Annotated in this window: 55 protein-coding genes (2 of these 55 running past the window's edge); 27 read left to right on the top strand and 28 right to left on the bottom strand. The window is 53.0% G+C overall.

Going from position 1 to position 57671, the window contains the following annotated elements; all coding sequences use genetic code 11:
* Positions 1-943, top strand: partial view of an oxygen-independent coproporphyrinogen III oxidase gene (gene hemN, locus O9K67_RS24295; protein ID WP_061499518.1) — the 3' portion only. Its footprint begins 431 nt before the window's first position; 943 of the gene's 1374 nt are visible here — the last part of the coding sequence; its start codon lies off the left edge, out of view; the stop codon is at positions 941-943.
* 64 nt (positions 944-1007) lie between these two features.
* On the opposite strand, the gene O9K67_RS24290 is transcribed toward hemN, so the two are convergent.
* From O9K67_RS24290 to glnA, 4 genes are all read right to left on the bottom strand, one after another.
* Positions 1008-1130, bottom strand: a complete 123-nt coding sequence (locus O9K67_RS24290) for a YshB family small membrane protein (protein WP_139109680.1) — start codon at positions 1128-1130, stop codon at positions 1008-1010.
* Positions 1131-1240: 110 nt separating this feature from the next.
* A complete protein-coding gene (glnG, locus tag O9K67_RS24285) occupies positions 1241-2650 on the bottom strand; it encodes a nitrogen regulation protein NR(I) (RefSeq protein ID WP_061500261.1) in 1410 nt (469 codons plus the stop codon).
* Between the two features lie 8 nt (positions 2651-2658).
* A complete protein-coding gene (gene glnL, locus O9K67_RS24280; RefSeq protein ID WP_061499515.1) occupies positions 2659-3708 on the bottom strand; it encodes a nitrogen regulation protein NR(II) in 1050 nt (349 codons plus the stop codon).
* Positions 3709-3974: 266 nt separating this feature from the next.
* Positions 3975-5384 carry a glutamate--ammonia ligase gene (glnA, locus tag O9K67_RS24275; RefSeq protein WP_061499512.1) on the bottom strand — a complete coding sequence of 470 codons (1410 nt, stop codon included), beginning with the start codon at positions 5382-5384 and terminating at the stop codon, positions 3975-3977.
* Between the two features lie 380 nt (positions 5385-5764).
* Between glnA and typA the strand changes: the two genes are divergently transcribed.
* Positions 5765-7588, top strand: coding sequence for a ribosome-dependent GTPase TypA (gene typA / locus O9K67_RS24270; protein WP_061499509.1), 1824 nt, complete (start codon positions 5765-5767; stop codon positions 7586-7588).
* 65 nt (positions 7589-7653) lie between these two features.
* Here the strand turns inward: typA and O9K67_RS24265 are convergent, their stop codons facing one another.
* Positions 7654-10482, bottom strand: a complete 2829-nt coding sequence (locus O9K67_RS24265) for an autotransporter outer membrane beta-barrel domain-containing protein (protein WP_061499505.1) — start codon at positions 10480-10482, stop codon at positions 7654-7656.
* A 443-nt stretch (positions 10483-10925) separates the two neighbouring features.
* Between O9K67_RS24265 and O9K67_RS24260 the strand changes: the two genes are divergently transcribed.
* From O9K67_RS24260 to fabY, 6 genes are all read left to right on the top strand, one after another.
* Positions 10926-11696 carry a winged helix-turn-helix domain-containing protein gene (locus O9K67_RS24260; RefSeq protein ID WP_061499502.1) on the top strand — a complete coding sequence of 257 codons (771 nt, stop codon included), beginning with the start codon at positions 10926-10928 and terminating at the stop codon, positions 11694-11696.
* A complete protein-coding gene (locus O9K67_RS24255) occupies positions 11693-12157 on the top strand; it encodes a hypothetical protein (protein WP_061499499.1) in 465 nt (154 codons plus the stop codon). Before O9K67_RS24260 ends, O9K67_RS24255 begins: the two co-directional genes overlap by 4 nt.
* Positions 12158-12250: 93 nt before the next feature.
* Positions 12251-12850 (top strand): glucose-1-phosphatase, encoded by a 600-nt coding sequence (yihX, locus tag O9K67_RS24250; RefSeq protein WP_061499496.1) that lies wholly within the window; start codon positions 12251-12253, stop codon positions 12848-12850.
* Positions 12844-13716 (top strand): virulence factor BrkB family protein, encoded by an 873-nt coding sequence (locus O9K67_RS24245; protein ID WP_061499493.1) that lies wholly within the window; start codon positions 12844-12846, stop codon positions 13714-13716. Before yihX ends, O9K67_RS24245 begins: the two co-directional genes overlap by 7 nt.
* Entirely contained in the window at positions 13713-14150 is a 438-nt protein-coding gene (gene dtd, locus O9K67_RS24240) for a D-aminoacyl-tRNA deacylase (RefSeq protein ID WP_061499489.1), read from the top strand. The genes O9K67_RS24245 and dtd overlap by 4 nt, the downstream gene beginning before the upstream one ends.
* Before the next feature lie 44 nt (positions 14151-14194).
* Positions 14195-15136 carry a fatty acid biosynthesis protein FabY gene (gene fabY / locus O9K67_RS24235; RefSeq protein WP_061499486.1) on the top strand — a complete coding sequence of 314 codons (942 nt, stop codon included), beginning with the start codon at positions 14195-14197 and terminating at the stop codon, positions 15134-15136.
* 46 nt (positions 15137-15182) lie between these two features.
* Here fabY and O9K67_RS24230 read toward each other — a convergent pair whose 3' ends face one another.
* The 6 genes from O9K67_RS24230 to fdnG all read right to left on the bottom strand — a co-directional run bounded on the left by O9K67_RS24230 (position 15183) and on the right by fdnG (position 22146).
* Positions 15183-15521 carry a nuclear transport factor 2 family protein gene (locus O9K67_RS24230; protein WP_061499482.1) on the bottom strand — a complete coding sequence of 113 codons (339 nt, stop codon included), beginning with the start codon at positions 15519-15521 and terminating at the stop codon, positions 15183-15185.
* A gap of 22 nt (positions 15522-15543) precedes the next feature.
* Entirely contained in the window at positions 15544-16455 is a 912-nt protein-coding gene (locus tag O9K67_RS24225; RefSeq protein ID WP_061499478.1) for an alpha/beta hydrolase, read from the bottom strand.
* A gap of 167 nt (positions 16456-16622) precedes the next feature.
* On the bottom strand, positions 16623-17552 hold the full coding sequence (gene fdhE, locus O9K67_RS24220; RefSeq protein WP_061499476.1) for a formate dehydrogenase accessory protein FdhE: 930 nt from the start codon (positions 17550-17552) through the stop codon (positions 16623-16625).
* Positions 17549-18184: a formate dehydrogenase cytochrome b556 subunit gene (fdoI, locus tag O9K67_RS24215; RefSeq protein ID WP_061499470.1), complete on the bottom strand. Its 636-nt coding sequence runs from the start codon at positions 18182-18184 to the stop codon at positions 17549-17551. The genes fdhE and fdoI overlap by 4 nt, the downstream gene beginning before the upstream one ends.
* Positions 18181-19083, bottom strand: coding sequence for a formate dehydrogenase subunit beta (fdxH, locus tag O9K67_RS24210; protein ID WP_061499468.1), 903 nt, complete (start codon positions 19081-19083; stop codon positions 18181-18183). Before fdxH ends, fdoI begins: the two co-directional genes overlap by 4 nt.
* 12 nt (positions 19084-19095) lie before the next feature.
* Positions 19096-22146, bottom strand: coding sequence for a formate dehydrogenase-N subunit alpha (gene fdnG / locus O9K67_RS24205; protein WP_088236987.1), 3051 nt, complete (start codon positions 22144-22146; stop codon positions 19096-19098).
* A gap of 155 nt (positions 22147-22301) precedes the next feature.
* Here fdnG and fdhD point away from each other — a divergent pair, with 155 nt between their 5' ends.
* Entirely contained in the window at positions 22302-23138 is an 837-nt protein-coding gene (gene fdhD / locus O9K67_RS24200; RefSeq protein WP_061499462.1) for a formate dehydrogenase accessory sulfurtransferase FdhD, read from the top strand.
* A gap of 126 nt (positions 23139-23264) precedes the next feature.
* A complete protein-coding gene (locus O9K67_RS24195; RefSeq protein ID WP_061499459.1) occupies positions 23265-23477 on the top strand; it encodes a YdgH/BhsA/McbA family protein in 213 nt (70 codons plus the stop codon).
* 48 nt (positions 23478-23525) lie between these two features.
* Here the strand turns inward: O9K67_RS24195 and O9K67_RS24190 are convergent, their stop codons facing one another.
* Positions 23526-23849 (bottom strand): AzlD domain-containing protein, encoded by a 324-nt coding sequence (locus tag O9K67_RS24190; RefSeq protein ID WP_061499457.1) that lies wholly within the window; start codon positions 23847-23849, stop codon positions 23526-23528.
* A complete protein-coding gene (locus tag O9K67_RS24185; protein WP_061499454.1) occupies positions 23849-24511 on the bottom strand; it encodes an AzlC family ABC transporter permease in 663 nt (220 codons plus the stop codon). Before O9K67_RS24185 ends, O9K67_RS24190 begins: the two co-directional genes overlap by 1 nt.
* Positions 24512-24612: 101 nt before the next feature.
* Between O9K67_RS24185 and O9K67_RS24180 the strand changes: the two genes are divergently transcribed.
* The 6 genes from O9K67_RS24180 to O9K67_RS24155 all read left to right on the top strand — a co-directional run bounded on the left by O9K67_RS24180 (position 24613) and on the right by O9K67_RS24155 (position 31393).
* Positions 24613-25161 (top strand): helix-turn-helix domain-containing protein, encoded by a 549-nt coding sequence (locus O9K67_RS24180; RefSeq protein WP_061499451.1) that lies wholly within the window; start codon positions 24613-24615, stop codon positions 25159-25161.
* A 282-nt stretch (positions 25162-25443) separates the two neighbouring features.
* Positions 25444-25968: a fimbrial protein gene (locus tag O9K67_RS24175; RefSeq protein WP_071890735.1), complete on the top strand. Its 525-nt coding sequence runs from the start codon at positions 25444-25446 to the stop codon at positions 25966-25968.
* A gap of 52 nt (positions 25969-26020) precedes the next feature.
* Positions 26021-26737 carry a fimbrial biogenesis chaperone gene (locus tag O9K67_RS24170; protein WP_061500256.1) on the top strand — a complete coding sequence of 239 codons (717 nt, stop codon included), beginning with the start codon at positions 26021-26023 and terminating at the stop codon, positions 26735-26737.
* A 46-nt stretch (positions 26738-26783) separates the two neighbouring features.
* Positions 26784-29297: a fimbria/pilus outer membrane usher protein gene (locus tag O9K67_RS24165; protein ID WP_061499446.1), complete on the top strand. Its 2514-nt coding sequence runs from the start codon at positions 26784-26786 to the stop codon at positions 29295-29297.
* 3 nt (positions 29298-29300) lie between these two features.
* Positions 29301-30638 (top strand): fimbrial protein, encoded by a 1338-nt coding sequence (locus O9K67_RS24160; RefSeq protein ID WP_271044625.1) that lies wholly within the window; start codon positions 29301-29303, stop codon positions 30636-30638.
* Positions 30635-31393 carry a fimbrial biogenesis chaperone gene (locus O9K67_RS24155; protein WP_061499440.1) on the top strand — a complete coding sequence of 253 codons (759 nt, stop codon included), beginning with the start codon at positions 30635-30637 and terminating at the stop codon, positions 31391-31393. The genes O9K67_RS24160 and O9K67_RS24155 overlap by 4 nt, the downstream gene beginning before the upstream one ends.
* A gap of 7 nt (positions 31394-31400) precedes the next feature.
* Here O9K67_RS24155 and rhaM read toward each other — a convergent pair whose 3' ends face one another.
* The 9 genes from rhaM to rhaB form a co-directional block, all read right to left on the bottom strand.
* Positions 31401-31715 (bottom strand): L-rhamnose mutarotase, encoded by a 315-nt coding sequence (rhaM, locus tag O9K67_RS24150; protein WP_061499436.1) that lies wholly within the window; start codon positions 31713-31715, stop codon positions 31401-31403.
* Entirely contained in the window at positions 31712-32860 is a 1149-nt protein-coding gene (gene fucO / locus O9K67_RS24145; RefSeq protein WP_061499433.1) for a lactaldehyde reductase, read from the bottom strand. Before fucO ends, rhaM begins: the two co-directional genes overlap by 4 nt.
* 95 nt (positions 32861-32955) lie before the next feature.
* Positions 32956-33960 carry an ABC transporter permease gene (locus tag O9K67_RS24140; RefSeq protein WP_061499430.1) on the bottom strand — a complete coding sequence of 335 codons (1005 nt, stop codon included), beginning with the start codon at positions 33958-33960 and terminating at the stop codon, positions 32956-32958.
* A complete protein-coding gene (locus O9K67_RS24135; protein WP_061499427.1) occupies positions 33957-34961 on the bottom strand; it encodes an ABC transporter permease in 1005 nt (334 codons plus the stop codon). The genes O9K67_RS24140 and O9K67_RS24135 overlap by 4 nt, the downstream gene beginning before the upstream one ends.
* A complete protein-coding gene (locus tag O9K67_RS24130; protein ID WP_061499423.1) occupies positions 34961-36472 on the bottom strand; it encodes a sugar ABC transporter ATP-binding protein in 1512 nt (503 codons plus the stop codon). The genes O9K67_RS24135 and O9K67_RS24130 overlap by 1 nt, the downstream gene beginning before the upstream one ends.
* A gap of 54 nt (positions 36473-36526) precedes the next feature.
* Complete coding sequence (gene rhaS, locus O9K67_RS24125) at positions 36527-37513, bottom strand: rhamnose ABC transporter substrate-binding protein (RefSeq protein ID WP_061499419.1); 987 nt, start codon at positions 37511-37513, stop codon at positions 36527-36529.
* Between the two features lie 84 nt (positions 37514-37597).
* Entirely contained in the window at positions 37598-38428 is an 831-nt protein-coding gene (gene rhaD, locus O9K67_RS24120; protein ID WP_061499417.1) for a rhamnulose-1-phosphate aldolase, read from the bottom strand.
* A gap of 93 nt (positions 38429-38521) precedes the next feature.
* Complete coding sequence (locus O9K67_RS24115; protein WP_061499415.1) at positions 38522-39781, bottom strand: L-rhamnose isomerase; 1260 nt, start codon at positions 39779-39781, stop codon at positions 38522-38524.
* Positions 39778-41247 carry a rhamnulokinase gene (gene rhaB, locus O9K67_RS24110; RefSeq protein WP_061499412.1) on the bottom strand — a complete coding sequence of 490 codons (1470 nt, stop codon included), beginning with the start codon at positions 41245-41247 and terminating at the stop codon, positions 39778-39780. Before rhaB ends, O9K67_RS24115 begins: the two co-directional genes overlap by 4 nt.
* Before the next feature lie 305 nt (positions 41248-41552).
* On the opposite strand from rhaB, the gene rhaS (O9K67_RS24105) reads away from it, so the two are divergent.
* Positions 41553-42389, top strand: coding sequence for an HTH-type transcriptional activator RhaS (rhaS, locus tag O9K67_RS24105; RefSeq protein WP_061499407.1), 837 nt, complete (start codon positions 41553-41555; stop codon positions 42387-42389).
* A gap of 73 nt (positions 42390-42462) precedes the next feature.
* Positions 42463-43311: an HTH-type transcriptional activator RhaR gene (gene rhaR, locus O9K67_RS24100; protein ID WP_061499404.1), complete on the top strand. Its 849-nt coding sequence runs from the start codon at positions 42463-42465 to the stop codon at positions 43309-43311.
* Here the strand turns inward: rhaR and rhaT are convergent, their stop codons facing one another.
* Positions 43312-44346 carry an L-rhamnose/proton symporter RhaT gene (gene rhaT / locus O9K67_RS24095; RefSeq protein ID WP_061499402.1) on the bottom strand — a complete coding sequence of 345 codons (1035 nt, stop codon included), beginning with the start codon at positions 44344-44346 and terminating at the stop codon, positions 43312-43314.
* A 290-nt stretch (positions 44347-44636) separates the two neighbouring features.
* Here rhaT and sodA point away from each other — a divergent pair, with 290 nt between their 5' ends.
* On the top strand, positions 44637-45257 hold the full coding sequence (sodA, locus tag O9K67_RS24090) for a superoxide dismutase [Mn] (RefSeq protein ID WP_061499400.1): 621 nt from the start codon (positions 44637-44639) through the stop codon (positions 45255-45257).
* A 248-nt stretch (positions 45258-45505) separates the two neighbouring features.
* Positions 45506-46489, top strand: a complete 984-nt coding sequence (gene kdgT, locus O9K67_RS24085) for a 2-keto-3-deoxygluconate transporter (RefSeq protein ID WP_061499397.1) — start codon at positions 45506-45508, stop codon at positions 46487-46489.
* A gap of 40 nt (positions 46490-46529) precedes the next feature.
* Here the strand turns inward: kdgT and O9K67_RS24080 are convergent, their stop codons facing one another.
* Complete coding sequence (locus O9K67_RS24080; protein ID WP_408612880.1) at positions 46530-47372, bottom strand: dihydrodipicolinate synthase family protein; 843 nt, start codon at positions 47370-47372, stop codon at positions 46530-46532.
* A gap of 213 nt (positions 47373-47585) precedes the next feature.
* Between O9K67_RS24080 and yiiM the strand changes: the two genes are divergently transcribed.
* Complete coding sequence (gene yiiM / locus O9K67_RS24075; RefSeq protein WP_061499391.1) at positions 47586-48260, top strand: 6-hydroxyaminopurine reductase; 675 nt, start codon at positions 47586-47588, stop codon at positions 48258-48260.
* A gap of 38 nt (positions 48261-48298) precedes the next feature.
* Here yiiM and cpxA read toward each other — a convergent pair whose 3' ends face one another.
* Both cpxA and cpxR read right to left on the bottom strand, forming a co-directional pair.
* On the bottom strand, positions 48299-49672 hold the full coding sequence (gene cpxA, locus O9K67_RS24070; RefSeq protein WP_061499388.1) for an envelope stress sensor histidine kinase CpxA: 1374 nt from the start codon (positions 49670-49672) through the stop codon (positions 48299-48301).
* Entirely contained in the window at positions 49669-50367 is a 699-nt protein-coding gene (gene cpxR / locus O9K67_RS24065) for an envelope stress response regulator transcription factor CpxR (RefSeq protein ID WP_061499386.1), read from the bottom strand. Before cpxR ends, cpxA begins: the two co-directional genes overlap by 4 nt.
* Before the next feature lie 151 nt (positions 50368-50518).
* On the opposite strand from cpxR, the gene cpxP reads away from it, so the two are divergent.
* The 6 genes from cpxP (at position 50519) to O9K67_RS24035 (ending at position 56621) form a co-directional block, all read left to right on the top strand.
* Positions 50519-51022 carry a cell-envelope stress modulator CpxP gene (cpxP, locus tag O9K67_RS24060; protein WP_061499382.1) on the top strand — a complete coding sequence of 168 codons (504 nt, stop codon included), beginning with the start codon at positions 50519-50521 and terminating at the stop codon, positions 51020-51022.
* A gap of 148 nt (positions 51023-51170) precedes the next feature.
* Entirely contained in the window at positions 51171-52055 is an 885-nt protein-coding gene (gene fieF / locus O9K67_RS24055) for a CDF family cation-efflux transporter FieF (protein WP_061499379.1), read from the top strand.
* A 202-nt stretch (positions 52056-52257) separates the two neighbouring features.
* Positions 52258-53220 (top strand): 6-phosphofructokinase, encoded by a 963-nt coding sequence (gene pfkA / locus O9K67_RS24050; RefSeq protein ID WP_061499376.1) that lies wholly within the window; start codon positions 52258-52260, stop codon positions 53218-53220.
* A 149-nt stretch (positions 53221-53369) separates the two neighbouring features.
* Positions 53370-54359 carry a sulfate ABC transporter substrate-binding protein gene (locus O9K67_RS24045; protein ID WP_061499373.1) on the top strand — a complete coding sequence of 330 codons (990 nt, stop codon included), beginning with the start codon at positions 53370-53372 and terminating at the stop codon, positions 54357-54359.
* 125 nt (positions 54360-54484) lie between these two features.
* Positions 54485-55243 (top strand): CDP-diacylglycerol diphosphatase, encoded by a 759-nt coding sequence (locus O9K67_RS24040; RefSeq protein WP_061499366.1) that lies wholly within the window; start codon positions 54485-54487, stop codon positions 55241-55243.
* Positions 55244-55316: 73 nt separating this feature from the next.
* Positions 55317-56621, top strand: coding sequence for an SLC13 family permease (locus tag O9K67_RS24035; protein ID WP_061499363.1), 1305 nt, complete (start codon positions 55317-55319; stop codon positions 56619-56621).
* Positions 56622-56659: 38 nt separating this feature from the next.
* Here the strand turns inward: O9K67_RS24035 and tpiA are convergent, their stop codons facing one another.
* A complete protein-coding gene (gene tpiA / locus O9K67_RS24030) occupies positions 56660-57427 on the bottom strand; it encodes a triose-phosphate isomerase (protein ID WP_061499359.1) in 768 nt (255 codons plus the stop codon).
* A 107-nt stretch (positions 57428-57534) separates the two neighbouring features.
* On the bottom strand, positions 57535-57671 hold the 3' end of the coding sequence (locus O9K67_RS24025; RefSeq protein WP_061499355.1) for a DUF1454 family protein. The gene runs 457 nt beyond the window's last position; only the last 137 of its 594 coding nucleotides appear in the window; the start codon falls outside the window, past its right edge — the gene reads right to left on this strand; the stop codon is at positions 57535-57537.

The following is a 57671-nucleotide window of genomic DNA, read 5'->3' as shown; positions in this document are numbered from 1 at the left end:
CGAAGTGGATCCCCGTGAAATTGAGTTGGATGTTCTCGATCATCTGCGCAGCGAAGGCTTTAATCGCCTGAGCATGGGGGTGCAGGACTTTAATAAAGAAGTTCAGCGTCTGGTTAACCGCGAGCAGGATGAAGATTTTATCTTCGCGCTGCTTAATCATGCCCGGAAAATCGGTTTTACTTCGACCAATATCGATCTGATTTATGGACTGCCAAAACAGACGCCGGAAAGCTTTGCCTTTACGCTACAACGCGTGGCGGCGCTGAGCCCGGATCGTCTCAGCGTGTTCAACTATGCGCATTTGCCGACGCTGTTCGCCGCGCAACGAAAAATCAAAGATGCCGATTTGCCTTCCGCACAACAGAAGCTGGATATTTTGCAGCAAACCATCACCTCGCTCACCACATCGGGTTATCAGTTTATCGGTATGGATCATTTTGCCCGCCCGGATGACGAGCTGGCCGTGGCACAGCGTAACGGAGTGTTGCACCGTAATTTCCAGGGTTACACCACCCAGGGCGATAGCGATCTGCTGGGACTGGGCGTTTCTGCCATCAGCATGATTGGCGACAGCTATGCGCAAAACCAGAAAGAGCTGAAACATTATTATCAGCAAGTAGACGAACGCGGTAACGCGCTATGGCGGGGGATTGCGCTGACCCGTGATGACTGTATTCGCCGTGACGTGATCAAAATGCTGATCTGCAATTTCCGTCTGGCGTTCGGTGCGGTGGAAAACGTCTGGGGTATCGATTTTCGCGACTATTTTGCCGAGGACTTGCGCTTGTTAGCGCCGCTGGCGGACGACGGGCTGGTGGTGGTTGATGACGCAGGGTTACAGGTCACGGCGAAAGGGCGTTTGCTGATCCGCAATATTTGCATGTGCTTCGACGCCTATCTGCGCCAGAAAGCGCGGTTGCAGCAATTCTCTCGGGTGATTTAGCGAGCGTGCTATCAGGCCTACAACATGGTGCGTAGGCCTGATAAGCGCAGTGCCGTCAGTAAGGTTAGCTAAACAGCCCAACCAACGCGGCGCAAAGCACAGCCGCGATGGCTGTTTGCGGTGTATGGCTTGCAGACGCGCCAGCTTCGACGCCTGTCGTAACCATATTGATGAATGATTCCAGCATGATGAACTCCCCCGTGAACGGGCAAGATCATACTTAACTGCGAGTAACAGTAAAGTGTGAAATTGCAGCAATTTGCACTGGCAATTCAATCTTTACATTTCTACTGCCGTCTACTCCATTCCCAGCTCTTTCAGCTTACGCGTCAGGGTATTGCGGCCCCAGCCGAGCAAGCGCGCCGCTTCCTGTTTATGCCCTTGTGTATGCCGCAGTGCGGTGGTCAGCAGCGTCCGCTCCATCTCTGGTTGCGCTTCAGAGAGCAGATTTTGATGACCGGAACGCAACGCGCGATCCGCCCATTGCGCCAGCAGGGTCGCCCAGCTGTCCGGCAGACTCTGTGATGGATTATCCGGCGCGGTCGTTTCGAAAAGCTCAGCAGGGAGATCCTGAATCAGGACTTCCTGACCTGCAGCCATTACCGTCAGCCAGCGGCAGGTATTTTCGAGCTGACGCACGTTCCCGCCCCAGGGCAGACGCGTTAACGCCGCTTCTGTTTCAGGGTGGAGTTGCTTGGTTTCCACCCCCAGCTCACGGGCTGCAACCTGCAAAAAGTGCCGCGCAAGGCGAGGGATATCTTCCCGACGTTCGCGCAGCGGTGGCAGGTGCACGCGAATAACGTTCAGACGATGGAATAAGTCCTCACGGAATTTCCCTTCCTGAACCCGCAGCTCAAGGTTCTGGTGCGTGGCTGCGATAATGCGTACATCGACTTTTACCGGTGCGTAACCGCCCACGCGATAGAACTGGCCATCAGCCAGTACACGCAGCAAACGGGTCTGCACATCCAACGGCATATCGCCGATTTCGTCGAGAAACAGCGTCCCCCCGTCGGCCTGTTCAAAACGGCCCTGACGCACAGTATTCGCGCCGGTAAAGGCCCCTTTCTCGTGACCAAACAGTTCAGACTCGATCAAATCTTTTGGGATGGCGGCCATATTTAGCGCAATAAACGGCGCCTTAACCCGTGGGCTATGGCGATGCAGCGCATGTGCGACCAGCTCTTTACCCGTACCGGATTCACCATTAATCAGCACGCTGATGGACGAGCGCGACAGGCGACCTATAATGCGGAACACATCCTGCATTGCCGGGGCTTCGCCGATGATGTCAGTTGTCGGGCCGCTGGCCTGTACATTACGCGGTTGCTGCTGTTCCTGATAATGGCTGATTGCACGCTCGACCAGCGCAACCGCTTCATCAATATCAAATGGCTTGGGCAGATAATCAAACGCCCCTTGTTGATAGGCGCTAACGGCGGCATCCAGATCGGAATGTGCGGTCATAATGATGACCGGAAGCATCGGATGGCGCTGTTTTATCTGTTTCAGTAACGCAAGTCCATCCATCCCTGGCATACGAATATCCGAAAGCAGTACATCAGGGGTTTTGGTGGTTAGCGCATCTAGCACTTCATTGGCACTTTCAAATGTTGTACAACTCAAGCCTGCCCCGGTGAGCGCGCGTTCAAGCACCCAACGGATGGAGCTATCGTCATCAACGATCCAGACTATCCCTCGTTGCATAAACACCTCTACTTCCGAATAGGCAGGTAAACCGAAAATTCGGTATGTCCTGGCCAACTGGTAAATTCAATTTTGCCAGAATGTTGATCGATCAAATTGCGTGCGATAGATAACCCAAGCCCGGTGCCGCCTTCACGCCCGCTCACCATTGGATAGAACAGGGTATCCTGGAGATGCGAAGGAATACCCGGACCGTTATCTTCCACATCTATTCTCGCCGCCAGGCGATAGCGCACACCGTGCAGCGTTAGCTGGAAAGCGGTGCGGGTACGTAAAATGATCTCGCCGCCTTCCGGGCCCAGCGCTTGCAACGCATTGCGGACAATATTCAGTAAAACTTGCTCGATTTGGTCGGGATCGTGAGCCAGTTCCGGCAGGCTGGGATCGTAATCGCGGACCAGCGTGACGTTATCCGGCAGCTCCATCGACACTAAATTCACCACACGTTCGGCAACCTTATGAATGCTTTCGGTCACATGCATTCCAGGCTGCTGCGGGCCAAGCAGACGATCCACCAGGTTGCGCAGGCGGTCGGCCTGCTCAATGATCACTTTGGTATATTCCAGCAATGCCGGGTCGGGCAGTGCTTTACTCAGCAACTGCGCGGCGCCACGTAGTCCACCCAGTGGGTTTTTGATTTCATGGGCCAGTCCACGCACCAGGTCGCGCGCGGCGACTTGTTGGGCGTGCTGGAGCTGCTCCTGACTCAGACGTCGCTGGTTATCCATTGGCGCCATTTCCAGCAGGATCAAACCCTCCGGCAAACGTTGCGCCGTCAGTGAAAGTATGTGTGAACGCCCGTCAATGACGAGTGTTACTTCGTTATCGGTAAACCCCTGTCCGGCGTGCAGACTTTCCCGCATCAGATCGATGTTCAGTGAAAAGTAGCTCAGTAATTCAGGTAGAGGTGTGCCAAATAACTTACGTGAACTCTGCGCCAGTAATTGTTGCGCAGCCGGATTCGCGTAATGCACTGCCAGTTCATCATCAACCAGCAAGATGCTGTTGATTAAAGAATTGAGGATCTGCCCAGCATCGGGCAGCACGCCACTTGCCATTCAGCAGTCTCCCGGAAAGTTGCACTAATTTAGTGCAGTATAGCTTTTTATCGGTAAAAAGCGCGATAGATCAGGTTGTTGGTGGAGAAAAAAGCCCATCCTGGGATGGGCTAAAAAGTTCCACGGCAACAAATCCTCTGGCGTCTTTCTCGCCGTAACTGCGTTGGCTGCCTTCGCTCACCCCGGTCACATAGTTATCTATGCTCCCGAGGATTCGCTCAGTTGCCGCCTTACTACGACAAGAAGTCCGCTGAGTATTAAATTTATTAAACGCTGTAGTACAGTTCGAACTCTACCGGGTGCGGCGTCATGCGAACGCGGTCGTTTTCTTCGGTACGCAGAGCGATGTAAGCATCGATCGCGTCGTCAGTGAACACGCCGCCAGCAGTCAGGAACTCGCGGTCAGCGCTCAGTGCGTTGAGCGCTTCTTCCAGAGAGCCTGCAACCTGCGGGATTTCTTTCGCTTCTTCAGCCGGCAGATCGTACAGGTTTTTGTCCATGGCTTCGCCCGGATGGATTTTGTTTTTAATCCCATCCAGACCCGCCATCAGCAGTGCTGCGAAGCACAGGTACGGGTTCGCTGCCGGATCCGGGAAACGCACTTCAATGCGACGTGCTTTCGGGGAAGCAACCACCGGGATACGGATAGAAGCAGAACGGTTACGGGCAGAGTAAGCCAGCATTACCGGCGCTTCGTAACCCGGGACCAGACGTTTGTAGGAGTTGGTGGTTGGGTTAGACAGGGCGTTGATGGCTTTCGCGTGTTTGATTACGCCGCCAATGTAGTACAGCGCTGTTTCAGACAGACCTGCATATTTGTCGCCAGAGAACAGGTTGGTACCGTTCTTGGACAGGGACATATGGCAGTGCATGCCGGAGCCGTTATCACCGAACATCGGTTTCGGCATAAAGGTTGCGGTTTTACCGAAACGGTGCGCAACGTTGTGCACAACGTATTTGTAGATCTGAATTTCGTCCGCTTTTTTGGTCATGGTGTTGAAGCGGGTTGCCACTTCGTTCTGACCTGCTGTTGCCACTTCGTGGTGGTGAGCTTCAACAACCAGGCCCATTTCTTCCATCACCAGACACATGGTGGAACGCAGGTCCTGAGCAGAGTCAACCGGTGGAACCGGGAAATAACCGCCTTTCACTGCCGGACGGTGACCTTTGTTACCACCTTCGTATTTGGTAGAGGAGTTCCATGCGCCTTCGATATCGTCGATAGCGACGCTGGAGCCAGAAATTGAGCTGCCGAAGCGAACGTCGTCAAACAGGAAGAATTCCGGCTCTGGCCCGAACAGAACGGTGTCTGCAATGCCGGTAGCGCGCAGGTACTCTTCAGCACGTTTTGCGATGGAGCGCGGGTCACGGTCGTAACCCTGCATGGTGCCAGGTTCCAGAATATCGCAACGGATGATCAGTGTAGGTTCTTCGTAGAACGGGTCAATGACAGCGGTAGTCGCGTCCGGCATCAGCACCATGTCGGATTCGTTGATGCCTTTCCAGCCACCAATCGAAGAACCATCAAACATTTTACCTTCTTCGAAGAAGTCGGCATTGACCTGATGGGCTGGGATAGTGACGTGCTGTTCTTTACCTTTGGTATCTGTGAAGCGCAGATCAACAAACTTCACTTCGTGCTCATTCAGCATCGTCAAAACGTGTTCAGCGGACATACTTAAACTCTCCCGGATTTGTCATTGTCGTCGTGGTAACGAGGTCTTCAAATACTACGTAAACCTGGCGTTGTTGCCGTAAAATAGTTAAAGCGAAATCTATGCCAACTTTTAAATGCCCCTAAAAAGGCGTTATCATGCACGGTATCGTGCAAAAGGGCTGCACCATGATGGTTAAGCTGCACCAATATAGTGCTTCTATGTGAATATTGGGCACTATATTGGTGCAATTTTCGTTAAATGCCCCTTTTAACGCTCCGTGAAAGCGATCACAAAGCAACTCTGCAATACTTGTTTGCGGAGGATGTTTGTGATCCTGTTTAGTCCTTCGATTAATACGTGTACAATAACGCGCTATTTCTAATGCCTGAGGCAAAGTTGTGATCGAAAATCTGCGTAACATCGCCATCATTGCTCACGTTGACCACGGTAAAACGACCCTGGTTGACAAGCTGCTGCAGCAATCCGGTACGTTCGACGAACGTGCTGAAACACAAGAGCGTGTGATGGACTCCAACGATTTGGAGAAAGAGCGTGGGATTACTATCCTCGCGAAAAACACCGCTATCAAATGGAATGATTACCGTATCAACATCGTTGATACCCCAGGGCACGCCGACTTCGGTGGTGAAGTTGAGCGTGTTATGTCCATGGTTGATTCCGTGCTGCTGGTGGTTGACGCATTTGACGGCCCGATGCCGCAAACGCGCTTCGTGACCAAAAAAGCATTTGCCCATGGCCTGAAACCGATTGTGGTAATCAACAAAGTTGACCGCCCTGGCGCGCGTCCTGACTGGGTTGTTGACCAGGTCTTTGACCTGTTCGTTAACCTGGATGCGACCGACGAGCAGCTGGACTTCCCGATCGTTTACGCTTCTGCGCTGAACGGTATCGCGGGCATGGACCACGAAGACATGGCTGAAGACATGACCCCGCTGTACCAGGCGATTGTTGACCATGTACCGGCGCCGAACGTTGATCTGGACGGCACCCTGCAGATGCAAATCTCTCAGCTGGATTACAACAACTACGTTGGTGTAATCGGCATTGGTCGTATCAAGCGCGGTAAAGTGAAACCGAACCAGCAGGTCACTATCATTGATAGCGAAGGCAAAACCCGTAACGGTAAAGTCGGTAAAGTACTGACTCACCTGGGGCTGGAGCGTATTGATAGCGAAGTTGCAGAAGCGGGCGATATCATTGCGATCACCGGTCTGGGCGAGCTGAACATCTCTGACACCATCTGCGATCCGCAAAATGTAGAAGCGCTGCCGGCGCTGTCTGTTGATGAACCGACTGTGACCATGTTCTTCAACGTCAACACCTCTCCGTTCTGTGGTAAAGAAGGTAAGTACGTGACTTCACGTCAGATCCTCGACCGTCTGAACAAAGAGCTGGTGCACAACGTTGCGCTGCGCGTGGAAGAAACCGAAGATGCGGATGCGTTCCGTGTATCCGGCCGTGGTGAGCTGCACCTGTCCGTGCTTATCGAGAACATGCGTCGTGAAGGTTTCGAAATGGCGGTTTCCCGTCCGAAAGTTATCTTCCGTGAAATCGATGGCCGTAAACAAGAGCCGTTCGAAAACGTTACGCTGGACGTTGAAGAGCAACACCAGGGTTCTGTGATGCAGGCGCTCGGTGAGCGTAAAGGCGACCTGAAAAACATGAATCCGGACGGTAAAGGCCGCGTACGTCTCGACTACGTGATCCCAAGCCGTGGTCTGATTGGCTTCCGTTCTGAGTTCATGACCATGACTTCTGGTACTGGTCTGCTGTATTCCACCTTCAGCCATTACGATGACGTTCGTCCGGGTGAAGTGGGTCAGCGTAACAACGGCGTACTGATCTCCAATGGTCAGGGTAAAGCGGTTGCGTTTGCTCTGTTCGGTCTGCAGGATCGCGGTAAGCTGTTCCTGGGCCACGGTGCTGAAGTTTACGAAGGCCAGATTATCGGTATTCACAGTCGTTCTAACGACCTGACCGTTAACTGCCTGACCGGTAAAAAACTGACCAACATGCGTGCGTCAGGTACTGACGAAGCAACGGTTCTGGTTCCGCCGGTTAAGATGACCCTTGAGCAGGCGCTGGAGTTTATTGACGACGACGAACTGGTAGAGGTAACGCCGCAGTCTATTCGTATCCGTAAACGCTACCTGACTGAGAACGACCGTAAACGCGCCATGCGCGGTGCGAAAGAAGAGTAATACTTCTTCTTGCCAGTAATGAAAAAGCCGCTGAATCAGCGGCTTTTTTTATGGCGGTATGTTTGTCAGAAGCTGTATTTCACGCCCAGCATACCTTGTGTGTCACTGTAGCCTTTGGTCCCTACCTGCTGAGCAACGTTGCCCCACAGTGTCAGGTTTGGTGTAACCCGGCCTTCCACGCCTGCTTTCAGTTCAGCGATATTATTCGTACCGCTCATGCTGTTGCTTACATCATCCATTTTCACTCGTGTGGTCTGCGTGTTGTGGATCCAGTTAGCTTCAACAAATGGCTGCAACTGGCGGTCTTTACCTGCGTCAACCGGGTTACGATCGCTGAGGTAGGCTTTCACGCCAAGGCGGGTCATCAGATTGCCACTGCTTTCGTCTTTCACTTGTGTGCCGTTCTGCTCGCGATGAGCATCGGCTTTAACCCCCATCCAGACCAGCTGGGCTTTGGGTTGGATCCAGAAACTGCGCTGTTCATTTTCGCCGACTTTAACGCTGTAACCGGCTTCAACCGACGCGGTGATGCCCTTGGACTTATATTTTTCCGTCGCTTGTTCCTGGCCTGTTACGTCGTTATCAAACCAGTTGTAGAGTGCCCAGCTATCAACATAGGCACCTGTTTTGTCCGCTTCATTTGCATACCAGGTACCGTACAACCCTACGCTGTAACCCGAGGTTTTCCCGCTGGAGTGGTAGCCGGTAAGGTTCGATTTTGTGGTGTTATTACTGTTGGCATAGCCCGCCATTGCACCCACATGCCAGCGGTCAAGACCGTCAGTACTCCACTGCGCCAGATCGCCCCCCAGTTGCATAACATAGCGGTTGCCGCTGGTTTTTAACTGACCACTGCCGTCTTTGAAACGGGTATGACCACCAACATTACGCAGCCACAGACTGGTGACTTTCTTCTCGCCAGTGAGAATATCGGTGTACTGTGTTTCACCCAGGCGATCATGCAGACGAGTCATGAACAGTGTATTTGCCGCATAGTTGTTGGCCAGATAACTACCAAATTCAGGGCGATACTGATGCTCACCAGCCGGTGAAACCGGGTCAATCGACGGTGGTGCAATAGGGCGCCCGGGGTCGACAGGATCAGGCTCTGGTTCCACATCTTCGACCTTGCTGGTCAGGTACCAGTTGTTGGCTTTCTGCACCACGTTATAGTCGTAGCCCCCGGCGACGATACGGCCTGCTTTTTCAAAGGTACCGGCGGAGTTTCCCTCGACTTCGATAATTTCGATACCTTCAACCGTTTGTGCCCCTGTCCCGCCAATGTTATTAATGGCGACAAAGGTGTTACCAGCGGTATTCCCTTTGACAATCATTTTGTCTGTTTCAGAGGCGTCATCAGCCAGCACGGTATTAAAGGCGAGCGTACCACCGTTACCGGTGTAATCACCGTTCACCGTCAGCGTCTTCCATAACCCGTCGTTATCATGCAGAACATTCACCACCGCACCTGAATCCAGTGTCAGATTGGTCAGTGTCGAGCTGTCGGTCATATTCCAGACGGCATTGCTCATGGTGAGCGCTGTTGTTGCTGCACCGGTAATATAGGATGCGCCATCCCATAATGAATTGTCTCGCATGGAAAGCAGAATGGCGCTGTTATCGCCGGATGAGGAAATATCGCCATCAATGGTGAATCTTCCGCCGGTTGAAGCATCGATCACCCCACCGCTGACGGTCGACATTGCATAGTTATTGCTGGCTTTGTCACCGGCCATGGTAATGGCTGCACCGCCGGCCAGATTGATTTTCCCCTTCGACAACGCATGCAAGCCGGAGGATGCGGTACCGCTGTTGTTATTAATTGCGATTGATGCGTTATCGCCGAGATTGACGATCGCATTGGTGGCGTACACCCCATAAGCGTCAACACCGTTGGTTGTTATGGAAGCGTCTTCCGCTAAATTGACGATTGAATTGATGGCGTACACCCCATAAGCGCCAAAACCGTTGATTGTTATGGAAGCGCCTTCCGCTAAAGAGATCGTTGAAGAAACGTTGGCATAAATCGCGTTTGCGCCATCCAGATTGGTGGTGATATCGGCATTTTTGCCCAATTCAATCTTTGATGAGGCTCCTGCGTAAGCGCCATAAGCCAATTTACCGTACGTTTCAATTACTGCATCCTGTCCGAGGCGTATATAAGAACCGCTTTGGTATGCGCGAATACCTTCTGCATAGTTGCCGCGGGTAACGATATGTGCGCGATCGCCAAGAATAATATTATTTTTTGCCGCGGTGGCGTCCTTGATGGCATAAGCGGTAACGCCGCGCCCGGTGTTACCGGTGGTTTCAATATACGCATCGTTGCCAATGTAGATGTTAGCGGAACCAAGATAACCCTGACTAAAAGAGCTGTAACCTGCATTAATCCCGTCGCCACTGTCTCCGTTAACGTAAATTTTGGTGCGATCGCCCGTTATTACAAATACCGGATTATCAGGTGTATTGGTACCGTGTGTACGGATCCCATCAACGTCTTTACCGTTATTTGCCGCAACTTTGGATTGCGTATAAATCGTTAAGTCATCGCCAAATATGACGCCCGGGCTGCCAGTCGCCGAGTTCTGAATAACAGTCACGGTATGTTCAAATGCTTCGGCACCGGGGCCATTCAGCGTAATACCGTTACCATAAATTGGGATGCTGCCAGTGTTCCATTGATATACATAGTTAGGATCGCTGGTGTTTTTACTGTAATTTGCACTTGCGCCGGATGGAATAAGCGCCTGGATCTCAGCTGGTAAATCAGACACCAGTCCTGTTGCAGGCAAGTCATTGAAATTTAAATACGCTGCGTGGACTGGAATGAATATTGATGCCAGAGCCGCAGAAATAGCGATTGCTATCGGCGAATATTTTGTTGAATGTGACATATTTACCTCCCCGCAGGGAATAAGACACCCACCGCATTTGTATTGATATGTGGGTTTTTAAATTAAATATATAAATTTTGTGGCTGGTTCAGGATATAAGCTTTTGAATCGTCTTAAACCTCAATCTCTAATCACAAGATGTATCTACTCACGTCAAAATTTTCATCTTTTCAGTTAATACTTGCTCCTTTTCACGTTATGTGTTTTTCTGAAGCAAATATAAATTCAAATGATGTTATCTTTTAATCAATTAGTCTTATTAAATATTTTTAATTTTCATCTAAGAAATTAATTTTTAACTCTTTGTATTTTATGGGTTTTGGTGAGTTTCTTAGTTTGTTAAACCTATAGTTGTGGTGAATTATTTTTATTTTTTGCTAAAATTAATCTGCACCGTTTTAGGATAAATTGTTAAACGGTAGCCCTGCCGAGGAAAGGAAAAATTGTATCTCATTAATAATTTAGTGGAGTTTAACCCTGACAGTAAAAGCCTGACGAATCGCTTGACTGGACGAACTCTTCATTTGCAGTTACCGGCCAGCCTCTGTTTCCTCTATCTAATAACGCATCCTGGAGAAGTGATTTCTCAAAATGATTTGATGAAGGTTGGATGGGGAGACAGAAACGATGTCACTACGCCTAATGCGTTTTATCAGGCAATCCTTACTCTGCGTAATGCGCTGGAGGTAGCTGGTTTGCCTCGTGATGTGGTCAAAACCATTTCGCGACGCGGACTCACCCTTTCAAATACGGTAAGCGTTGAAGTGCTCAATACGCCACAAACCGTAGCAATACACACAGTTCCGCAACCGGTCGTGCAAATAAGCGAACCGGTACCGGTAATCAGCGCGAAAAAAAACTATTCACGTTGGCTTATCGCCAGTGTGGTGATACTGGTCCTGCTCAGCATAATAAATGGCTGGATGCTTTATAACGCCCACTTGCCAATGCCTTTTAAGGATTATCTTACTCTTAACACAACCCCATCTTCAGGCAATGACTGTCGAATATTTTACGCCGCGAATGAGCGTACTACGGAGTACTACACTAATTTACTTAATAAAAATACAGAGTTATGCGCAAATAACGATTACCTGTTTTTAACGGGTTACAGTCAGGCCGATCGTATTGTGGCGTTTGCCTGCGATAAAGATGCGCGAGTAGATAGGACGGCTTTTTGTTCCTCACATTATTTTTGGACGCGTGAGCAATGAAAAAAAATCTCAGCATGATGATACTGTCTGTTGCGCTATTAACCGCCGTCATAACCAGCGGTGTGCTCTTGTATTCTCATCTCACCGCACCGCCTTTGCAGTGCGTGGGAACAGCTGAATGGCATATCGGCCAAAACCGATTTGTTGGAACGCTCTCTTTTCGCATGAGTCATGGTAAAGGTATGGCCGTAATGACCGGTAAGCTCTTTGGCCAGCACGTTTCGGAGGTTAACCGGAGTATCTATTTCCATTACAGCCAACAACTGCGTTCGCGCGTGTTAAGCAATGATCGGATTGTGAAGACGTTCGCCGATACGGCAGATGAGGCAGATATAAAAGATACCTTGCCGGGTTTTTACCGGACGCCTGAACGATCGTTGAGCCTGATAATTGAGGAATATGCAGGGGCGTACCTTTTTTCTACCTCAAATGTGCCTTCTTTGTACTGTCGAAAAACGTAACGATGAAGATATGCTGAGTGTCCGACTATGCGCATAGTCAAAGCTGGCCTTTCCCGCTACAGTTAATTCTCCACGGCTGGCAAGGAGAGAGAAATGCTCTATATCTTTGATTTAGGTAATGTGATTGTCGATATCGACTTTAACCGGGTATTAGGTGCCTGGAGCGATTTCAGCCGCGTACCGCTGGCAACGTTAAAGCAGAGCTTTAACATGGGCGAGACGTTTCATCAGCATGAGCGTGGGGAGATCAGTGATGAGGATTTCGCCAAAGCGATGTGTGAAGAGATGGCGCTTCCTTTGAGCTACGAGCAGTTCTCTACCGGCTGGCAGGCGGTGTTTGTAGCTTTGCGCCCGGAGGTGATTGAAATCATGCATAAACTTCGCGCGCAGGGGCATCGGGTTGTGGTGCTGTCCAACACTAACCGTCTGCACACCACCTACTGGCCGGAACAATACCCGGAAATTCGTGCAGCGGCGGATCATATCTATCTCTCCCAGGATATGGGAATGCGCAAACCGGAAGCGCGTATTTACCAGCAGGTTTTGGCGCTTGAAGGTTTTTCTGCCGACGATGCCGTTTTTTTCGATGACAATAGCGACAATATTGCCGGTGCGAATCAACTCGGGATAACCAGTATTCTTGTCACCGGTAAAGCGACGATCCCCGACTATTTTGCGAAGCAGCTATGTTGAGAAATGCCCGGCATAAGGCGAAGCATCATACACGCCCGCTGTGGTCATGGTTGAAGTTGCTCTGGCAGCGAATTGATGAAGACCATATGACGACGTTGGCGGGGAATCTCGCCTATGTCTCCTTGCTCTCGCTGGTGCCTTTTATTGCTGTTGTCTTTGCGTTGTTTGCTGCATTTCCAATGTTTTCAGATGTTAGCCTTCAGCTGCGCCACTTTATCTTTGCCAATTTCATTCCTACCACCGGGGATGTGATTCAGAACTACATTGAGCAGTTTGTTGCTAACTCCAGCAAGATGACCGCTGTGGGTGCCTGTGGGCTGGTTATTACTTCGCTACTGCTGATGTACTCCATAGACAGCGCGCTGAACGCAATCTGGCGCAGTACGCGTGTGCGCCCGCATGTGTATTCGTTTGCGGTGTACTGGATGATCCTGACACTTGGGCCGCTATTGGCGGGGGCCAGCCTGGCGATCAGCTCTTATCTGTTGTCGCTGCGCTGGGCCAGTGAATTAAACAGCGTCATTGATAACGTGTTGCGCATTTTCCCGCTGGTTTTGTCGTGGCTCTCTTTTTGGCTGCTGTACAGCATTGTGCCAACCACCCGGGTACCAAATCGTGATGCGATTGTCGGGGCGTTTGTCGCGGCGGTATTGTTTGAATTGGGGAAAAAATGCTTTGCCTTGTACATTGCCATGTTTCCCTCTTACCAGCTCATTTATGGCGTGCTGGCTGTCATCCCCATTTTGTTCCTCTGGGTCTACTGGACCTGGTGTATCGTCTTGCTTGGCGCTGAAATAACTGTCACTCTCGGTGAATACCGAAAACTCAAAAAAGCAGCACAACAAGAAGAAGCAAACCAACCATGATTGCATTAATTCAACGCGTTTCCCGTGCGAGCGTTAGCGTGGCGGGTGAAGTGACGGGTGAAATCGGCCCGGGACTTTTGGTGTTGTTAGGGGTCGAAAAGGATGACGATGAACAAAAAGCGAACCGCCTGTGCGAGCGTGTGCTGGGGTATCGCATTTTTGGCGACGCAGAAGGGAAGATGAATCTCAATGTCCAGCAGGCTGGTGGAAGCGTGCTGGTGGTGTCGCAATTTACGCTGGCGGCGGAGACGGAACGCGGCATGCGGCCGGGATTTTCCAGAGGCGCAGCACCGGAAAAAGCGCAGGCGCTTTACGACTACTTTGTTGAACGTTGCCGTAGCCAGCAGATGGTAACGCAAACGGGACGATTTGCTGCGGACATGCAGGTCTCACTGGTCAATGACGGCCCCGTAACATTCTGGTTGCAAGTATGAGCCAGCTTGCGGCGTGGCCCCGGGAAACAAGAGAGAATACAGCTATGTATCACCTTCGCGTACCGCAAACAGAAGAAGAATTAGAGAATTATTACCACTTTCGCTGGGAGATGCTGCGCAAACCGCTGCATCAGCCGAAAGGCTCTGAGCGTGATGCCTGGGATGCGATGGCGCATCATCAGATGGTTGTGGATGAAGAAGGCAACCTTGTTGCCGTCGGGCGGCTGTATATCAATGCAGATAACGAAGGTTCGATTCGCTTTATGGCGGTGCATCCATCCGTGCAGGATAAAGGGTTGGGCACATTGATGGCGATGACGCTGGAGTCGGTTGCCCGTCAGGAAGGGGTGAAGCGTGTAACCTGTAGCGCCCGTGAAGATGCGGTGGCGTTTTTCGCAAAGCTGGGTTTTGTGAATGAAGGTGAAATCACCGCGCCACAAACCACGCCGGTGCGCCATTTTCTGATGATCAAGCCCGTCGCCACCCTGGATGATATTTTGCATCGCGGCGACTGGTGTGGGCAGTTGCAACAAGCCTGGTATGAGCATATCCCGCTGAGCGAAAAGATGGGGGTGCGTATTCAGCAGTACACCGGGCAGAAATTTATCACCACTATGCCGGAAATCGGTAACCAGAACCCGCATCACACGCTGTTTGCCGGTAGTCTGTTCTCGCTGGCAACGCTAACGGGATGGGGACTTATCTGGTTGATGCTGCGTGAGCGCCACCTCGGTGGCACCATTATCCTGGCCGATGCCCACATTCGCTACAGTACGCCGATAACTGGCAAACCCAGTGCGATTGCCGATCTTGGCTCGTTAAGCGGCGATCTCGACAGGCTGGCGCGCGGCCGTAAAGCCCGTGTCCAGTTGCAGGTCGAACTGTTTGGCGACGATAAGCAGGGCGCGATTTTCGAAGGCATTTACATTGTGCTGCCTGCTAAACCTTTCGGTTCGTATATTGAAGGTGGCAACGAAGAAGAGTAAGCGCATATTGCGCCTGTGTTAACAGGCGCTTTGCCCTTTTGTCGCATTACCCGGCAAAGAAAAACCACGCGTTTTTAATACACCCATCCTGCACTTCATAAACCGCCATATTTTCAATCACAGCATCGCCCATGCCGTAGATTTTTTCGTGATCGAAGACCTTATTGCCCATCACGGTGCGTGACAGTAGCTCAGCGCGTAAGGCTGGGTTGTTAAAGCGATGCTGTGCGTAAAAGTGGCGTAATGCTTCACGTCCTCGCAAAGCGGGTTCGTCTGATGGCATACGCCAGGCGGTAAAATTTTCACTAAAGCATGCGGCAAACGCGTCAATATCGTGCGCATTGTAAGCGGTAAACTGTTTTTCTACCGGGGTAACAACAGACATCTTCTTTCCTTGTGTTGTGGCGTTATGCCCGGGCGACGCGGGCGGCGACATCTCTAATGACATCTTTTGCCGCCTGGCTAATGCCTGCCAGCTGGAAGAAGCCGTGAATGACTCCCTGATAGCGTACCCCGGTGCAGGTGACACCCTGTTCCGTCATATGTTTATAAAGCGCCTCGCCTTCATCACATAACGGATCAAATTCGGCAGTGATGATATGTACCGGCGGCAGACCCTTAAAATCATCGCGCCATAAAGGACTGACATCCGCTTGCAAGCGGTCGGTGTCGCCAAGATACATGTCATAACCTGAGAGTAAGGCATCACGGGTTATCACATAATCAATGCCATTAAAGGTATAGCTATCAAAGTAGGCGGTAGCGTCCAGCATCGGATAAATAAGGATCAACTGTGCAGGCAGCCAGTTGCCCGCCGCCTTTAACCGCAAGGCCGTAACCAGCGCCAGATGCCCACCAGCACTGTCGCCAGCAAGGGTGATTTTCTCCCGGTTAATATTCAGTGCTTCGGCATTTTTCCATACAACATCAGCCCCTTTTTGCGCGTCGTCATGTGCTGCGGGCCAGGGATGCTCCGGAGCGAGGCGATACTGAACGGCAATGACCCGACAGCCGCTGTAATAAGCCAGTTGGCGAAGCTGATTATCGTGGGTGGCGAAACCGCCGCTAATAAAGCAGCCGCCGTGGTAATAAATCAGAGCTGGCAGCGATTCGCTGGCATCCAGCGGAGAAAAGACGCGCAGCGTTATGCCATCCAGCGTCGTATCTGCGACCTGTACGCGCGTTTCCGTCTCTCCGGCAAGTACTGTGCTGGCGATATAACTTGCGCGTCGTTCATCAATACTTTTTGCCCGCGCTGACGGGCGACCGGCGGCGATAAAGTCGCTCACCAGGCTGGCGATCCCCTTTTCCAGTGCCATTCCGATAACCTTTTATCTGTATAAATATCCAGTTTTATAGCCTGGTTTTAGCGAAATGGGAATGGACGGTGTTTAACAATCAGTGCCAACGGCAACGGGAAGCGAAGTACAGGAGGAGGGCGAGGCGCAGCCAACCCTTGCCCGGAGGTGGCAAGGGTTATGCTGTTTTATTCCCCTTCGCCAGGGAATAAGAACGGGTTGATGGAGCTGCGGGCAAAGCCTTCCTGCTCCATGCGAGCGTCGAGCACCAGCGAGGCCAGGTCATCTGCGACCGGCTCTACGTTTGGATCTTTTTCCTGATAGAGAATTTTCAGGTAGGTGCCGCAGTCGCCACAACTTTCCGCTTTAATTGCCGCTTGTTCGTTATCCAGCGACCAGTAGTGTAAGTCACGGGTTTGCTCGCAATTGCTGCATTTCACGCGCACCACATGCCATTCGGTTTCGCACAGGTTGCAGTGCAGGTAACGCAGACCCTGCGTCGTGCCAATGTGCACAACGCTGGAGACCGGCATTGAACCACACACCGGGCAGAACTGGCGCTGTTCGCCATATTCAGCGCGGGCTTTACCCGGGATCAACGTCGCCATTTGCGACCAATAGAGCGACAGCGCGGCCCAGATAAAGGGCGCTTTATCGCTGCTTACTGAGGCGAAGTCGGCAGCAAACAATGCGCTGGCCATCGCTTCCAGTTCTTGTGCAGAGGCTTTTTCCAGATTCTCGATCACGGCCAGCGCCGGGCCGCTCATTTCGGGTTTGAGCTCAGCAATCAGTGAATGCAGCAGCTTGTGCCAGTGCGCATCGCGCGGCAGCACGTGAATGTCCAGCGGCGGCTTACCCTGTTCAGCGGCTTCTTTAATGCGCGCCGTCAGGTCCATCTGCAAAGGATGGTCGTACAGCACCACTTCCTGAGCATGGGCGATCAGCGCGGCGAAGCGCAGGTAATCACCCAGCGGGTTACTCTCGGCCAACTCACGCAGACGTTCTGCGCGGCGGTTATAGAGATTTTTCAGTCTGGGGAATAATAACGGCGGAATCACTTCCGCCGTGCGTTTATCGCTCTTCTCCAGCGCATCTTGCGGGATTATGCGAATACTCATTCAGTCGATTTTTCCGTTGTCTTGCGAACTTCCCGGTACCAGCGCGGGTGATGTTTCTTCGCCCATGAGCTGGTAACCCAGCCTTCCACCATTGCGGTTATCGTGCCTTTTACCCACAATGCGGCGTAAATATGCACCATAATAACCACAATTAACGCGACTGCGGCAAATGAATGCACCATCAGGGCAATTCGGATCACCGGAATCGGGAATGCTGGCGCGAAGTAAGGGCGCCAGATAACCACGCCGCTTACCAGCAGCAACACCAGGAAAATAATGGCCGCCCAGAACACACACTTCTGGCCGAAATTATAGCGCCCGGTGTCACCCACTTCCTCATTGACGACAATCTTACGAATATTCTTCGCCCAAAAGATATCATCCCTATTGATGAGGTTATGGTGCCAGTAGCGGAAAAACATGATTATAAACGATGCGAACATCACCACGCCGACGAACGGATGGAGAATGCGCGCCAGCTGCGGCGTACCGAGAATGCCCATCAACCAATTGAAGGAGGGAAAGAAAAATCCCAGCCCACTCACCGCCGCCAGCACGAAACAGAAGGCGGTGACCCAATGGTTGATACGCTCAGGTGCCGTGTAGCGCACGATGGTGTCACGTTTTTTCATTTGCGCACCTCGTCTTTCTCTTCATGCAGATTGTCATCTTCTTCTTCTGCGCGGTTCGGACCGACACCGACATAGTGGAAGATACTGGCAGCGAAGGTCGCCGCAAAACCGACCGCCGCAAGAGGTTTCCAGATACCTTTCCAGAACTTCACGGTAGCGCTAATTTCCGGGTTCTCTGGTAAACCGTGGTACAGATTCGGTTTGTCGGCATGATGCAGTACGTACATAACGTGTGTACCGCCCACGCCAGCCGGATCGTACAGACCTGCGTTATCGTAACCACGGGTTTTCAGTTCCGCTACGCGTTCGCCCGCCAGTGTTTTCATATCCTCTTTGGAGCCAAAGTGGATAGCGCCGGTCGGGCAGGTTTTCACGCACGCCGGCTCCTGGCCTACGGTGACACGGTCAACGCACAGCGTACATTTGTAGACGCGATTGTCTTCCGGGTTTAAACGCGGTACGTCGAACGGGCAACCGGCGATACAGTAACCGCAGCCAATGCACTGTTCAGACTGGAAGTCGACGATACCGTTGGCATACTGAATGATAGCTCCTTCCGACGGACATGCCTTCAGGCAGCCAGGATCGGCGCAGTGCATACAGCCATCTTTGCGGATCAACCACTCCAGTTTGTCGTTCTGCTCTACTTCCGAGAAGCGCATAACGGTCCAGGATTTCGCAGTCAGATCTGCCGGGTTGTCATACACCCCGACGTTATGCCCCACTTCATCACGAATATCGTTCCACTCAGAACAGGCCACCTGGCAGGCTTTACAGCCGATGCAGGTGGTAACGTCGATAAGCTTCGCCACCTCCTGCTGGTGATCCCGCGCCTGTGGCGCGGGGGTGAAACCGTTAGTCGCGGAACGACGGATGATGTCTTGCGATTGATAAGCCATAAGTCGTCTCCGTTACACCTTTTCCACATTCACCAGGAACGCCTTAAACTCTGGCGTTTGGGTATTTGCATCACCAACGAAAGGTGTTAACGTATTGGCTATAAAGCCTTTTTTAGCCACACCCTCGTAACCCCAGTGGATAGGAATACCGATAGTATCGACATCTTTCCCGTTCACTTTCAGCGTGCGGATACGTTTGGTCACCACCGCCTTGGCTTTGATATAGCCACGGTTGGAGGAGACTTTCACGGTATCGCCCTGCACGATGCCCAGTTTGCCTGCCAGTTTTTCGCCGATTTCCACAAACTGCTCCGGCTGCGCGATGGCATTCAGCAGCGCGTGCTTGGTCCAGTAGTGGAAATGCTCAGTCAGACGATAAGTGGTACCAACGTACGGGAACTTATCGGCTTTACCCATCGCCGCCATGTCGTCTTTGAAGACGCGGGCGGCCGGGTTAGACACCACGTTCGGGTGCAGCGGGTTCGTGCCCAACGGCGTTTCAAACGGTTCGTAGTGTTCCGGGAACGGCCCTTCGGCCATCTTATCGATAGCAAACAGACGGCCCATTCCTTCCGGCTGCATGATAAACGGCCCTACATCACTGCCCGGTGCGGCGGCGCTGTAGTCCGGAACATCCACGCCGCCCCATTTCGCGCCGTCCCACTTCAGCAACTGACGTTTCGGATCCCAGGGTTTACCCTGCGGGTCAGCGGAAGCACGGTTATACAGAATGCGGCGGTTAAGCGGCCACGCCCATGCCCAGCCCAGCGTATTGCCAAGGCCGGATGGATCCGCGTTATCGCGACGCGCCATCTGGTTGCCGTCCGGCGTCCAGCTACCGGCGAAGATCCAACAGCCGCTGGAGGTTGTACCGTCATCACGCAACTGTGCGAACGAGCTGAGCTGCTGGCCTTTTTTCACAATCACTGCGCCGGTTGCCGGATCGGTGATGTCCGCCAGTGCTTTACCGTTGCTCTCCATTGCCACTTCTTCCGAAGCCGGTTCATGCGGTGTGGAGTAGTTCCAGGTCATGTTGAGAACCTGTTCCGGGCACGCACCACCCTCTTCGGCATACATCTTGCGCAAGCGCGTGAAGATACCAGCAAGGATCTCGCCGTCAGTCACTGATTCGCCCGGGCCATCCGCGCCTTTCCAGTGCCATTGCAGCCAGCGACCGGAGTTCACGATCGAGCCATTCTCTTCGGCAAAGCAGGTCGAAGGCAGGCGGAACACTTCGGTCTGGATTTTCGATGGATCGACATCGTTCGACTCGCCGTGGTTTTGCCAGAACGTTGAGGTTTCGGTATTCAGCGGATCGATAGTGACAAGGAACTTCAGTTTCGACAGCGCTGCCACGACCTTGTTCTTGTTCGGGAACGACGCTACCGGGTTAAAGCCCTGGCAGATATAGCCGTTAACCTGGCCTTTGTACATCATGTCGAAGTACTGCAGAACGTCGTAGCCCTTGTCCCACTTCGGTAACCAGTCAAAGCCCCAGTTGTTCTCCGCTGTCGCTTTGTCACCGAAGAAGGCTTTCATCATCGACACGAAGAATTTCGGGTAGTTACCCCAGTAGTTCACCTGGCCTTCCAGCAGCGGTTTTGGCGTGTTGGCAGCAAGGTAAGTCTGGAGGGTGGTCTGTTTTTCGTTGGGTAGCGTCATATAGCCTGGCAGGCTTTGCGACAGCAGACCCAGATCCGTCAGCCCCTGAATATTGGAATGGCCGCGCAAGGCGTTGACGCCGCCACCAGCCATCCCCATGTTACCCAGCAGTAGCTGGATCATCGCCATGGTGCGAATGTTCTGCGCGCCGATGGAGTGCTGTGTCCAGCCCAATGCATACAGGAACGAGGCGGTTTTATCGTGCACGCTGGTTTCTGCGATGTACTCGCACACCTTCAGGAAGTCCGCTTTTGGCGTCCCGCAGATGTTTTCAACCACGTCCGGCGTGTAGCGGGAAACGTGCTGTTTCAGCAGATTCCACACGCAGCGCGGATGGGTGAGGGTGGTATCGCGTTTGGCGAAGCCTTTCTCATCCAGCTCGTAGTTCCAGCTTGTTTTGTCGTATTTGCGTTTATCCGCGTCGTAGCCGGTGAACAGGCCATCCTCGAAGCCAAAATCTTCACGCACAATCAGGCTGGCGTTGGTGTAGGCCTCGGTATATTCGCGGTTGTATTTTTCGTTGGTCATCAGGTACAGCAACACGCCTGACAGGAAGGCAATGTCAGTACCGGAACGAATCGGCGTATAAAAATCCGCTACAGAAGCGGTACGCGTAAAGCGCGGATCGATAACAATCAGCTTCGCGCCATTATGGATCTTGGCTTCCATCGCCCAGCGGAATCCCACCGGATGCGCTTCTGCCGCGTTTCCCCCCATCACGATGATAAGGTTGGCGTTTTTCATGTCGACCCAGTGGTTGGTCATCGCACCGCGACCAAATGTAGGAGCAAGACTTGCTACCGTAGGTCCGTGTCAGACACGCGCCTGGTTGTCGACGGCTAACATGCCGAGTGCGCGGGTAAATTTTTGCGTTAAATAACCGGTTTCATTACTGGAAGCGGATGCACACAGCATCCCGGTGCTCAGCCAGCGGTTAACGGTGGTGCCTTCGGCATTTTTCGCGATGTAATTAGCGTCGCGATCGGCCTTAATCAATTTGGCGATGCGATCAAAGGCATCATCCCAGGTAATACGCTGCCATTTATCGGAGCCTGGCGCGCGGTATTCCGGATATTTCAGGCGGCTTTCCGAATGGATGAAATCCACCAGGCCTGCGCCTTTCGGGCAGAGCGCACCACGGTTCACGGGATGATCGGGGTCACCCTCGATATGGAAGATGGATGATTTGGCGTTTTTTGCACCGTCTCCGAGGCTGTACATTAACAGCCCACAGCCAACGGAACAGTATGTGCAGGTATTACGGGTTTCGCGGGTGCGCAGCAATTTATATTGCCGCGTTTCCGCCAGCGCAACGCTCGGGGCAAAGCCCAGCGCCGCTGCCGTCGTTCCTGCCATACCGCCAGCACAGATCTTAAAGAACTGCCTTCTGCTGACCTGCATGGTTTGCTCCTGGTTTCGACATTACTCTTATCGTTTTTACTTTGCGGTAGAAGGCGCAAAGGTTCAGAATTGCTGTTATTCCCTCTTTTCCTGAGGGATATGCGATTGAGGATACCACAATGTTGGTACGCTTGTTCGATGGTGGTTAAGGCAAAGTGAACGAATTGCGCGAAGAAAAGCACAAAAATGCAACATCAATCACAGGTGCTCGTCAGGTGTCCCTGTGGAAACGTGATGATTTGCAGCATGCGACGCCCGATATGCTGGCGGAAGAGGTTCCCGTTGCGTTGGTTTACAACGGGATTTCTCATGTGGTGATGATGGCATCGCCAAAAGACCTCGAGTGCTTTGCCATGGGGTTCTCCTTATCCGAAGGGATTATTGAAAACCATACGGAAATCTACGGCATGGATGTTGTCCCTTCCTGTCATGGACTCGAAGTGCAGATAGAGCTCTCAAGCCGTCGTTTTATGGGGCTGAAAGAGCGTCGTCGCGCGCTGGCCGGGCGCACCGGTTGCGGCGTCTGCGGTGTTGAGCAATTGAATGATATCGGTAAACCCATAGCTCCCCTTCCGTTCACTCAGACCTTTGATTTAGCCGCTCTCGACGTCGGACTGGCGCATTTAACCGACTTTCAGCCTGTTGGCCAGCTAACCGGCTGCACGCACGCGGCCGCGTGGATGTTACCGTCCGGTGCGTTAATCGGCGGGCATGAAGATGTCGGGCGTCATGTGGCGCTGGATAAGCTGCTGGGGCACCGCGCCCGCGAGAGTGAGCGCTGGTCGTCAGGCGCGGTGCTGGTTTCCAGCCGCGCCAGTTATGAAATGGTGCAAAAGTCCGCCATGTGCGGCGTTGAGATCCTGTTTGCGGTGTCTGCGGCGACCACGCTGGCAGTGGAAGTGGCACAACGCTGCAATCTGACGCTGGTGGGTTTTTGCAAGCCAGGCAGGGCGACGGTTTATACCCATCCGCAACGATTGGTTGGGTTATGAAATAGTCAAAAAATTTGAAAGATGACAGCAAATCCTTCCGCTTTTTGTTGAGTGATAACAGGTCTAGTATTTATTTCATCGAGGCGCGGTGCCTCACTCAAACAAACTAACGTAAGGGTTTATATCATGAAAAGCATCAAAACTTTTGTCGCAGTTATCGCTCTGGCTACGTCTTTCGGTTCTTTCGCTGCACAGTCTGTCTCTGCGACGGATACCACTCTGTCTGGTGCAGAAGCGAAAATCGCTGCTCAGGCTCAGCATGCTGGCGCATCGTCTTACCAGATCACCGAAGCGTATAACGGTAACCAGGTACATATGACTGCTGAACTGACCAAATAAGTCCTGTATTACTGTCGAAAGAGCGCCTGCGGGCGCTTTTTTTTTGCCTTACTGGATGCCCGCCATGCGCAGTAATGCGGTTACCACTGCGGCAGAGATGATCACCACAATCAGCGGCATCTTCCGCCAGGCAAGAAATACCGCAAATAATACCCCCAGCAGACGGGCCATTCCGGCGAAGTGTTCGCCTTCATATAACGTTGCTGCCAGTGCTACGGCGAACAGTAGTGTGGTGGCAGCATCGGAGAGCAGCGCTTGCGAGTGTTCGGAAAGCGCCAGCCGGTTGCCAAGCTTTGTCCCTCCCAGGCGCATCAGGTAGGTTCCCACGGAAAGAATAACGATACCGCCGATGATCAGCGAAACACTGGCCATTATTTTTTCCTCGTCAGTAAGCCCAGTAAGGAGAGCAGAACCGGTAATCCTACTGGCGTAAAGGGGACTGCCGCCAGTGACACCACCGCACCACTGGTGGCGCGAATAAACGTGGTTCTCTTTTTCAGTGCCGGTAGAACCAACGCCAGCAAAATAGCCGGAAAGACGGCGTCGAGGCCGATGGTCTCTGGTGTGGGGAGCAGCTTACCGACGGCTGCGCCGACCAGCACACCCCCTGGCCACAACAGGGCAACCCCCAGTCCACAAAGCCAGTAGGCCGCTTTACGCTGTTCCGGCGTTTTTTGCGACAAACCGAACACCACACTTTCGTCATTCATAATGTGGCAACCGAGGAAACCCACCGTGCCTTTGCCGACCAACTCACGTACCGTCACCCCGAAAGGTATATGGCGGGCGTTGACAAGCAGACCGGCAACAGCGGCCGCCAGTGGATTACCACCACTGGCGACAATGCCAATAAACATAAATTCGGATGCGCCAGCCAGCACCGACATCGAGAGCGCAAGGGGAACCCAGAGCGGAAAACCATAAGCCATGGCCAGTGAACCGTAAGAGACGGCGACCACGCCAACCGCCAGGCAGACGAGAATGATGGCCTTAATGGTATCGTCGCTGAGGTTTGAAATGTGTTTTTTGAACATAGATGATAACCATATCGAACGATTACTCATTATAATGAACATACCCGAATCGTTTTTCAAGATGAACGATTCGTTCTTTTTAATGAACGATGGAGTTGTGTATGACACAGCCAATCAGCGTTATTGCTAAAAGTCTGGTGCGTGAACGCTTGCGAACCGGGCTTTCACTGGCGGAAATAGCTCGTCGCGCCGGTATTGCAAAATCCACGCTGTCTCAACTGGAAGCTGGCAATGGTAACCCGAGCCTGGAAACACTTTGGTCCCTTTGTGTGGCGTTGGATATTCCTTTCGCGCGCCTGCTGGAGCCACAAAGTGCTAAAACACAGGTCATTCGCCGCGGTGAAGGTACCAAAGTGGTGGCTGAGCAGGCCAATTACCAGGCTATTTTACTTGCGACCTGCCCGCCAGGCGCGCGGCGCGACATTTATCTGTTACAGACGCAACCTGGTGCAGATCGTATTTCGCGGCCCCATCCGGTCGGTTCGGTTGAACATATTATTGTGACAAAAGGCCGGGCGCTGGTTGGGTTGACAGAAACGCCAGAAGAACTGAATGAAGGTGATTATATCTGTTATCCGGCAGATCAGGAGCATATCTTTAAAGCGCTTGAATCGGATACCCAGGCCATTCTGGTGGCAGAGCAGAATTAATATTCTACTATGGCGATAATGCATTGACGTTACTTGAACGTGTATCGCCATTTTTATTAGTTTTATTATTAATATTGATGCGGTGAATTTAAATTTTGATATTTAACTCAAATAATATGTATTTTGCGGGGTGGTATTACCAGATCATTAAATAAGTAAAGTTGCTTTACATCAATAATCCTCGTCTGTATGCTTTGCATCCAATATTAGAATCCGTTGCGTAATGCAATTTTTATGGTTTCGTACTACAACACATTGTAATGGAGGCATCGCATGCTCAGGATGAGTCATTCTATTTCGGTATTATTTGCTTTTGGTTTAATGAGTGCACCGTTGGTTTCTCAGGCCAACAATACTGTTTATTTCTTGGGGGAAGTGAGTGAACAAACCTGTACTGTTAAAATTAATAATAGTACAGCTTCACCTATTATCCTTTTACCTACAGTGAGTAAAAGTCAACTGGCCAGTTCTGGTTCAACTGCAGGCGATACGCCTTTTACTGTTACGTTGGATAACTGCAATTCTCAGGGCACTACTGCGGGTATTGTTTTTGTTGCGAATGATGTTGACGGTCGTGATTTGAAAAACATTGCTACCCATTCGCCTGCGACAAATGTCGCGATTCAGTTGTTAGAGGGTGCAACAGCATTAGATTTTACTGGTAATAAAGCGCAGACCTCAATGCAGAATATAGGTGGTGGTGCGACATCCGCCAATTTTGATATGGTTGCGCGTTACTATGCGACTGGTGTGGCAACTGCTGGTGCTGTTGAGGCTCAGGCGCAGTTTGCCGTGACCTATCTGTAATCATTTTCATGTGGTGCTGCTTCGGCAGCGCCATTTTCTGGTTTACATCAGCATGTTTAGAGATTGGTTAGTCAGAGTGTGGTTTGCATTATGTGCCCTTTTGCTGGTGTGCAGCGAGGTTTACGCCAGTGTGACAATGCTTGGCACCCGTGTTGTCTATCTTGCGGATGCAAAAGAGAAATCCCTGACATTTAATAACACCGGTGAAGCCCCGGTCCTGGTTGTGGCGTGGACAGATATTAATAATCCTGAGTCCACACCAGAAACGGCAGATGCCCCTTTTATTGTGATGCCACCTATTTTTCGTATTAATGGTCAGCAGACACATGTTATGCGGTTGAAATTCACCGGGAAAGCGTTGCCTCAGGATCGGGAGTCGCTTTTTTGGTTGAACTTTTTGCAGTATCCGGCAAAAAGCGATGCCATTAACGCTGAAAGTCATTTAACGTTGCTGGTAAAAAGTCGACTGAAAATATTTTATCGGCCACAGGGGCTCTCGCAAGATGCAAACAAAACACTCGATGTGATTAAGATCAGCAAACATGGTCAATCAATAGATGTAAAAAATACAACCGCATATTATATTTCTGTGCTTGATGCTTTCGTCGATGATGGCAAGAACCAAAAGAAAATTAAAAACACCGGAATGATTGCGCCTTATTCGTCTGTTCAATGGATATTGCCCGATCATAATGGAACTCATTTAACGATTAATGCAATAAATGATTATGGCGGAGTATTCAGTAAGGTTTATTCGCTTTCGCATTAAGGTTCTGATTCGATAATGAAAGTACTGTTCAGTTCGGATGATTTAAATGTATCAGTACCGTTTATATATTTGTATCTTATCCATCCTTATGGCAATGCAATCGCTAACCGCGATGGCGAAAGATAATAGTTTTTACTTTGATGCCTCTTTATTAAGGAACAGTGGATTATCCAGCGATGATCTACAGAAACTGAACGAGGATGCATTGATAGCGCCAGGTCGTCATTCTCTGGATATTTATCTTAACGGCACACTGATTACCCGCACCGAGATTTCGTTTTCACCACGTAGAGGAAAAGTTGAACCCTGCCTTTCTCACAAATTAGTCGCCATGCTGCGGCTGAAGTCATTACCAGAAGAGTCGGAAACCTCTTGCTACTGGCCTGACGATAACGTGATGAAAGGGACGACGGTGAAATTTGATCAGGCGCAGCTGCGTATGGACGTGTTTGCACCGCAGGCGTTGTTAAAAACCCTGCCCCGCGGCAGCGTGAGTGAGGAAAGTCTTGAAGCTGGGGAGAGTATGTTGTTTATCAATTACATGGCTAACCAGTACCACGTAACATCGCGTCGCTATAACTCTCACAAAATGGATTCCACCTGGTTAAATCTTAATGGCGGATTCAACCTGGGATTGTGGCGTTATCGTCAGCAATCAAACTTAAACTACAGCACCAGTGACGGCGGTCATTGGAACACCAGTCGTCGTTATATACAGCGCGCTATTTATCCCTTACGCAGCGAACTGACTTTGGGAGAAGGCTTCACCGACGGCCAGCTCTTTTCCGGTATTGGTTTTCGGGGAGTGCAGTTGTCATCGGATACGCGAATGCTGCCAGATGCTCTTCGTGGTTATGCGCCTGTCGTGCGGGGTATCGCAAAGACGAATGCAAAAGTCACCATCTTGCAGGACCAGACCACCCTTTATGAAACCACCGTAGCGCCAGGGCCTTTTACCATTGACGATCTCTATCCAACCCATTACGCGGGGGATTTAACCGTTGTAGTCACTGAAGCGGATGGCAGTAAAAGTACCTACAGTATGCCTTACTCTTCACTGGCGGAGTCGATTAGACCTGGTTTAGCGCGCTGGTCATTTACCGTAGGAAAAGTACAGAACATTGATGCAGGGAATACCTTCAGCGAAGCGGTTTGGCGACAGGGGTTGACTAACGCTCTTACGCTCAATGCTGGTAACCAATTGGCGACAGGGTATATGGCCTGGTCTCTCGGCGGCGTATATAGCTCGGCACTCGGGGCATTAGGATTGAACAGCTTTTATTCCCTGTCGAAGCAGATTGATGGCAACCGCGCAGGTTGGATGTTACGGCTGAACTACAGCAAAGCACTGCCGCAAAGCGGAACATTATTTACGCTGGCCGCGTCCCGATATGCGGCTCAGGGATATGCTGAGCTTTACGACACTCTGGGGTCGCGTTATGCACGCAGTCAGAGGCAACAGTGGCAATCACCCACCTGGAGACAGCGCAGCCGTATTGAGTTTTCCGCCGCTCAGCCACTTGCTTCGTTTGGCAATATTAATGCATCAGTATCATGGCAGGATTATAGCGATGGAAAACAAAGGGATAAGCAGTATCAGCTAGGCTGGAATAAGCTGTTTGATTATGGAATTTCGTTAAGTGTTACTGCGGCCAGAACCTATAACATTACACCGGGGATCGGCAATAACGCAGACGCATTCTCTTTACGTCGCCGTATGCAAACGATGTGGTCTATCTCTTTATCCGCTCCTCTTGGCCAGCGGCGTTATTCACCCGTGCTATCAACCAGTGTCAACCGTACGACGGGTAATGACGGAAGCGATGGTGGCTATCAGTCCACGCTGAGCGGAATTTATGGCGAGCACAATCCCCTGAGTTATAGCCTCAATTTTTCTGCGGATAAAAAAATGGAACAAGCTGGATGGGGAGCCAACCTCCAGCGCAGCTTCCCGTACGTCAATGCCGCAACATCCTGGTCTACAGCACGTAATTACTGGCAGGCGTCAGGATCGTTGCAGGGCTCCATTGTGGCTCATAAAGGTGGGGTGACGCTGGGTCAGTGGGTAGGAGATAGCTTTGCCTTGATTGATGCCCCCGGTGCCAGTGGTGCAGAGGTCATCGGTGGGCAGAGTGCTTATGTTGATGCATTTGGTTACGCGATAGCCCCTTCATTGGGCGCTTATCAAATCAACCAGATTGCGCTTGATCCGCGCAATATGACCGACAGCGTCGAGTTACAAACCATGAAAATGCAGGTCGCGCCTTATGCTGGCGCGACAGTGCGGTTACATTTCAACACCCTGCAGGGGCAAGCGATGTTGATCACCGCTCTGCGCCCGAACAATACCATTATTCCAATGGGAACAAGCGTATATGACGAATACAACAACAGTACAGGAATGGTGGGGCAGGCGAATCAGATCTATCTGCGCTCTCACGAAGAAAAGGGTGAGTTGCGGGTGCAGTGGGGGCGTAGCCCAGAAGAAAGCTGCCGCATCGTATGGCGCGCTCCCTCCTTGCCAGAGCCGCTGGCTCTGATGAGATTACCTTGCCGTTAATTCATGGAGTCTCCGATGACATTTATACGGATATGCTTGCTGAGTCTTTCTTTGTTTACCAGCTTGTCCCTGAATGCAAAGTGCGTGAAAGGGCCTGATTTTGTTCGTACAGAATTGAGTGGATGGGGCGTCAGTCTTGCGCTTGGCACCATTAACATCACGAATTCGGCGGTCCAGCCCGTGGGATCGCCTCTGGCTGCAAACGTGGTGAATTTTTACGATAACCCTCGTTACACAAAAGGCCCGGAAAGCATCATGTGGGTTTGTGATATCGCAGATAAAAATAATATCTACGAAATCATTGCCACAAACGGTAATGACCGCAACGGAGGTTTTTTTGATATAGGCGCGTTCGATGGTTATCCCAACTACTATGCGACGCTTTTCAGGAACGTGGCGATACGATTAACGCATGTGAATTCCGGTAGGGTTTTTACACGTAACTATCAGCGCATTCCAATGACGAATTATGTCGTTTCCCCGGATGGCCTGAAAATATATATCCGACTGAAAGATTTTAGCCCGATACGCGCCGATCTTATCCGGGTCAGCAGCACCACCTCAAGCGGGCAAGCGCCCTCAGATTACTGTGCAAAACGGGATCAGCTCACATCGGGTTCTTACACCTGCAACCAACCTAATGGATATGTCTCTTTTTGTTCTGAGGGCAGCCCGGATGCGTATTGTGATGTGGGTGATTCAGCCTATATCTATAACGGGTGGTGGAAGGACAACTGGATGAGTATCAATATGGGCGGTGTAGCGCCGATGGCGGAACTGGTATCGAAACGGACCTGCACCGCTAAAAGCGTCACGCCTGTCGTCACATTTCCTCCGATCACTGTCGATGCTCTTAACAATGGCGGCAAATCGCAAGGAACGTTTACCGTGAACATCCTCTGTGAAGGGCTGGCGGGAACCGGAACGGTTAGCGGCCTGACGGCGCTGGGCATGCAGGTACCTTATGAAAATTACCAGGCCGCATTGCGACTTAACCTTGTTAACAGCTCTGGCGGTGTCAGCTACTTGCTTCCCACAGACCTTGGTGTATCCGGTATGGCGAGTGGTGTTGGCATCCAGATCGCTAATGCCAATGACGGCATGATACGTAATTTTATTGGCTGGCAACGCTGTAATGCAGCCCCTTCCAATTGTGCCACCGGTGAAGCGGGAGGGTGGTATGACGCGCGGGAAGGCGCTCAGGTGGTCAATAATGGAGGAACATTAGGGATCAGCGAATATGCGATTAATTTCAATGCGTATCTTTCCCGCATCGGTAACCAGACCGTCCGCGCAGGTCAGGTCTATGCCAGTGCGCAAATTCTGGTGAAAGTGCAATGATGAAGCGCTTACTCGTGCGGGTTAGCGCGCTATTTCTGGCAGCGGCGTTTTCAGTTCACGCTGGCGTAACTGTGTCTTCTTCGCGGGTGATTTTTACCGAAGGCCTTGGGCAACAGAGCCTGATGTTGGTAAATACCAACGACTGGCCGGTGATGGTACAGACATGGGTAGACAACGGCGATGCTAACCCTGCGCCCGGCAGTGTTAAAGCGCCTTTTGTCTCCGTTCCGCCGCTCTTCTCCCTTGCTCCGCAAAGAATGCAAGGAATACGTCTGATCTACAACCAGTCACCGTTGCCAAAGGATCGCGAGTCTGTGTTCTGGCTCAATCTCTATGAGATCCCGCCAGGTTCACCAGCGCGGTCATTACAGGCACAGAGCGTGGTACTGACTATGAATACGCAAATGAAAATTTTCTGGCGTCCGAAAACGCTGGGTGCGCCTGAAAACCTGCCTGAGAAAGTCCACTTCAGGTTGGAAAACCTCAATGGAAAGTGGGAGATCATCTGCCAGAATCGATCGCCGTGGCATGTCTCATTTGCGGCGATCACTTTACTTGCCGCGAGTCATGCTTACGGTGTGGAACCGCAACCGGACATGATGGTGGTGCCCTACGGAGAAAAACGCTATTCCGTAGCGGCTGAGGCCGCAAAAACTCGCGCGTTACCTCTGCGGGTTCGCGCAGAACTCATTGATGATGCTGGGAATATCTCGGTGAGCGAATTTCCCCTCTCCGGTGAAGAGAGGGGAAAGTAATATGCCATCAGGCCAGATAAAACACCTCTTTAAGCTCCGCGCTAACCGGGCTGTTATCCGGATTGGCGGGCATCACATCACGCATATGTTTCCACCAGCGTTGGCATACCTCGGTATCGGCAACCGCATTCCAGCGTTCTTCTGATTCAATCTCCACGGTGGCAAACAGCAGATTGCGCGCTTTATCAAGGAATATCGCGTAGTGATGCGCACCTCCCGCTTTCAGCGCGGCTTCCAGTTCCGGCCAGATGGGATTATGACGACGTTCGTACTCTTCATGTGCATCGGGGTTCACCTGCATCACAAAGGCTTTACGGATCATAATGCCTCCAGGTACAGTTCACGGACTTCGTCACGGCTGGCGGTGCGAGGGTTACATGGTGCGCACGGGTCGGCCAAGGCTTTATCCAGCCAGCCTTCGATATCTTCTTTTGTGACGCCCAGTTTGCTGAAACCGGAAGGGATCCCCACACGCATGCTCAGTGCGCGAATGGCGTTAATGGCTTCCATGCTGGCGGTTTCGTCGCTCATTCCTTTGGTGTCTACCCCCATTGCCTGCGCGACGCGGGCAAAACGCGTTACGGCATTCGGGCGGTTAAAGTTTTCGATGATCGGCAACAGGATAGCGTTGCAAACACCGTGAGGCAGGTTGTGTGTTGCTCCGGGTTGGTGAGCCAGCGCATGCACCAGACCGAGACCGGCACTGTTAAACGCCATGCCCGCAAGATACTGACCAAACGCCATTTGCTCACGCGCGTCCAGATCATGGCCGTTATCCACCGCTTTCGGCAGCCACAGATTGATTAAGCGAATCGCTTCCAGTGCATTGGCATCGGTTAATGGGTGTGCGCCAACAGAAACATAGGCTTCAACGGCATGGGTCAGGGCGTCCATCCCGGTAGCGGCGGTCACAGAAGCGGGGATGTCCAGCATCACGCTGGCATCATCGACGGCGATATCCGGAATGATGTTAGGGTCGATGATCACTTCTTTGACCTGACGGGCGGAATCGATAATCACCGCATTGCTGGTCATCTCTGCCGCCGTACCGGCGGTAGTATTAATGGCGACCAGCGGCACGCCAGGGTTTTTTACTTTTCCGACACCGGAATAGGCTGTGGAAGGGCCTGGGTTGGCAGTGAGTATTTTCACCGCTTTCGCGGTATCAATCGGGCTGCCACCGCCAAAGGCTATCACGTAGTTGCAGCCGGTATTTTGATAGGCGGCATAGCCTTTCTGCACCAGCGCTTCGGTGGGGTTCGGAAATACTTCATCAAACAGATGGTAAGCCATGTTATGTTCCTTGAGCGCGGCGAACAGGCTATCCAGCAGTCCCATTTTCACCAGTTGCCCGTCGGTCACAATCAGCGCTTTACCCCACTGTTTGCTCGCCACCAGATTCACCATATCGCCAATCGCGCCTGCGCCATGCAGGCTGATTTTGGGGAGTGCTAACATAAAGCTCATGATTTACTCCTTGATTTGCTGTGATTTTTCCCGGTGGCAAGATTCCCTGTCGCCGGAGGTATTCTGTTTTATCCGCTGATTGGGTCAGCGCAGACTTACATTCGCCTGCGCTGGACGATCCGGCGGGTAATAATCGGCAGTGAAATCACCACGATCAGCATTGCGCCGACGACAATCGACATCACAATGCCCGGCACGTTGAGCAGGCTCAGGCCAAAAGTCACCATCCCCATCAGGAAGGCGGCAATGATCACGCCCACCATACTGCCGGCTCCACCAAGAATATTGACGCCGCCAAGTACCGCCATCGTCACCACGGACAGCTCCCAACCCAGCGCCAGCGTCGGGCGGGTACTGCCGAGGCGTGAGGTCAGCAACACCGCCGCCAGGCCCGCCATCAGCCCGACCAGGGCAAACAGGATCAGGTTATGCCGCTTAACATTGATACCGGAGTACCAGGCGCCGGTCGGGTTATTACCAATGGCGTAGGTCCGGCGGCCAAAGTTGGTTTTATGCAGCAGAAAGGCAAATATCGCCGCCAGCACAATAAACAGCGCAAACTCAAACGACAGCGCGCCCCATACATACCCCTGACCAAACCAGGCGAAGCTCTCAGGCCAGGTGTTCAACGCCTGATCGCCAAGCAGAATGTACGTAATGCCGCGATACAGGCTCATGGTGCCGATGGTGATAACAATTGAAGAGAGATTAAAACGTGTCACCAGGATGCCGTTACACAACCCGCACAGCAGACCGACACCCAGACCCACACACACTAACAGTGGCGTATTCATACCCGCCTGGGCGCAAAATCCCATCACCGTTGAGCTAAGCGCCATAGTGGACGCGACGGAAAGATCGATTTCCCGGGCGATAATCAGCATCGCCATCGGTAAAACGATGATGGCCTTCTCGGTAAAGTTGAATGTCGCGTCCGACAGGTTCCAGATATTGAGAAAGTAGGGTGAGGCGAGGGCGTTGGCCACAAAGACCGCCAGCGTTACCGCCAGTAAAAAACCTTCCCAGCACAACAGCCGCTGAAAGCGTGATGCTGCGGCGGGTTCCGGTTTTACCGCGTCGGACGTCAGTGTTTTGCTCATGATTTCACCGCCTGTTTCTGTCGCGCCAGTGCTGCATCACGCAGGATCAAGCGACCTTTGCGCTTGTTGCCGCGTTCGTTGAGCAGAACCGCAATCACAATCACCGTGCCGGAGATGGCCATTTGCCAGAAGGGAGAAATACCGATGACGGGCAGGGCGTTATTGATCACACCAAGAAACAGTGCGCCAAGCAGGCAACCCGTTACGCGCCCGGTTCCGCCCATGGTGCTGATGCCACCAATCACACAGGCTGCCACGACTTGCAGCTCAAAACCGTTCGCCACATCGACATACGCCACGGCGAAACGGGAAATCCACAGATAACCGCAAAAGCCTGCCAGCGCGCCGGAAAGGCAGAAGCTAATAAACTGCATTTTCCCGGCATTGATCCCGGTGTAGTACGCCGCAGTGGCGTTTCCGCCTGCGGTGTAGAGTGCGCGCCCGGTGCGGCTATAACGCAGGAAATACCCCACCAGCAGCAGCGCCGCGACAGCGCACCAGCTCAGTACCGGGAGCCCTAACACGCCCGATCGCGGCAGGCCGAGAAAATCAGCGCTCATTTGGTTGGCGTTCACCCAGCCGCCGCCGGAGAGTAAAAAGATCATCCCGCGATAGATGCTCATGGTGCCGAGGGTAACAACAATCGCTGGGATCCCCAGTTTCCACACCAGCAGGCCGTTGATCATGCCCATCACCAACCCGAGCACCGTCGCCAGCAGCAGCAGTGACCATACCGGCACATCCGGATGGTGGAAGTTAATCAGCGCGACAATCATGCCCGTCAGCGCCAGATTCGCCGCCATCGACAGATCGATCCCTTTGGTAAGCAGTACCATCATCTGCCCAAGTGCAAGAATGATCAGAATGGCGGTATCGTTGAACATTTCGACGAGATTGCCCGGACCGATAAACGAAGGCACCCGGCTGCCAATGACCAGCACCAGCAGCACAATCACCCCGGCCAGCAAGGCTTCACGGTGTTTAAGCAGTTGTTGCCACATTATGCCGCCTCCTTACCTGCGCCACTGGCAGCGCTGACAATGGTTTCCGCTGTGGCTTCACCTGCCTTGTATTCCGCCACCATCAGGCCTTCGTGCATCACAATGACTCTGTCCGCCATGCCCATCACTTCAGGCAGTTCGGAAGAGACCATGATCACCGCCAGCCCGTGTGCCACCAGTTCAGACATAAACTGATGCACCGCCGCTTTTGAGCCGATATCAATCCCCTTCGTAGGCTCATCGAGGATAATGACGTCCGGGTGGGTGGCGAGCCATTTGCCGATCACCACTTTTTGCTGATTGCCGCCAGAGAGGGTTTCCACCGCCTGCCGCCAGCTAAACGCTTTTACCTGTAAGCGGCGGGCATACTCATCCGCCAGCGCCGATTCGCGGGCATCGTTCAATACACCGTTGCGGTTTAATTTGCTGAGCTGCGGTAGGCTGATGTTCTGGGCGATGGAGAGTTCAATAATCGCGCCCTGCTTTTGCCGCTCTTCGGGCACACACACAATGCCCGCGTTAATGGCATCGGCGGGTTGGCGAAAATGCACGCTTTTACCATGCAGAATAATGGCGCCGGATGAGGGGCGTGAAACGCCGGATAGAGCCTGCATGAGCTCGGTGCGACCTGCGCCAACCAGGCCATAAAAACCAAGGATCTCGCCTTTGCGTAGCGAAAAGGTTATGTGAGCAAATTCGGTGGGATGGCACAGATCCCTCACTTCCAGCACCGTTTCACCTGGCTCACAATGCACTTTCGGCCAGCTCTGCGTCATGGCGCGCCCAACCATCATTGCCACCATTCGCTCTTCAGTGATGGCATTAATTGCGCCGGAATCGACATACACCCCATCCCGCAAAATGGTGTAGTGATCCGCCAGTTCAAAAATTTCATCAAATTTGTGCGAGATAAACAGGATCGCTTTACCTTCCTGTTTCAGGCGCTCGACGATTTGGTAAAACTCCAGAATCTCATGCTGCGAGAGTGCGGCGGTGGGTTCATCCAGAATGACCACCTGCGCTTCAAACGACAATGCACGGGCAATGGCTACCATATGCCGCTGCGCGATACTCAGTGTTTTTAAAGTAGCGTGCGGATCGATCTGTACTTCCAGCCGGGTGAGGATCTCGCGGGCTTGCTGATGCATCGCGGACCAGTCGAGTGTCTTCAGAAGCCCTTTATAGCGGTACTGGCCGACAAAAATATTCTCGGTCACGGAGAGTTCATCGAACAGAACCGTTTCCTGGTGAATGGCGGTGATACCCATCTTATGGGCGGACTCCGGCGTAGGGAGTGAAATGGGGATCGCTTTGTAGAGAATTTCGCCCTCTTCAGGTTGGTAAATACCGGTCATCACTTTGACCAGTGTGGATTTCCCTGCGCCGTTTTCACCAATGAGTGCGGTGACTTTTCCGGGCCAGAGATCGAGCTGTACATTCTCAAGGGCGCGCACACCAGGAAAGACTTTGGTGATGCCCTTAAGGGATAGCAATGGGGTGGATGCCGTCATGAATGTTCTCCGGGTCTTGTATTCCCTCTCCCTGCCGGGAGAAGGAGAAAGGGATCAGAAAATCTTTGAGAACTTATCAATGTTGCTGGCATCGTAGACGAAGGGCTCCGCCATTGCGCCGCTGCCGTCGGCATCCAGTTTGACCTTGCCGAGTTTGCCCATGCTGGCTTCGGTTTTGGTCGCCGTTCCTTTCACCAGATCATCGGCTAAATAGGTTGCTGCATAGCCAAGGTCGATTGGGTTCCAGATAGCGAAGCTTTTACTTGCGCCAGATTTAATTGCCCCCGCCATTTCAGACGGCAACCCAAGCCCGGTGACATACACTTTCCCGATCTTGCCCTGGTCTTTTACCGCCTGTGCCGCGGCAACAATCCCGACGGATGACGGCGAAACGATCACTTTCAGGTCCGGGTAGGATTTCAGCAGACCCACCGCTTCGCGGTAGCTCTTATCCGACAAGTCATCACCGTAGGCGACATTCACCAGGTTGATGGACGGGTATTTCGGCAGCACCTTTTTCATCTCCGCAATCCAGATATTCTGGTTGGTGGAGGTCGGAGTGGCGCTGAGAATAGCCACATCGCCTTTCTCGACGTTCAGCGCTTTTAGCGCGTCAGCGGCGAGTTTGACGTTGGTTTCGCCAATCAGAGCGTTATTGGATGGATTCAAATGGATCTGTCGCCCGGCTTTGGCGACGCCGGAATCCCAGGAAACCACTTTGATGCCGCGCTGCATGGCTTTTTTCAGTACCGGCACGACCGCATCCGGATCGTTGGCCGAAATGGCGATCGCATCCACCCCCTGGGCGATCAGACCATTCAGGACTTCGATCTGGGCTTCGGCCGTCGTGGTGGTCGGGCCGGTATAAATGACTTTGACATCTCCTAACTCTTTGGCTGCTTCCTGCGCGCCGGTGTTTGCTGCTTCAAAAAAGCCATTACCCAAAGATTTCGCCACCAGGGCGATTTTTACTTCAGCGACAGCGGAACCGGACAACGCCAGAATGGCAACGGTGAGGATCAAGCTTGCTTTTGTTTTCATTGCTTTTACTCCACATAAGTTAGTGTTTGTAGGGTTTGCAGGTGACAGTATTCGCCCCGTCTCAGTGAACGGGGCGCGATGTTGTTATTGGTACAAATCAATGGCGGATTGCAGCGGGGTCACGCCAAAGCGTTTGCCCAATGCAATCAGTTCTGCTTGCGAGATGGTCTGTTTCATTCCGCCCATCGAATAGATTTTTACCAGCACTTCCGCAGACTTCTCGGCGGTGTCGATCAGACCAAAGGTTTCATCCAGCGTCGGGCCGCTGCCAAAGACGCCGTGGAAGGGCCACAACACCAGCGAATGTTTTTGCATATCGGCGGCGGTGGCCTGGCCGATTTCGTCAGTACCTGGCACCATCCACGGCAGAATGCCTACGCCGTCCGGGAACACCACCAGACACTCGGTACTGCCTTCCCACAATTTGCGGGTGATGAGGTCGGCGTGGTTTTCCAACACGTAGGTCAGGGCAATCAGGTTGGTGGCATGACAGTGCATGATCACGCGATCGTTGCCGCCAGTGGCTTTAATACGTTCACAATGAGACAGAAAGTGTGCCGGCAGCTCGGAGGTCGGCACCGCTTCGTGAGTCAGCCCCCACAGAATGTGATAACCCGCACCGTCACTGTCCACCTTGACCACGCCTAAATTTGCTGCCGGATCGAGCTGTACATTGCGGAAGAATTTGCCGGAACCGGTGACGATAAACGGTGTGTTAGCCAGTAACGGCATCGGCTGGCTCAGTGCGATATAACGTGGCTTTTGATGAAAATCCGCGGCAAACGGGGCAATGTCCGCCTCGTCGAGACGCAACGTCAGGTTGCCGCCGTTGCGCTCATCCCACCCTTTCAGCCAGGCGTCGGAGGTGGCTTTGATCATGCCCTGGACGAACCAGGAATCAATAATGGTCTGCATAGTCTTGTGGTTCCTGTTAATACGGTGCGGGGTTTTCCCCTCACACTGACAATGGTTTTCTCCCTCTCCCTTGCCGGGAGAGGATTAAAAGGGTTACCCGCGTTTGCGTAATACGTTTTTCTCATATGCCCGCACGCTTTCCAGCCACTGGCTGCCTGCCGGGGTGTCATGGCGCTGGCAATACATTTCCCATACCGCCTGCCATGGCAGGGATTTCTGCTCTTCCAGCAATGCCAGACGCGCGGTGTAGTCGCCATCGGCTTCCAGTTGGCGCAGTTGATCAACCGGCTCCAGCAGCGCACGCAGCAGCGCTTTTTTCATATTGCGGGTGCCGATCACCCAGGCGGCGATACGGTTAATGGAGGCGTCGAAGAAGTCGAGGCCGATATGCACGCGGTCAAACAGTTTGTGGCGAATGATTTCACTGGCGATGGCCTGGGTTTCGTCATCCAGCAGGACCACGTGGTCGCTGTCCCAGCGTACCGGGCGGCTGACGTGCAGCAGTAAGCGCGGCACATACAGCATGGCGGCGGAGATTTTGTCGGAGATCACTTCGGTCGGATGGAAGTGGCCGGCATCCAGGCACAGGGCGGTCTGGCGGCTGGTGGCGTAGCCCATATAGAACTCGTTGGAGCCAACGGTATAGCTTTCCGCGCCTATCCCGAACAGTTTGCTCTCCACGGCATCGATATGGTGCGCCGGGTTCAGTTTTTCGCTGATTGCCTCGTCGAGCGCATTCAGCAGACGCTGGCGTGGTGCCAGGCGGTCGACGGTGACATCTTTCATGCCGTCCGGGATCCAGATATTCATCACCGACGGCGTCCCCAGTTGCTCGCCGAACCACGCAGAAACACGGCGGCTGGCTTTTACATGGTCAATCCAGAACTGACGGATCTCATCGTTCGCGTGCGAGAGGGTAAAGCCATCGGCGCTCAACGGGTGCGAAAAACAGGACGGGTTGAAATCCAGCCCCAGTTTGTTGGCTTTTGCCCATGCCACCCAGTTTTTAAAATGTTCCGGTTTGATTTCGTTACGCGCGACAGGTGCATCTGCTTCATGATAAATCGCGTGAAGATTAAGGCGTTTTGGACCCGGGATCAGACTCAGAGCCTGCTCCAGATCGGCACGAAGTTCCGTGGCATTGCGCGCTTTACCCGGGTAGTTCCCGGTGGCCTGGATACCACCAGTCAGGCTGCCTTCCGGGTTTTCAAAACCGGCGACGTCATCGCCCTGCCAGCAGTGCATGGATACCGGCAGGCGATCGAGCTGACGCAACGCCTCCTCGACATCAATGCCTACCGCGTCGAAACGCTGTTGAGCAATTTCCCAGGCTTGTTCAAGTTGAGTGGTCATGCGCATAGCTCCTTGGTTTGTCGTTTTTGCTGAAAGCGCGCGACATAGCGGGCGATTTCATTGTCAGGATTCGGGGTAAACGTCATCAGGGAGTGGTTCGCGACCACCACCTGGCGAAAATCATCAACATTGCTGAGTTCATCCAGCGTCATCAGTTGCACGCCGATATTGCCGAGCGTGGAGGCTTCTACCGGGCCAGCGACTACGGGCAAACCACAGGCATCTGCGCAGAGCTGGTTCAGCACCTGGTTCTGGCAACCGCCTCCCACCACATGCAGGCGAGTAAAGGGTTTGCCGCGCAGGCTTGCCAGCTCGCCCAGCACATCGGCATACAGCAGTGCAAGGCTGTCGAAGATACAGCGCGCCAGTTCAGCCGCGTTTTGTGGTATCTGCTGACCCGCTTCCCGGCAAGCAGCCTGGATTTCGGCGCTCATGTTGTCCGGGTTGATAAAGCGATCCTCGTTGGGGTTGATGATGAACTGGCAGGCGGGGAGCCGTTCCGTTTGGGCAATCAGTGCGGGCAGGTCGGCGATTGCCTGTTCTTTCAGCACACGTTGCAGCAGCCACAGCCCCATAATGTTTTTCAGCACACGGTAGCGGCCTTCTGCTCCGCCTTCGTTGGTGATATTGGCTGCCAGTGCGTGATTGCTGGTGTAGGGGGTTTTGCTCTCAAAACCCATCAGCGACCAGGTGCCGGACGACAAATAGGCGGCATCCTTATCCGCCAGCGGTGCGGCAATGACGGCGCTGGCGGTGTCATGGCTGGCGACGGCAACCACCGGGATGGCGTTATTCTGCGGGCAGATCCATTGACCGATCACATTACCCGGATGGGTGGGCGTGCCGAACCAGTGAGCCGGAACGCCAGCCCAGTCCAGTAGCGTACTGTCCCAGTTATCGGTGTTGATATTGACCAGTTGAGTGGTGGTGGCGTTGGTGTATTCCCAGTTTAGATTGCCGGTCAGTCGGTAACTGAAGTAATCGGGGATCAGCAGCGCATGAGTAGCCTGCTCCAGCAGTTCTGGCTGCTGTTCCGCCAGCGCACGCAGTTGATAAAGGGTGTTAAAGGGTAAAAACTGAATGCCGCTGCGCAGATAAATGTCGGTTTTGCCCGGCGATTGCATCGCACGTTGCATCACACCGTCGGTGCGGTCGTCGCGGTAGGCGATGGGCAAACCCACGCGTTCGCCCTGGCTGTTGATCAGCACATAATCCACGCCCCAGGTATCGATGCCGATGCTGTCTGGTTGAATGCCTTCTTCACAGACTTTGTGCAGCCCCAGACGGATCTCCGCTTCCAGGCTGTCGATATCCCAGCAATCGAAACCTTCTGTTTTTTGCAGACAGTTAACAAAACGGTGGATTTCGCGAAGGGTGAGTGTGCGTTGTTGGCGATCGTAACGCGCCAGCATTACACGTCCGCTGGAGGCGCCTAAGTCAACTGCAACACAATGGCGAAAAGTCATGATGGGGTCCTTCTTAGAGTCATTGCAGACAGTCTAAAAAAGGGCGATGTGCCGTACCTTCTTGTTACGGACAGTGGCGATTTCGCGCTGGCAAGAAAGCAAAGGTGAACGTGAGAGAGTTCACAGTTTCCAGTTCTGGTGGGGGTTGGGGCCATTGTGACCCTTGCCACATTTCCCGATCTTTCCGGCCGTTTCTTGAAAAAACGGCAGCCTATGCGCGAAATGCTGTCGAAAATTTAAGGTGAGGTTGCAAACCCTTAATTACTATTTTGAGAACTTTTCTCATTGTTGGGTTGGGGGTGAGTATGACCGTACTTCATAGCGTGGATTTTTTTCCGTCAGGTAAATCGCCTGTCGCCATTGAACCGCGATTACCCCAGGCGGCGTTTCCTGAGCATCACCATGATTTCCATGAAATTGTGATTGTTGAGCATGGCACAGGGATCCACGTTTTTAACGGTCAGCCCTACACCATCAGCGGCGGGACGGTCTGTTTTGTCCGCGACCATGACCGGCACTTGTATGAACATACTGACAACCTTTGTCTGACCAATGTTCTGTACCGTTCGCCGGATGCATTCCAGTTTTTATCCGGACTGAATCTGTTGTTGCCGCAGGAGCAGGACGGGCACTATCCCTCGCACTGGCGGGTGAATCAGCACACCCTGACTCAGGTGCGCGGTATCATCAGTCAGATGGAAGAGATGGATTTGGAGATGGATACTCACGGTATCGCCAACCGCGAGATCCTGTTTATGCAACTGCTGGTGTTACTGCGTAAAAGCAGCCTGCAAGAGGGCGCAGCAAACAACGACGCCCGGCTCAATCAGTTGATGCTGTGGCTGGAAGATCACTTCGCGGAGGATATTTGCTGGGAGTCGCTGGCAGAGCAATTTACGCTCTCTCTGCGCACGCTGCACCGCCAGCTTAAGCAGTCGACTGGCCTGACTCCGCAGCGTTATCTCAACCGTTTACGGCTTATCAAAGCGCGGCACATGCTGCGTCATAGCGACGAGAGCGTGACGGATATCGCCTTTCGCTGCGGCTTTGGCGACAGCAACCATTTTTCGACACTGTTTCGTCGCGAGTTCGACTGGTCACCGCGAGACATCCGCCAGGGGCGCGACACGCTGCTTCAGTAACGAGAAGGCTATCACCGATTTTTTGCCGTAGTTCCGCTAATAATCACAGGTTGTTCACGGCAGAGGTGACGTTGTGGCAGGCCAGTTAATTCTTCGTAAAGCGGACTTCTTCCCCCGCACCGGACAGGCGGTGGCGGTGGCGGATCGCTATCCGCAAAATGTCTTTGCCGAACATACCCATGAGTTTTATGAACTGGTGCTGGTATGGCGCGGCAACGGCCTGCATGTGCTTAACGATCGCCCGTATCGCATTACCCGTGGCGACCTGTTCTACATCCGCGCGGAAGATTGTCACTCTTACGCGTCGGTCAACGACCTGGTGCTGCAAAACATCATTTACTGCCCGGACCGGTTGACCTTGAACCTCGACTGGGCAGCGCATATTCCCGGGCTTAATGGCTCGCCATGGACGCCACACTGGCGCATCGGCAGCACCGGTATGGCGCAGGCGCGACAGGTCATTACGCAACTTGAGCACGAGAGCGGCAGACCCGATCCCCTCGACAATCTCATGGCGGAAACGCTGTTTGCGCAGTTGGTGTTGACGCTAAAACGCCACCGTTTTGCCACCGATAATCTTGCCGCTACCCACAGCGAAGCGCTGCTGGATAAGCTGATTACTGCGCTGTCCGGCAGCCTGAATCGCAGCTTTGTGTTGGAGCAGTTCTGTGAGCAGGAGCAGTGCAGCGAGCGGGCGCTGCGCCAGCAATTCCGCAGTCAGACCGGGATGACCATCAATCACTATTTGCGCCAGTTACGCATTTGTCATGCACAGTATCTGTTGCAGCATTCCGAGCAGATGATCAGCGAAATCGCCATGCAGTGCGGGTTTGAAGACAGTAACTACTTTTCGGTGGTGTTTAGCCGGGAAGTGGGGATGACGCCAGGTCAGTGGCGTCATCGTAGTCGTGTTGCCGCCTGATCAGTTGGCCATGCCGAGGCCAACGATATTGGCGGCGACGATGATCACCACGCAGCCCAGACTCAGTACGCTCACGGGGCGTCTGCCCGCATTGTTCCACTCTTTCAGCACCAGCCCGACGATACCGCCGCACAACACGTAGAAGCTCATGTGCAGCATCCAACTGATGTAATCATACTGCGCCGGAATACGCGCGTGACCCCAGGCGTAGAAGAAGAACTGCAAATACCACATCAGACCGCCCAACGCAGAGAGCAGGAGATTGCTGATAAGCAGGGGCTTCGCCAGCGAGAAGTCGGCTTTTACCGACAAGTTCTTCACTTTTGCCAGACGAATAAAGCAGAAACCGAGATTGACCAGCGCGCCGCCACCCATGATCACCACATAGCTTGGCAACGCCGTGTAGAGCGGATCGATACCGAGCGCCGCGGCGGCCTCGTGCATCGGTTTGGCGGCGTTCATGGCAAAGGACATCCCGGCGGAGAAAACGCCACACATGATGGCCAGCGCCAGCCCTTTTTTCAGGCTGAACTCTTCGGCTTTGATACCCATTTTGCGCTCTTTCAACTGGCCCGCACGGGTGACGATAGCCACGCCGATAAGGGCAACCAGCACGCCCAGCAGCGTCATACGACCGCCTTCGGTGCCAATCAGCACCGAGAAGTTACCGTTGATGATCGGTGTCATTAATGTACCGACAATCAGCGTAATGCCGATGGCGATACCAATGCCCATCGACATGCCCAGGTAGCGCATGGTCAGGCCATAGTTGATGTTACCGATCCCCCACATTGCGCCGAACAGGAACACCGGCAGCAGCGTGGAGGCACTGAACGAGCTGAAATAGGCCCAAAAATCAGGCAATAACAGCGCGCTGATTGTCCAGGGAAGGATCAACCAAGAGACGATGCCGCCGACTGACCACATGGTTTCCCAGGACCAATGTTTCACCTTTTTAAACGGGGCATAGAAACAGGCTGCACTGGCTGCACCTATCAAATGCCAGAAAATACCCATCGTAATCGCGTTACTCATTTTCAATCCTCTTTGTTTTTATCGCCGGGATACGAGCAGCCGACCCGATGAGTGTAAAAATCGGTCAGAGGATTAACCTTGAGGCGTTTGCCGCGTAACGGCGAGAGCTGGCAATCAGCGCGTTATAGAGGTGAGCAGCTTCACAATTTCAATAACATAACCAAAAGTTATAACCTTATAAAAACTACGGCATTGATAAACATTTTCAATATCATTTAATTAACTATAATGAACCAACTGCTTACGCGGCGTTAACATAGTAGCCGCTTACACCCTTAATGGAGATGATTATGAGCTATACATTGCCTGCTCTGCCGTACGCGTATGATGCCCTTGAGCCGCACTTTGACAAACAAACGATGGAAATCCATCACACCAAACATCATCAGACTTATGTGAACAATGCAAACGCAGCGCTGGAAAGCCTGCCGGAGTTCGCAAATCTGTCTGCTGAAGAGCTGATCACCAAACTGGACCAGCTGCCAGCGGACAAAAAAACCGTTCTGCGTAATAACGCCGGTGGCCACGCGAACCACAGCCTGTTCTGGAAAGGTCTGAAAAAAGGCACCACCCTGCAGGGTGACCTGAAAGCGGCAATCGAGCGTGATTTCGGTTCCGTTGATAACTTCAAAGCAGAATTTGAAAAAGCAGCAGCGACCCGCTTCGGCTCCGGCTGGGCATGGCTGGTGTTGAAAGGCGACAAACTGGCAGTGGTTTCTACTGCAAACCAGGATTCCCCGCTGATGGGTGAAGCGATTTCCGGCGCCTCTGGCTTCCCGATCCTGGGGCTGGATGTCTGGGAACACGCCTACTACCTGAAATTCCAGAACCGCCGCCCGGACTACATCAAAGAGTTCTGGAATGTGGTGAACTGGGACGAAGCTGCTGCGCGTTTCGCGGCGAAAAAATAAGGCTGTTTCGTCACTCACCGTAAGGTGAGGCAAAACCCCCGCCAGGCGCTGCCTACGGGGGTTTTTTTATGTCGTTAAACATTAGAACAGACAATAAAAACAATGATCCTAAAATAATGAAATATTGTTTCGTTATGCATGATTGATCACTTTTCTCTCCGGAAACGGGTTCTAACATCACCTCATCGGCGCTGAGCGTTTTCTGGTCGGCGCAGCAAAATCAGACGGTTTTGACGACAGGTGAAAATATGCAAATCAAACGTGCAATAGAGCGAATTCCGGGCGGTATGATGCTGGTTCCTTTGTTCATCGGTGCGTTGTGCCACACCTTTGCGCCGGGAGCGGGTAAATATTTTGGCTCTTTTACCAACGGCATGATCACCGGTACGGTGCCAATCCTGGCAGTGTGGTTTTTCTGCATGGGAGCGTCGATCAAGCTGAGCGCGACCGGTACGGTACTGCGGAAATCCGGTACGCTGGTGGTCACCAAAATTGCCGTGGCATGGGTGGTTGCGGCGGTGGCATCGCGCGTGATCCCGGCGCACGGCGTTGAAGTCGGATTTTTTGCCGGGCTGTCGACGCTGGCGTTGGTGGCCTCAATGGATATGACCAACGGCGGGCTTTATGCGTCGATCATGCAGCAATACGGCACGAAAGAGGAAGCCGGAGCGTTTGTGTTGATGTCGCTGGAGTCCGGCCCGTTGATGACGATGATTATTCTCGGTACTGCGGGTATCGCCCCGTTTGAGCCGCATGTGTTTGTGGGTGCGGTGTTGCCCTTCCTGGTGGGGTTCGCACTGGGTAACCTTGATCCGGAACTGAGGGAATTCTTTAGCAAGGCGGTGCAGACGCTGATCCCATTCTTTGCGTTCGCATTGGGTAATACCATCGATTTAAGTGTGATTGCACAAACCGGGCTATTGGGCATTTTGTTAGGTCTGGCAGTGATTGTGATCACCGGCATTCCGCTGATTCTCGCCGATAAACTGCTTGGTGGTGGGGATGGAACTGCCGGTCTGGCTGCCTCCAGCTCTGCGGGCGCGGCGGTCGCCACGCCGGTGCTGATTGCCGAAATGGTGCCGGATTTTAAAGCGATGGCGCCAGCGGCTACCGCGTTAGTGGCAACCTCGGTGATCGTCACCTCGATTCTGGTACCGATTTTCACCTCACTTTGGTCACGCAAAGTGAAAGGGGCAACCGCGGAAATCGCGATACGCAATACAGTGAAATAACGGCAGGCTGGATAGCGTTACGCATATCCGGCCGGTGTAGTTATTGAATCCCGAAGAGGCAATCAACCTGGCGGCACTGCTCCTCATTCAGCGCGCCGCCAGGGTTGCGCGCAATCGGCGTGCAGTAGCCAAACTTGCGTGACACCACGGTTTTAATGGTGGTAACAAAATCATCACCGATGGTGTAAATCGCCATAAATCTGCCTATCTCACGCTGTGCATCCTGTAGCGTCGGTAAATCGCCTTGTCGCCAGGCTTCGCGGGCTTTTACAAACAGCTCCGGCATGACGTTGTTCAGCCCGGAAATCACCCCGGCGCCGCCCGCCAGCAGGTTAGGAATATAATATTCGTCATACCCGGACAGTACGGCGAAGTCGTCACGTACTTTCTGCGTCGCGAGAATGAGATTACGTGTATGCGACTGGCAATCCACCGTGTCTTTAATACCGGCAAAATCCGGGAATTCCGCCGCCAGGGTTGCCACCAGGTCGGCGGTCAGATCGCAGCCGGTGCGTGCCGGAAAGTTATAGGCAAACCACTTACCACTGATCGCCTTACCCAGCGCGCGGAAGTAACTTAACAATTGCGCGGGCGTTTGCCCGTAATAATAAGGTGGCAGCACCATAACGGCTTCGTAGCCGGTGCGCCAGGCTTCATCGGCCATACTCAGAATATCGTTGAAGCAGGTCGACGAGACGTTGGCGACCATCGTACCGGGAGACATCGCCCGCGCTTTGCGGATCACTAATAGCCGCTCATCCATCGAGAGAGAGGCGAATTCACCGATGCTGCCCATCAGCAAAATGACATCAATTTTCGCCGCGTTAAGACGGGCAATATGTTTGCTCAGTCCGTTCAGATCGACTCGTCCTTCGCTGTCCATGGGTGTGATGGAAGGGCACCAGACGCCAGAGAATGGGGTTTCGTGGGTCACAGCACGGTCTCCTTAATGAATGAAATAGCGTTTCAAATATCAGGTTAAGTGATAGCACGTCTGTGGAGGCGGCATGGCAACCGGGGTCGCATTTCTGCACGTTTACTGCACAAAAAATGTGGTCTAATAGTGGCGTAAATCAACACTATCCAGGGAGAGAATATGCGCCATCCGGTTGACGTGTTTATTGGCAAAGTCAGGGATTATGCAGGGAGTCGGCCCAGCGCCATCGGCAAATTGCAGGTTGAGGGTGAACTGATGCTTACCGATACCGGGCTTGCAGGCGATGAGCAAGCTGAAAAGAGTTACCACGGCGGTGCGGATCGCGCGCTGTGCCACTATCCGCGGGAACATTATGCGTGGTGGGCTGCTCGTTTCCCTGAGCAGGCATCGCTGTTTTGCGCCCCGGCGTTTGGCGAGAACCTTTCCACCACGGGGCTGACGGAGCAAACGGTATTTATTGGCGATATTTTCCGTTGGGGTGATGCGCTTATCCAGGTGACGCAGCCGCGTTCCCCCTGTTTTAAACTCAATTTCCATTTCGCGATTAGCGATATGGGCGCACAGATGCAGGCAAGTGGCAAGGTTGGCTGGCTCTATCGGGTGATTGTTGCGGGGAGGGTATCCACAGATGCGCCGCTGGAACTGGCGTCCCGGTTGAGCGACGTCAGCGTATATGATGCTGCGGCCATTGCCTGGTATCAGCCGTTTGATGATGCGCAATATCACCGTTTGCTGTCGGCAGCGGGGCTATCAGCAAGCTGGACGCGTACGATGCAGAACCGGCGTATTCACGGCAAAATTGAAGATAATTCCCGGCGACTGTGGGGGAAGTAGCAAGATAGCGCCCCCTCCGTGAAGGAGAGGGCGGAGGGTTATGAGCGTTTGTATAACGGTAGCCAAAGCGTTAAGCGTAAACCGCCCAGCGGGCTATCGTCGGCTTTTACCCAGCCGCGATGCTGCTGGATAGCCGTTTCAACGATCGCCAGCCCCAGACCGGTTCCACCGGATTCCCGGTCCCGGGCTTCGTCAGTACGGTAGAACGGGCGGAAAATTTGCTCCCGATCTTCCGGGCTGACACCAGGGCCGTCGTCATCAACGTTTATGGTGATGCCGTCTTTATCGACGGCAAAACTCACTTCAATTTTGCTGTGCGAGTAGCGCAGCGCATTACGCACGATATTTTCCAGCGCACTTTCCAGCGCGTTCGGGTTGCCATACAGCGGCCAGGGACCCGGCGGGAAGCTGACCGTCAGGGATTTACCCATCTGTTCTGCTTCGAAAGCGGCGTTATCCAGCACCTCTTTCCACATCTGGTTGGCTTTGACCGTTTCACTCACCAGCGCGTTTTTTTGCTGATTCCGCGACATCACCAGCAGGTCGTTGATCATGCCGTCCAGCCGTTGTGCTTCGGTTTCGATCCGCTCCAGTTCTTTGCTTTCACCACTGCGACGGCGCAAAAGCGCGGTCCCCAACTGTAAGCGCGTGAGGGGGGTGCGCAACTCATGCGAAATATCAGACAACAGACGCTGTTGCGCTGTCATCATCCGTTCCAGCGCTGTCACCATCTGGTTAAAACTGGCCCCGGCGGCAAGAAATTCCTGCGGCCCGGCTTCCAGTTCAGGGTGCTGCCGCAAGTTGCCCTGTGCGACTTCATCCGCCGCGTTTTTTAGCTTACGCGCGGGTTTCGCCAGGCTCCACGCCAGCCATAGCAGCAGCGGCGAACTGATCAGCATCGTGACAATCAGCAATAACAACGGACGGTCAAACAGCAGGTTAATAAAGTCAGACTGTGAACTGCCGGCGGGGCGTATCAGGTAGAGCTGGTAGTTGTCTTCCCCGTCACGCACGGAGAAGGGCCCGACCATTTCGACCCGGCCATACTTTTTCTTCTGCGGATGGTCAGAGTTGTCCGCCTGGCCGATAAAGTTACGGATTATCTGCATTTCGTTGCGTTCGGCGCCGATAACGCGCCCTTCGCTGGTGACCAGCAACAGGCGTTGACCCGGTGGCGCCCATTTGTCGATAGCGCGGAAAAGCCTACGCCACCACATCAGGTCGTTCGGCGGGTCATTAGCCAGTTCCGCTTCGACATGCTGTTCAATCATCACGCCCTGACGTTGTTCGCTGTCCAGCAGTTCCGTCATTTGACGGGAGTCCAGCTTTGGCACCATCAAAACCAGCATCAACACCAGCGCCAGCGTTAGCCAGAAAATGGCGAAGATGCGGGCGGTCAGGCTACCTATCATGAAGCGGAAACCATCAGATAACCGCGCCCGCGCAGGGTTTTAAACCACGGATGCCCATCTTTGCGATCCGGCAATTTACGGCGCAGATTGGAAATGTGCATGTCGATGGCACGATCAAATGGCGTTAAGCGTTTGCCGAGCACTTCCTGACTAAGATGTTCACGGGAAACCACCTGACCAAGATGCTGCGCCAGCAGGTAGAGCAACGTGAATTCCGTTCCTGTTAGCTCCAGCGCTTGACCGTCAAAGCTGGCTTCCTGGCGACCAGGGTTCAGGCTCAGTGCATCCACTTCAAGCGTAGGCGAACCGTTGTCGCTGTTTTGTTGCTGCTCACTCCAGTGGGAGCGGCGCAAAATCGCCCGGATACGCGCGACCAATTCGCGATCGTTAAACGGTTTGGGCAGATAGTCATCCGCGCCCAGCTCAAGGCCGAGAACGCGATCAAGCTCACTGCCGCGTGCAGTCAACATAATAACCGGCGTCTGGTGTGTCTGACGTAGCTCTTTAAGGGTATCGATACCGTTTTTCTTCGGCATCATTACGTCGAGCAAAAGCAAATCAATACTGTCATCGAGGAGGTCAAGCGCCTGTTCCCCATCGTGAGCAACGAGCACATTAAAACCTTCCATGTCGAGTAGCTCTTTTAACAGGGATGTAAGCTCTCGGTCATCATCTACTAAAAGAATTTTATTCATTGTTTAAATACCTCCGAGGCAGAAATTACGTCATCAAGAGTCGCTAATCCATGACTTTACGTTGTTTTACACCCCCTGACGCATGTTTGCAGCCTGAATCGTAGACTGATTCTCGTTGATACGCGATACGGAAATATTACTGGAGCAGATGATGCGCAAAGTTACCGCTGCCGTCATGGCCTCAACGCTGGCGTTAAGTGCAGTTAGCCACGCCGCTGAAGTCGTAACAGGCGATAACTGGCATCCCATTGAGGGGCTTGCGCAGCGCAGTGTTCAGAGCCACATGTTTGACGGTATTAATTTGACCGAACATCAGCGCCAACAGATGCGGGATCTGATGAGACAGGCGCGGCACGATCAACCTCCAGTTAATGTTAGCGAAATGGAGACAATGCACCGCCTTGTCACCGCAGAAAATTTTGATGAAAACGCTGTGCGCGCTCAGGCGGAAAAAATGGCGCAGGAGCAGGTCGCCCGTCAGGTTGAAATGGCAAAGGTCCGCAACCAGATGTACCACCTGCTCACGCCGGAGCAGCAAGCGGTTTTAAACCAGAAGCATCAGCAACGGATGGAACAACTGCGTGATGTCGCGCAGTTGCAGCAAAGTTCCCCGTCGACAGTATTGAGTAGTAGCAGTACCCGGCATTACCAGTAACAAACCCTGTTTTCCTTGCCATAGACACCATCCCTGTCTTCCCCTCCATGATGGAGGGGTTTTTTTTGCCTGCTATTCCACCGCTTAATTTAGCCATTACTGCTGTTTGCCTTCCGTTATAATTCCCGCAGGACAAACAGGAGCGTTTATGAATCAATCCTATGGGCGGCTGATAACCCGTGCGGCAATAGCGGCGACAGTCACGGCATCGTCACTTCTTATCATTAAACTCTTTGCCTGGTGGCTCACCGGTTCAGTCAGTATCCTGGCGGCGCTGGTGGATTCGATGGTGGATATCGCCGCGTCGTTGACCAATTTACTGGTGGTGCGGTACTCGTTACAGCCAGCGGATGAAGAGCACACTTTCGGTCACGGGAAAGCGGAATCACTGGCGGCGCTGGCGCAAAGTATGTTTATTTCCGGTTCGGCGTTATTCCTGTTATTAACCGGCATTCAGCACCTGGCAAGCCCCAATCCGCTTAACGACCCCGGCATTGGTGTCGCAGTCACGGTGATTGCCCTGATCAGTACTGTGATACTGGTCACTTTTCAGCGCTGGGTTGTGCATAAAACCCAGAGTCAGGCCGTGCGAGCGGATATGCTTCATTATCAGTCTGATGTTATGATGAACAGCGCAATTCTCATCGCGCTGGGTCTGTCGTGGTATGGCTGGCACCGGGCAGACGCATTATTTGCGTTGGGCATTGGTGGCTATATTTTGTATAGCGCGTTACATATGGCGTATGAAGCGGTCCAGGCATTGCTGGATCGCGCGTTACCGGATGAAGAACGCCAGGAAATTTTCGGGATCGTTACCGCATGGCCAGGCGTCAGCGGCGCTCACGATCTTCGCACGCGGCAGTCAGGGCCGACCCGCTTTATTCAAATTCATTTAGAAATGGAAGATAACCTGCCGCTGGTTCAGGCGCATCTCATTGCCGAACAGGTGGAGCAGGCGATTCTGCAACGTTTTCCGGGATCGGATGTGATTATTCATCAGGATCCCTGCTCGGTAGTACCTCAAGGACGATAAGCAATTTAACGCTTTCGTATTTCGATGTAAAAAAGTGAGCCAGGGCAGCTTTTTGTGTATAAATTACCACCATTTGGGCTGACCTGAATCAATTCAGCAAGCAAGGATTGATATACTATTTGCATCATAGTTGTTCGCTCCCGTTGGGGAGTCGCTTCGGGCCACAGAATTTTATTTTGCATTCCTTAGTTCAGAGGTAGTCATGATTAAAAAAATCGGTGTGTTGACAAGTGGCGGTGATGCGCCAGGCATGAATGCCGCTATCCGCGGTGTCGTCCGTGCAGCATTGACAGAAGGTCTGGAAGTTGCAGGTATCTATGATGGTTACCTCGGCCTGTACGAAGACCGCATGATCCAGCTCGACCGTTACAGCGTGTCGGACATGATCAACCGCGGTGGTACATTCCTGGGCTCCGCTCGCTTTCCGGAGTTCCGTGAAGAGCATATCCGCGCCGTGGCTATTGAGAACATGAAAAAACGCGGTATCGACGCGCTGGTGGTTATCGGCGGTGACGGTTCCTACATGGGTGCGAAGCGCCTGACCGAAATGGGCTTCCCGTGCATCGGGTTGCCGGGCACCATCGATAACGACGTTGCGGGCACGGACTACACCATCGGTTATTTCACTGCGCTGCAAACCGTCGTTGAAGCGATTGACCGTCTGCGCGATACCTCTTCTTCTCACCAGCGTATCTCCATCGTTGAAGTGATGGGCCGTTATTGCGGCGACCTGACGCTGGCCGCAGCCATTGCTGGTGGTTGTGAGTTTATCGTTCTGCCGGAAGTGGAATTCAACCGTGAAGACCTGGTGGCAGAAATTAAAGCCGGTATCGCGAAAGGTAAGAAACACGCGATCGTGGCTATCACTGAACACATCTGCGACATCGACGAACTGGCGAAGTACATCGAAAGCGAAACGGAGCGTGAAACGCGTGCCACCGTGCTTGGTCACATCCAGCGCGGCGGTTCTCCGGTACCTTATGACCGTATTCTGGCTTCCCGCATGGGCTCTTACGCCATCGAACTGCTGCTGCAGGGCTACGGCGGTCGTTGCGTAGGTATCCAGAACGAGAAAATGGTTCACCACGACATTATCGATGCCATCGAAAACATGAAACGCCCGTTCAAAGGCGACTGGCTGGATTGCGCGAAAAAACTCTACTAATCGTGAAAACGCCCTCGATGACCGGGGGCGTTTTTTTACCCGCCAATATTCCGCAAAGTTATAGCCAATCTTTTTTTATTCTTTATTCATTGAATCTCTTTCTGGCACTCTGGCGTCATCAAAAATGCATAACCTGAAGAGAGTGGGCGATGAATAAATGGGGCGTGGGAATAACTTTACTGCTGGCTTCAGCCAGCGTTCTGGCGAAGGATATCCAGTTATTAAACGTGTCTTACGATCCAACGCGCGAGCTGTACGAGCAGTACAACAAAGCGTTTAGCGCGCACTGGAAACAAGAGACGGGCGACAATGTGGTGATTCGCCAGTCTCATGGCGGCTCGGGCAAGCAGGCAACGTCAGTCATCAACGGTATCGAAGCTGATGTAGTTACGCTGGCGCTGGCCTATGACGTAGACGCTATTGCGGAACGTGGCCGCATTGATAAAAACTGGATCAAGCGTCTGCCGGATAACTCAGCTCCGTATACCTCAACCATCGTTTTTCTGGTGCGTAAAGGCAACCCGAAACAGATTCATGACTGGAATGATCTGATTAAACCAGGCGTTTCCGTTATCACGCCGAACCCAAAAAGCTCTGGCGGCGCGCGCTGGAACTATCTGGCTGCCTGGGGTTACGCTTTGCATCAAAATGGCGGCGATCAGGCTAAAGCCCAGGAGTTCGTCAAAGCGCTATTTAAAAACGTGGAAGTACTGGACTCTGGCGCACGCGGCGCAACCAACACTTTTGTTGAACGCGGGATCGGCGATGTGCTGATTGCCTGGGAAAACGAAGCGCTGCTGGCAACTAATGAGCTGGGTAAAGACAAGTTTGAAATTGTCACGCCAAGCGAATCGATCCTTGCTGAACCGACCGTCTCCGTCGTAGATAAAGTGACCGAGAAAAAAGGCACCGAAAAAGTCGCGGAAGCCTACCTGAAGTATCTCTACTCGCCGGAAGGCCAGGAGATCGCCGCGAAGAACTTCTATCGTCCGCGCGATCCGCAAGTGGCTGCGAAGTACGCCAATGCCTTCCCGAAACTGAAGCTCTTCACCATTGATGATGAGTTTGGTGGCTGGACCAAAGCGCAGAAAGAGCACTTCTCTAACGGCGGCACCTTCGATCAAATCAGTAAACGTTAATCATGCCGATGAGCCGCCCTCGTAAGAGGGCGGTTCTGTTTTGGATCTGCGTAAAATCCAGGATTCCCGACTTCCCCCCCGTTTTGCGCTATCATTCCGGTTCTTTCAGCAAAGGAAGCGGAAATATGAAAACAGTTCGTCGCATCGCGATTGCTCTGCTGCTGGTGATATTACTGGCAGGAGCGGGAGCATGGTACTGGTTCACACACCACGGCAACCCGAATGTGTTACGCCAGATAGTCACCGAACAGTGCCTGCCGAATGCCCGTGAACACAACTCTCCTGAGCCTTGTGCGCAGGTGAATCTGAAAAGCGGCTATGTGCTGATGAAGGACCGCAACGGACCGTTGCAGTTTCTGCTGATGCCGACTTACCGCATTAACGGCACGGAAAGCCCGTTATTGCTGGATCCCAACACGCCGAACTTCTTCTGGCAGGCCTGGCAGTCCCGTGACGTGATGAGCAAGATGCGCGGTAGCCAGGTGCCGGACAACGCCATTTCTCTGACCATTAACTCGCGTACCGGACGCACGCAGAACCATTTCCATATTCATATCTCCTGTCTGCGCCCGGATGTGCGTGCGCAGCTTAATGACAATGCGACCCGTATCAGCAGCCAGTGGCTTGAATTCCCTGGCGGCCTGCTTGGTCACACCTATCTGGCGCGGCGCGTAACGGAAGCGGAACTGGTACAACGCAGCCCGTTTTTGATGCTGGCGGAAGAGGTGCCGGAAGCCAAAGCGCATATGGGACGCTTTGCGCTGGCGATAGCACAACAGACCGATGGCTCCTTTGTGCTGCTGGCAACGGAACGAAACTGGCTGGCGCTTAACCGTGCTTCAGCTGAGGAAATACAGGATCATCAATGCGATATCCTGAAATAACCCCACCATAATTCGCGTTTACTCCTCCTGCCTGTCGCCGTAGACTTGCTGAAAAAATCTACAGGAGACAGGCATGTCGTTCTGGCTAACTCACCCTCTGTTCCTTCCCTCTGCGATTGTCGGCATCACCATTGTGTTGTGGGCCACCTCGCTGTTACCTGAGTTCATTACCGCGCTGTTGTTCTTTACGGCGGCAATGGTGGCGAAAATCGCCCCGCCGGACGTGATTTTCGGTGGTTTCGCCTCGTCGGCATTCTGGCTGGTGTTCAGCGGGTTTGTGTTAGGTGTCGCTATCAGGAAAACCGGTCTGGCGGATCGCGCGGCAAGGGCGCTCTCGTCGAAACTGACCACATCATGGCTGCACATGGTCGCCAGCGTTGTCCTGCTGAGCTATGCGCTGGCGTTTGTCATGCCGTCAAATATGGGGCGTATTGCGCTGCTGATGCCGATTGTCGCGGCCATGGCGACGCGGGCGGGCATCCTCGAGGGCACACGCGCCTGGTACGGATTGGCGCTGGCTGTCGGGTTCGGCACGTTCCAGCTTTCCGCCACCATCCTGCCTGCTAACGTGCCGAACCTGGTGATGAGCGGTGCAGCGGAAGGCTCCTACGGCATTCACCTGAATTATTTACCCTATCTGCTGTTGCACACGCCGGTGCTCGGTATTCTGAAAGGGATGATCCTGATTGGCCTGATTTGCTGGCTCTTTCCTGGCCAGCCGCAGGCACCGCGTGAGCATACCGCGTCTGCACCGATGAGCCGGGAGGAGAAGCGGCTGGCCTGGCTGCTGGCGGTGGTATTGACGATGTGGGTTACGGAGAGCTGGCACGGTATTGGCCCGGCGTGGACAGGGCTTGCAGCCGCGTGTGTGACCTTATTGCCTCGCGTTGGCTTTATTAACGGCGACGAGTTTTCCAGCGGGGTGAATATCCGCACCTGTATCTATGTTGCGGGGATTCTCGGCCTGGCAATCACGGTGACGCAAACCGGGATCGGTAGCGCGGTAGGGGACGCATTACTGCATGTGATGCCGCTTGATCCCGCAAACCCGTTTACCAACTTCCTCGCGCTAACCGGCATTACGACAGCACTCAATTTTATTATGACGGCTAATGGCGTGCCGGCGTTATTTACCACACTGGCGCAGAGTTTTTCCGAGGCCACCGGTTTCCCGTTGCTGTCGGTGATTATGATCCAGGTCTTGGGGTATTCCACGCCGCTGTTGCCGTATCAGGCGTCGCCGATTGTGGTGGCGATGGCATTGGGCAAAGTGCCTGTGCGCGCGGGGATGCTGCTGTGTTTTGCGCTGGCGCTGGTGACGTATCTGGTATTGTTACCACTGGATTACGCGTGGTTTAGCGTGCTGGGGAAACTGTAAAACAATACCCTCTCCCGCCTGGGAGAGGGTAAACAGGATTACGCCTGTTTTGCTGCTTCTGCGGCTTTCACGATCACGGCAAATGCGTCAGCTTTCAGAGACGCGCCGCCAACCAGTGCGCCGTCGATGTCCGGCTGGGTGAACAGCTCTGCTGCGTTGCCTGCGTTTACGGAACCGCCGTACTGAATGATCACTTGCTCAGCCACTTTCGCGTCTGCTTTGGCAATGTGGTCACGGATAAATTTGTGAACAGCTTGTGCCTGTGCCGGGGTCGCGGATTTGCCGGTGCCGATAGCCCAAACCGGTTCGTAAGCAATGACTGCGCCTTCGAACGCCGCTGCGCCCTGCGTTTTCAGAACTGCGTCGATCTGGCGTGCGCACACTTCTTCCGTTTTACCGGCTTCGTTTTCTGCTTCAGTTTCACCGATGCACAGAACCGGGGTCAGGCCAGCTGCTTTCAGCACAGCGAATTTTTTGGCGATGAATTCATCAGATTCAGCGTGGTAAGTACGACGCTCAGAGTGACCGATGATGATGTACTTCGCACCAATATCTTTCAGCATTTCGGCAGAGGTTTCACCCGTGAATGCGCCAGACAGGTTAACGTCAACGTTCTGCGCACCCAGTACGATGTGGCTACCATCAGCAGCATGTTTAGCCAGATCCAGGTACATTTCCGGCGGCGCAATTGCAACGGCGCAGCCCGTAACGCCGGCCAGCTCGGTACGCAGGTTAGCAACCAGTTCGTTTACCATGTGGCGGCTGCCGTTCAGTTTCCAGTTACCCATCACTAAAGGATGTCGCATTTTTACTCTCCACGCGCTTGGCGAATTAAGGAATATGGCCGCCCCTCAGGGCAGCATGGTCTGTGAAACAGTATAGAGATTCATCCCCTGAAAGGCTTTGCTTTTTGTCATTTATTGTTGTCTTCGAGGGCCTCAGATAGCGCCAGCTTAATCGGTTCAACAGCGAAGGTCAGCCCCTTTTCGCCGTTATCTGCCACCACATAGCGAATCGGGCCTTCCGTTTCAGCGTAGTAAGGCTTGCTTT

It is taken from the genome of Kosakonia oryzendophytica (genome assembly GCF_027886705.1).
In the GTDB taxonomy this organism is placed as follows: Bacteria; Pseudomonadota; Gammaproteobacteria; order Enterobacterales; family Enterobacteriaceae; genus Kosakonia; species Kosakonia oryzendophytica.
The sequence above is the reverse complement of the archived record's forward strand: the minus strand, read 5'-3'. Positions and strand labels throughout refer to the sequence as shown.

Coding starts and splice junctions, on each gene's coding strand:
- O9K67_RS24290 (WP_139109680.1), bottom strand. CDS start 1,130: ATGCTGGAATCATTCATCAATATGGTTACGACAGGCGTCGAAGCTGGC.
- glnG (WP_061500261.1), bottom strand. CDS start 2,650: ATGCAACGAGGGATAGTCTGGATCGTTGATGACGATAGCTCCATCCGT.
- glnL (WP_061499515.1), bottom strand. CDS start 3,708: ATGGCAAGTGGCGTGCTGCCCGATGCTGGGCAGATCCTCAATTCTTTA.
- glnA (WP_061499512.1), bottom strand. CDS start 5,384: ATGTCCGCTGAACACGTTTTGACGATGCTGAATGAGCACGAAGTGAAG.
- O9K67_RS24265 (WP_061499505.1), bottom strand. CDS start 10,482: ATGTCACATTCAACAAAATATTCGCCGATAGCAATCGCTATTTCTGCG.
- O9K67_RS24255 (WP_061499499.1), top strand. CDS start 11,693: ATGAAAAAAAATCTCAGCATGATGATACTGTCTGTTGCGCTATTAACC.
- yihX (WP_061499496.1), top strand. CDS start 12,251: ATGCTCTATATCTTTGATTTAGGTAATGTGATTGTCGATATCGACTTT.
- O9K67_RS24245 (WP_061499493.1), top strand. CDS start 12,844: ATGTTGAGAAATGCCCGGCATAAGGCGAAGCATCATACACGCCCGCTG.
- dtd (WP_061499489.1), top strand. CDS start 13,713: ATGATTGCATTAATTCAACGCGTTTCCCGTGCGAGCGTTAGCGTGGCG.
- fabY (WP_061499486.1), top strand. CDS start 14,195: ATGTATCACCTTCGCGTACCGCAAACAGAAGAAGAATTAGAGAATTAT.
- O9K67_RS24230 (WP_061499482.1), bottom strand. CDS start 15,521: ATGTCTGTTGTTACCCCGGTAGAAAAACAGTTTACCGCTTACAATGCG.
- O9K67_RS24225 (WP_061499478.1), bottom strand. CDS start 16,455: ATGGCACTGGAAAAGGGGATCGCCAGCCTGGTGAGCGACTTTATCGCC.
- fdhE (WP_061499476.1), bottom strand. CDS start 17,552: ATGAGTATTCGCATAATCCCGCAAGATGCGCTGGAGAAGAGCGATAAA.
- fdoI (WP_061499470.1), bottom strand. CDS start 18,184: ATGAAAAAACGTGACACCATCGTGCGCTACACGGCACCTGAGCGTATC.
- fdxH (WP_061499468.1), bottom strand. CDS start 19,083: ATGGCTTATCAATCGCAAGACATCATCCGTCGTTCCGCGACTAACGGT.
- O9K67_RS24195 (WP_061499459.1), top strand. CDS start 23,265: ATGAAAAGCATCAAAACTTTTGTCGCAGTTATCGCTCTGGCTACGTCT.
- O9K67_RS24190 (WP_061499457.1), bottom strand. CDS start 23,849: ATGGCCAGTGTTTCGCTGATCATCGGCGGTATCGTTATTCTTTCCGTG.
- O9K67_RS24185 (WP_061499454.1), bottom strand. CDS start 24,511: ATGTTCAAAAAACACATTTCAAACCTCAGCGACGATACCATTAAGGCC.
- O9K67_RS24180 (WP_061499451.1), top strand. CDS start 24,613: ATGACACAGCCAATCAGCGTTATTGCTAAAAGTCTGGTGCGTGAACGC.
- O9K67_RS24175 (WP_071890735.1), top strand. CDS start 25,444: ATGAGTCATTCTATTTCGGTATTATTTGCTTTTGGTTTAATGAGTGCA.
- O9K67_RS24170 (WP_061500256.1), top strand. CDS start 26,021: ATGTTTAGAGATTGGTTAGTCAGAGTGTGGTTTGCATTATGTGCCCTT.
- O9K67_RS24165 (WP_061499446.1), top strand. CDS start 26,784: ATGTATCAGTACCGTTTATATATTTGTATCTTATCCATCCTTATGGCA.
- O9K67_RS24160 (WP_271044625.1), top strand. CDS start 29,301: ATGGAGTCTCCGATGACATTTATACGGATATGCTTGCTGAGTCTTTCT.
- O9K67_RS24155 (WP_061499440.1), top strand. CDS start 30,635: ATGATGAAGCGCTTACTCGTGCGGGTTAGCGCGCTATTTCTGGCAGCG.
- rhaM (WP_061499436.1), bottom strand. CDS start 31,715: ATGATCCGTAAAGCCTTTGTGATGCAGGTGAACCCCGATGCACATGAA.
- fucO (WP_061499433.1), bottom strand. CDS start 32,860: ATGAGCTTTATGTTAGCACTCCCCAAAATCAGCCTGCATGGCGCAGGC.
- O9K67_RS24140 (WP_061499430.1), bottom strand. CDS start 33,960: ATGAGCAAAACACTGACGTCCGACGCGGTAAAACCGGAACCCGCCGCA.
- O9K67_RS24135 (WP_061499427.1), bottom strand. CDS start 34,961: ATGTGGCAACAACTGCTTAAACACCGTGAAGCCTTGCTGGCCGGGGTG.
- O9K67_RS24130 (WP_061499423.1), bottom strand. CDS start 36,472: ATGACGGCATCCACCCCATTGCTATCCCTTAAGGGCATCACCAAAGTC.
- rhaS (WP_061499419.1), bottom strand. CDS start 37,513: ATGAAAACAAAAGCAAGCTTGATCCTCACCGTTGCCATTCTGGCGTTG.
- rhaD (WP_061499417.1), bottom strand. CDS start 38,428: ATGCAGACCATTATTGATTCCTGGTTCGTCCAGGGCATGATCAAAGCC.
- O9K67_RS24115 (WP_061499415.1), bottom strand. CDS start 39,781: ATGACCACTCAACTTGAACAAGCCTGGGAAATTGCTCAACAGCGTTTC.
- rhaB (WP_061499412.1), bottom strand. CDS start 41,247: ATGACTTTTCGCCATTGTGTTGCAGTTGACTTAGGCGCCTCCAGCGGA.
- rhaS (WP_061499407.1), top strand. CDS start 41,553: ATGACCGTACTTCATAGCGTGGATTTTTTTCCGTCAGGTAAATCGCCT.
- rhaT (WP_061499402.1), bottom strand. CDS start 44,346: ATGAGTAACGCGATTACGATGGGTATTTTCTGGCATTTGATAGGTGCA.
- sodA (WP_061499400.1), top strand. CDS start 44,637: ATGAGCTATACATTGCCTGCTCTGCCGTACGCGTATGATGCCCTTGAG.
- kdgT (WP_061499397.1), top strand. CDS start 45,506: ATGCAAATCAAACGTGCAATAGAGCGAATTCCGGGCGGTATGATGCTG.
- O9K67_RS24080 (WP_408612880.1), bottom strand. CDS start 47,372: ATGGACAGCGAAGGACGAGTCGATCTGAACGGACTGAGCAAACATATT.
- yiiM (WP_061499391.1), top strand. CDS start 47,586: ATGCGCCATCCGGTTGACGTGTTTATTGGCAAAGTCAGGGATTATGCA.
- cpxA (WP_061499388.1), bottom strand. CDS start 49,672: ATGATAGGTAGCCTGACCGCCCGCATCTTCGCCATTTTCTGGCTAACG.
- cpxR (WP_061499386.1), bottom strand. CDS start 50,367: ATGAATAAAATTCTTTTAGTAGATGATGACCGAGAGCTTACATCCCTG.
- cpxP (WP_061499382.1), top strand. CDS start 50,519: ATGCGCAAAGTTACCGCTGCCGTCATGGCCTCAACGCTGGCGTTAAGT.
- fieF (WP_061499379.1), top strand. CDS start 51,171: ATGAATCAATCCTATGGGCGGCTGATAACCCGTGCGGCAATAGCGGCG.
- pfkA (WP_061499376.1), top strand. CDS start 52,258: ATGATTAAAAAAATCGGTGTGTTGACAAGTGGCGGTGATGCGCCAGGC.
- O9K67_RS24045 (WP_061499373.1), top strand. CDS start 53,370: ATGAATAAATGGGGCGTGGGAATAACTTTACTGCTGGCTTCAGCCAGC.
- O9K67_RS24040 (WP_061499366.1), top strand. CDS start 54,485: ATGAAAACAGTTCGTCGCATCGCGATTGCTCTGCTGCTGGTGATATTA.
- O9K67_RS24035 (WP_061499363.1), top strand. CDS start 55,317: ATGTCGTTCTGGCTAACTCACCCTCTGTTCCTTCCCTCTGCGATTGTC.
- tpiA (WP_061499359.1), bottom strand. CDS start 57,427: ATGCGACATCCTTTAGTGATGGGTAACTGGAAACTGAACGGCAGCCGC.